This is a genomic window from Acidovorax sp. BL-A-41-H1 (genome assembly GCF_051942715.1).
The window spans coordinates 358342-413848 of sequence record NZ_JBPVJQ010000004.1; the positions used below are offsets into that span (position 1 = coordinate 358342).

The following is a 55507-nucleotide window of genomic DNA, read 5'->3' on the forward strand; positions in this document are numbered from 1 at the left end:
CCCGCGTCCAGCCCTGCGGGCAGGGTCCAGGCCAGGTCGGTGGGCAGGCCGGAGTCGCCGGGATTCTTCCAGTAGGTGTGCCACTCGGGCTGGTGCGTGATCTGCAGGCCCAGCCACAGCGGCTGGCCGGGGGCCACGCCCTGGGGTGCATGGGCCAGCAGTTCGGCCCGCACATAGGGCGTGGTGACGACGCTGCTGCCTGCGGAAGAGGACGATTTGGAGCCAAATTGGGCGCTAGCGCTTGTCCAATAAGCACTGGCAGCTATCAAAAGCAGAGTAACTGCAAGGCGGTGGAGCAGGCGGTAGGGCATGGTTGCAGTGTGGGAGCGGGCGCAGGGCGGTTGGTTCCGGCCGCCCCGGGGCATTTCGTCGGGTGCGCCATTGTGCTGCGCCACGGTTGCTGGCGCAGCCCTGGTCTGCAAGCCCCTGATTGGGGGGGCGACGGCCGGGCCGGGCCACAGCCCCGCCGGGGCTATTCGGCCTTGAGGCTCAGGTCGGCCCGCGGCGTCCACTGGTCGGGCGGGGTGCCGGCCTTGGGGGCCGCCACAAACAGGCGCTCCGGCGGCAGCTTTTGCGCCACCAGGAATGCGCGCACGGCCTGGCCGCGCTCTTGCGCCAGTTCAGCCGCCATCGCATCGGTGGCGGGCTGGCTGGCCATCAGCAGTGCTTCCATCTCGGCGGTGGTCAGCTCCTTGGCCAGGCCCACCAGGTTGCGCGGCTTGGCCATGTCGGCGCGGCGGTACGCCTCTTTGAGCAGGGCGGGGTATTCGGCGTCGGTGACCGGGGATGTATCGGCCGGGTTGGCGCGGCGCTTTTCGGCCAGCACGCGCTGGCGCAGGCGTTCGCGCTGCAGGCCCTCGCGCTCGTCCTTCAGGCTGGCCGTGCCGGTCACGGTGATCTTGAGGGTCGGCCGGTCGTTCAGGGCCGCCACCACCTTGGCCAGGCTCTCACGGGCCTCGGGCGTGAGGGTGGCGCTGCCCGGCGCAAAAGGCACCTGGCTCAGCTCGGTGCCGCTGCCGCCCAGGGCGCTGGCCAGCAGGCTGAAGGGCGAGGTCAGGGCCTTGCCGATCAGGTTGACGATGATGCGACCGATGACCGGCCCCAGGCGGAATTGCGGGTCGTTCAGCGAGCCGCTGATGGGCAGGTCCAGGTCGATCACGCCATTGCGGTCGGCCAGCAGGGCCACGGCCAGCTTCACGGGCAGGCTGCCGGGTGCGCCGGGCACGGGTTCGCCAAACGTGAGCTGGTGCAGCACCAGCCGGTTGCTGGCTGTGAGCTGGCCGCTGGGCAGCACGGTGTAGTTCACGTCCATGTTCAATTTGCCGCGCTCGATGCCGTGGCCCGCGTAGCGCACGGCGTAGGGCGACAGCGGCGGCAACTCCAGGTCGCGCAGGCGGCCGGTGATGTCCAGCGCCAGCGGCCTGGCCAGCGGGTTGAGCTTGCCGGTGATCTCGATGGAGGCCGAGTCCTCGGCCCGGCCGCGCAGTTCCAGGTCGGCCAGTACCGGATCGCCTGCGTTGGCCTGCGATGAAAACGCAGCCAGGCGCCCCGTGAGCTGCGTCAGGTCGGCCGAGTAATTGGGCTGGATGAAGAAGTCCGAGAAGATCACCTGCGCGTTGACCAGGCTGATGGGCCCCGACACCACGACCGGCGCCAGGGGGTCAGGTGCCAGCGCAGTCACGGGCGCTGCCGACGTGGTGGTGGGCGCGGATGCGGGCCCGGCGGTTGCCGGAGCCGCAGTCGCGACGGAGGTGGCTGCGGGTATGCCAGCCGGGGCGGTCGTCCCGGCCGCGCGGGCCTGCGCCAGGGCCTGCACCTGCGCGGGCGGCGTGGCAATGTCGCTCAGGTTGATGCGGCCAGCCTCGTTCACCGTCACCCGGGCAAACAAGTCGATGACGCTCGTTTCCTTGATCTCGATCCGTGGTGCCGTACCGGGCGCGGTGGCCACGGCCAGGCCGCGCAGGCTCAGGCCTTTCCAGGACACCAGTTCGCGGCCTACCTGGGCCTCGGTCTTGGGGGTGGATGCCGCTGTGCTGTCGGCCCGCAGCGCATCCACCGCGGCATCGCCCGCCAGGCGCAGGCTGGTGCCCTGCGCGGATTGCGACACGGCCAGCTGGCCCTGGAAACCCAAGTCGGCGCGCAGCAGCTCGATCGACAACTGGCTCGCCAGATAGCCATCAAACGCATGCACCGGCACCCGCGCCAGGTCCAGCCGGCCCTGCAGTGACAGCGGCTCCATGGCCAGCGTGCCCTTGAAATCGAGCTTGCCGGGCGCGGCGGCGTTCCCTGAGGCCGGGGCCGGCACCGCCGTGCGGGCCGAGATCTGGAACGACTCGGGCTTGCCGCCATCGCTGGCCCAGTTCGTTGCCGCCATCTGCAGGCCCGATACCTCCAGCGCCACGGGCCGCGGCTGGGCCTGGTCGGCAAAGGCCACCGTGCCCCGCTCCAGCGCAAAGTCGGCCACGCGGATCTTCCACGGTGCGGCCGGGGGGCTGGCGGGTGCATCGGCGGCGGTTGCTGCACTTGCAGTGCTTGTAGTGGTTGCCGCGCCATCGGGCACGGTGGTGGCTGGTGCCCTGGCCCAGCGCTCGAACATCCAGCGCCCGTCGGCAGCGCGCTCCACATTCACCTGCGGCTGCACCACGGCCACGCGGCCCAGCGTGGCGGTGCGCTCGTCCAGCGGCACGCGCACACCGTCCACCGCCAGCCGGCCCACGCTGGCCAGCGTGGTCTTGCCCTGCCGCAGCGCAAACTGCTCCAGCGCGAGCGGGCCGGCTGTCAGCGTGATGCCGCTGGCGGCGGGCTGCCCGGCCTTGGCGGGTACCGCGGGCTCGGCTGGCTTTTCCCATTGCAGGCCCCAGTCGCCCGTGAGCTGGCCCGACACCGCGGGCTCCAGCAACTGCGCCAGATAGGGCGCCGCCAGTTGCAGCGATAGCGCCTGCAGCGATGCGTTCACGCTGGCTTTTCGGTCACTGGCCTCGCCCGAGAAGCTCAGGCCGCCCTCCTGAAGCCTGAGGGCGCCCTTGAAGGTGAAGGGCTTTTCCATCGGCAGGGCCAGGTCGGCCAGCTCCAGCGTGACGTCGGTGGCCTGCAGTGCGGCTGCAGGGCGCACGGCCTGGTCGGCCCAGCGCACGGTGCCGCCGCGCACGGCGGCCTTGGCCACGCGCACGGACCACGGGGTGGCCGCTGCACCGGTGGCCTTGGCCGCGCTGGCCGCCGGCGTGGCTGGTGCCGCAGCTTGCGCACCCGGTGCAGAGGCCCCCAGTTGAGCCATGTTCAGTTGACCCGCCGCATTGCGCGCCAGGGTCACCACGGGGGCTGTCAGCTCCAGCTGGTTCAGATGCACCACCTGCTCCAGCGGCCGCACATCGGCCATGTCGATCTTCAGCGATTCGTACGACAGGATGTCGCCGTCCTGCCGGTCGGTCAGGCGCACGCCGCGTGCATTGACGGCCCCCGACAGCTTCACCGCCATGCGCGGGTGCTGCTCGAACGCCACCTTCACGTCCATATCGAGCGTGGCGCTGTGCACCTTCACGGGCAGGCTGGCGGGCAGGTAGGCCAGGTAGGGCGCCAGGTCCAGGCCTTCCCAGCGGATCGTGGCCTCGCTGCGGCCCGTTTGCGCAAAGGGCGTACTGGCCGCGGACGAGTCAAACCGGCTTCCGTTGAGCGCGAACGACAGGTGGGGCTCCACGCGGATTTCGTGGGTGGCATTGAGCGTGCTCAGGAACGGCACGCGCAGCGCCAGGTCGCGCACTTCGTGGGCCTTGCCGCCAGTCACGCTGTCGTCGGTGTAGTCGATGCTGCCGCCGGTAAGCGCCAGGTTGTACAGCGCCAGACGCGCGGGGCTTTGGGCGGTTGTGTCCTTGGGCCGGGCTGCCAGCCGGGCCAGGATGTCATCCACGTCGTAGCGGCCGCCGCCGAGGTGGCGCAGGCGCAGCACCGGCCTGTCGACGGTGAAGGCATCCACCACCGGCGCCAGGCGCAGCAGCGACTGCAGCTCGCCGTCGGCATAGATGCGGCCGATGGTGAGTTGCGGCAGTCCGCCAGCGTCAGCCCCGGACACGGCCACGTCATTCAGCGCCAATTCCAGCGACCAAGGCCGGAAGTCCACCGCGCCGACCGTCACGACCCGGCCCAGCTTGTCGCTGGCCACCCGCTCCAGCTGCGACTTGACGAGCGGCGGTACCGCCAGCCACGCCAGCAGCCACAGGCCAAGCAGCCCGACCAGTGTGCGCAGGGCCGGGCGTGCCCAGCGGTGCTCGCGCAGCGCCGCAAGCGGAATCGGACGGAAGGAGAACGGCATGACAGGGGCGGGCAGGGTGGCCCGATGGACGTATGAAAGCGTGGGGGAAAAAGCGCGCGGCGACGGGTGTGCGAATGGATGACCTCCGCGTACGGCTCCCTATTTTCGCCGCTGGCCTCGGCGCCGGGTAAGGCTTTGCAACAGTTGCCTGCGCGGGCTCAAAATTGTTGACTTTGACCCGGCTGGCCCCTGATTCGCAAGCATTTGCTCACTGGGCGAAGCCCAGCACCACACGGCGCGTGGTGGCCACCACACCGCTTCTGGTGCTTCTCACTTGCGCTTGCGCAAATGAGAGCACCCCGAAGAAAACCGCCTTTCGCTTCGATCACTGGGCAAAGCCCAGCACCACGCGGCGCGTGGTGGCGCTTTTCTTCTCAATCTTCGTCACGACGATGGGGCCGATCTCTGCGGTGTTGGCCACATGCGTGCCACCGCAAGGCTGCAGGTCGATCAGCGGCGCGCTGCCATTGCCGCCGATGCGGATGGTGCGGATGCGCCCCGTGCCGCGCGGGGGCTGCACGCTCATGCTCTTGACCAGGGCCGGGTTGGCGTCCAGCTCTTCGTCGCTGATGGAAGCCACCGTGAGCGGGTGCGCGGCTGCCACCAGGGCTGCGATGGCGGCGGTCAGGGTGTCCTTGTCCAGCGGGTCGGTCATGGCAAAGTCCAGCCGCGCGTAGTCGGGTGTGATGGAGCAGCCGTTGACCAGCTGCGGCACGACATGGCAGAGCAGGTGCGAGGTGGTGTGCAGCCGCATCATGCGGTGGCGGCGTTCCCAGTCGATGCGGGCCGTCACGGGCATGCCCACGGCCAGCCGGGCCAGCAGGTCATCCTGGCCGGGCGCCGGGATGTGCACGATATCCAGGGTGGGCGTGCCTTCTGCATCCTTGCCTTTGCGGGTGTCGGCAATGGCGATGGCTGTGCCGTCGGCGAGCACCAGATGCCCGCTGTCTCCCGCCTGGCCGCCGCCCAGCGGGTAGAACACCGTCTGGTCCAGCACGATGCCGCCGGTGTCCGGCAGCAGGGCGGTGATGTGCGCGCTGCATTCGCGCAGGTAGGCGTCTTGGCGGAAGAGGTCTTGGGTCATCGTGCGATGGTATCCCTGCAGCATCGGCGCGGCAGCCTCCGGTGTGACGGCTGACGGCTGACTACTGGCGGGGTGACCGAGCAGGGCGCTTGCAGGGGCCTTTCATGGGCTTGCGCTTGTGCGCGCATGTCGCTCCTGGCAGCTGACAGTGCAGCGCGGAAGTGGCAGGCACACGACAGACGGACTCCGGCGCGGCCCCTACGATGGCAGCCATGAACCGCCGCACCCTGCTCGAGATCCCGTTGATGGCCGCCGTGCCGACCCTGTCGGGCATGGCCCTGGCCGACGAGCCACGCGTCGCCAGCCTCGCCGATGCGCAGCTTTGGCTGGACCGCGTGGTGGCCGCGCGCCAAGCCCGTACTACCGGCGCATGGCCCTTGCCGGCCGTGCTGGAGCACCTGGCGCAAAGCATCGAGATGAGCATGGACGGTTTTCCCCAGCCGCGCAGTGCCGTGTTCCAGCACACGCTGGGAGCCGCGGCGTTTGCCGTGTTCAGCTGGCGCGGCCGCATGCACCATGGTCTGGCCGATCCCATTCCCGGCGCCCCTGCGTTGCGGCTGGATGCCCGCCTGCCGGATGCCGCCGCCCGCCTGCGTGCCGCGATCGAACGCTTTGAACGCCACCAGGGTGCACTGGCCCCGCACTTTGCCTATGGCGCACTGGACAGGGCGCGCTTTGCCCAGGCGCACAGCCTGCACATCGCCAATCACCAGGACGAGATCCTGCTGCACGTCTGAACGCCATGCACCCTTGCGCCAAACAAAGCCGCGCGAGCGAGGCCCCCGAGCGCTGGCCTCGCCGGCTGCTGCGCCACGCGGGATGGGCCGTGTGGGTGCTGCTGGCCGTGATGGCTGCGTTGTCGCGCGCCACGTTCGGGTTGCGCTGCGAGAGCTTCGGTTGCACCTATGTGGGCGTGGTGTGGGTGGCACTGGCTGCCATCTGGGGGGTGGTGGTGCTCCTGGGGCTGGGCCTGCTCGGGTGGCAGCGCCACGGCAGCGTTCCGACCCGCCTCACTGCCGCAGCCGTGGCGGCACTGCTGGTGGCCGCGGCAGGCCATGTTGCGTACTGGCTGGCCTGACTGAACTACCATGCGCGGATGAACGCCGCCGCTGCCGACGCCACGTCTTTTCCGCCCCTGCCTTCCCGCTTCTGGGCAGACCTTTCCACCCGCGACTTTTCCGCCCTGCAGGCCAGCGGCCAGGCCGAACATGTCGTGGCCGTGCTGCCCGTGGCCGCCACCGAACAGCATGGTCCGCACCTTCCGCTGTCGGTGGATGCCACCCTGCTGCAGGGCGTGATCTGCGCTGCCGTGGCGCACCTGCCGCCTTCATTGCCCGTGCTGTTCTTGCCGCCACAGGACGTGGGCCTGAGCACCGAGCACGAAGGCTTTGCCGGCACGCTGACCCTGTCGCCCGCCACGGTGATCGCGCTGTGGACCGAACTCGGTGCCTGTGTGGCGCGTACGGGCGTCAAAAAGCTGCTGATCTTCAACAGCCACGGCGGCAATGTGGCCGTGATGGACATCGTGGCCCGCGAGCTGCGCCAGCGCCACGGCCTGCTGGTGTACAGCGCCAGCTGGTTCAGCCTGCCACTGCCGGCTGACGTGCAAGGCCAGTTCAGCGCGGAAGAGCACCGGTTTGGCATCCATGCCGGCGAGATCGAGACGTCGATGATGCTGCACCTGGCCCCCGCCACGGTGCGCATGGAGCACGCGCAAAACTTCCGGTCCACCTCGCAGGACCGCGCTGAGCGCTACGCGATTCTGGGCAACGGCAAGAGCGCCAAGATGGGCTGGGCCATGCAGGATTACCACCCGAGTGGGGCTGTGGGGCAGTCGGATGCAGCTACGGCTGAGAAGGGCGGGGCTGTGGTGGAGGCGGCGGGGGGGGCGCTGGCGGCGTTGCTGGGGGAGGTGGTGGCGCTGCCGTTGGGGACGGTGCGGGTGTAGCCGTCGCTTCTTGGTCGCAGGGGGCTGGCAGCCGCCCGCGTGATGCGGTGGATCATGGGTTTTCTGGTGGTTCTGCCATCGATTTTTGGCGAGGTTGCTTTCATTACGTGGCGGGACATCGCCGCCCGTTCGCGGTCAGTCCGTTGAGGCCTGAACGCTGATTGAGTCCCACCCGTTCGGGCTGAGCCCGTCTCAGGTTGCGTTTGTTGTGGCTATTCCATGCCTGTGCTCAGGGCGGGAGCCGGGAGTCGCCCGGCTTGCGACTCACTTTCTTTTGCTTCGCCAAAAGAAAGTAAGCAAAGAAAAGGCGACCCTCAGTCTGCGACCCCTTCGCGGTGCGAAGGGGCAGACCTGCGCCGGTGCGGTTGCGGGGTGCGCCGCGGAACTCGCTTTGCGCTGCGCGCGCCGCTCGGACAGCCGCGGCGAGTCAGATCACGAAGCAGCCGCGCACCTGCGCGACTGCCACCCCGCAACTGCCCCGGCGCAGGCGCAGCCAGAAGGGGGTGGGGTGCCGAACAGCCGAACAGCCACACGGGTCATCGCTGCGCTCGACCCGGCATCGGCCGCGCCCGGCTTCAGCGGCGGCTACCAGCGCGCGGCGCGTGCGCCCGCGAGATGGGGCCGAGCGAAGCAATGGCCCGAATAGATGTCCGCTCCCCATCCCCTCTGTGTGCGCCGAGGAGCGCAGGGCGTGGGGCGGCGTGTGCCGAAGGACACACGCTTCGTGGACTGACTCGCTGCGGCTGTCTGAGCGGAGCGCCGCAGGCGCGCAGCGAGTTCCGCAGCGCGCCCCACGCACGAGCACCGCAGGTTGCCCCGGAGCGAAGCGCAGGGGACGCAGACAGTGGGGTCGCCCTTTCTTTGGTTCCTTTCTTTCGGCGACGCGAAAGAAAGGGACTCGCCTGCCGGGCGACTCCCGGCCTCCGCCCTCCACTGAAGCACGCCGTCAGACATGCAGACATGCAGACATGCAGGAATGCAGGAATGCAGGAATGCAGACAGTCACCAGCAAGGCCCCTTACTGAACGGCGTGCAGTAACCATCTCGCCCTGAACAAGCCCGAAGAGCGAAGCACTCTGAGTTATTGCTATAAATATAATAGCTATGCAGCCAATAAAAACAAGCGCTACCGACCCAAACCACTCAAAAACGCCGCCTCAAGCATGCGTCACCCACTCCACATGCTCCATCTCATTGAGATGCGGCAACGTATTGAACGTCTGCAACATCAGCCGCTTGGGCGCAATCGAAAACTCCGTCACTGCGCTGTTGCGGATGCGCATGTTCAGCGCAATCGTCACCTCGGGTGCCGTGCCCAGCACCTCGCCCACCGCGGTGGAAATGGGGCCGCCGCTGCTCACCAGCAGCACGTTCTGACCGGCGTGGTGGTGGCGCACATGGTCCAGCACCGCGCGCACGCCGGCTGAAAACTCGTTCCAGCTGGGCATGCCCTGCGGACTGATGACGCCCGCCATCCACTGGGCCAGCGCATCGCACAGGATGCGGAAGTGCGCGCGGTACAGCTCGGGCGTGTCGGCCTTGCCCAGGGGCTGGGGGTGGATGGCTGCGATCAGCGCGTGGCTGTCGTACTCGTTGAGGCCCGGCCAGCGCGTGACCTCCGGGATGTTCCCGAGGCCTTTGGCAATGCCGTCCAGTGTTTCGGTGTGGCGCCGTAGCGTGCCGGTCATCACCGCGTCGAATGCCATGCCGCGGGCGCGCCAGTATTCGCCCAGGCGCACCGCCTGCTGGTGGCCGCGGGGGCTGAGCACGTCGTAGTCATCCGCGCCAAACGAGGCCTGGCCGTGGCGCACAAGGTAGAGGGTTCCCATGGGCAGATTGTCAAAACAAACCGCTGGACAGCTTGTCACTGGGGCGACTGGTGCTATTTATTCAGGAGCATGGATGCTGCTTTGCAGCATCCGGTGCGCTCCGCCAAGGCGAAAAAAAACCGGCCCAGTGGGCCGGTCTCTCACACCGTTGCCGGTATGGCGTGATCAGTAACGGCCACCGCCGTAGCCGCCGTTGCCGTAGCCCACGTCGGTACGCTTGGCACCGCCGTAGCCGGCAGCGCTGTAGCCGCCCGAACCGTTGCCGCCGCCACCTGCTTCACGCGGGCGGGCCAGGTTCACGACGATGGAACGGCCGTCCACCGACATGCCGTTGAGGGCCGTGATCGCGGCTTGCGCCACGTCAGCCGAAGCCATTTCCACAAAGCCGAAGCCCTTGGAACGGCCGGTTTCGCGGTCCATCATGACCTTGGCGGAAGACACGCCACCGAATTCGGAGAAGTTGCTCTCCAGGACGGCGTCGGTGACGGAGTAGGGCAGGTTGCCCACGTAGATTTTGCTGCTCATGAAAGAGCCTTTCTGAAAAGTGGCGCGCGATGATGGGCGCACCGTTGGGGTGCGGTGTGCAGACACGAAGTCCGCAGCATCGGGGGAATATGGACATGCGCCTGGGGTGCAGGTCCGCGGGAAAAGTGGTGTGGCCGTGTCCGCATGGCCGGGCTGCGTGCAGCGGTGCGTGCAGCCACGATGGCCGTGCAGGGGTTGTGCATCGGTCAGCAGGCCGGTGGGTGCGGCATGCAGGTCTGCAGCCAGCCCTGGGTCACGGCAAAAAGCCGGGCCGCATGGGGCGATGCAAAGACCTTGTCAAAACGGAAGACGCGGCAATAGCCGCCGGTGCTCTGGGAGCGCTGGACTGCAAACGAGGCGCGGAAGCGGCCGCAGTCGGTCGGGTGTGTCGCGGGCGAAACGACGTACTGGCCCATGGAAATGGCGGAGGTTGGAATTGGCTTCAATCAAACGGGATCGCGGGTGAACCGGATCGGCCCGCGTGAGCATCAAGGGACTGGGTGGGCTGCAGCTCTAACAGACCCACTGGGCGACCACGGTCGCAAAAGGCAGCTTGCACGGGCCGGTTGTGGGCCCGGTGCAGGCAGTGCGGGCTATGCGTTTTGCCAGATGGCACTGCCCGCGAGGTGTTGAGTATATCTGAAATGGAATTTGGAATGCTTCCAATATTCGTTCAAGTTTTAAAAAGGCCTTTTTAAGGGCTTGAGCGCGGGCGCTGCAGCGTGCGCACCCGCGGCGCAGGCGGCAGGCGATGCACGGGGTCACGCCCCCTGCAGTGCACTGGCAAACGCGGGCGCGTCCACGTTGCCGCCGGTCAGCGCTAACCCCACCACCTGACCTTGCAGGGCATCGCGTTCCTGCAACGCGGCAGCCAGCGCGGCGGCGCCCGCGCCTTCGGCCACGTTGTGCGTGTCGGCAAACAGGGCGCGCATGGCGGCGGCCACCTCGGCGTCGCTCACCTGCACGATGTGGTCGATGTGCGGCGCCATCACGGCCAGGGCCTCGGCATCGGCCACGCGGCAGGCCATGCCGTCGGCCAGCTGGGTGGTGACGGGCGCCGCGACCACGCGGCCGGCCGCCAGCGAATCGGCATAGGTGGTGGCATGGCTGCTGACCACGCCCACCACGCGCACCGGGTGCTGCAGCGCCAGCTTGGCCGCAATGGCCGAGCACGCGCCCGAGCCCTGGCCGATGGGCACGTACACCACATCCAGTTGCGGCACGGCACGCAAAAATTCCCACCAGTACGTGCTCACGCCGCGCAGCAGGTCGGGGTGAAAGCTGGGCACCATGTGCGCGCCGCGTTGCTGCGCCAGGTGCTTGGCGTGCTCGCGCGCTTCCTGAAAATCTTCACCATGCTCGACGAGCGTGACACCCAGCGCGCGCATGGCAGCGTTCTTCTCGACTGAATTACCGCGCGGAACCACGATGGTGCAGGCCACGCCGTGGCGCCGCGCGGCCCAGCCCATGCTCTGGCCGTGGTTGCCGCGCGTGGCGCTGATGACCTCCCTGGGCAAGGCATCACGCTGCGCGAGCTGGTCGAAATAGGTCAGCCCGCCGCGGATCTTGAATGCGCCCACCGGCGTGTGGTTCTCGTGCTTGAGCCAGCAGTCGGTGCCCAGGCGTTGGCTGAGCAGCGCCCAGCGGTACTGGGGCGTGGCGGCGAAGTCGCGGTACACGACCTCGGCGGCGGCTTCGATGTCGGCCAGGGTGGGTAAAAGCGCAGTGGGGTCGAGGCGGGTGTTCATGCAATGGCCTTGTGCAGGGGGCGATGGGCGGGGGCGAAGCGCGCAGCCGTGGTCAGCCCGTAGCGATGGAGGACAGCGTGACGGGGCCGCGCGGCGTGCCCAGCTGCACGGTGATGCGCGGCACATTGCCAACGCAGATGGTGGCAGCGTGCGCCAGGTCCAGGGCATTGCACGCGGCCTGCAGCGTGGAGGCCTGGGGGTGCTCCAGCCGCAATTGCTGCAGTTGCACGCCGCTGGCCGCAAGGCTATCGCACGGGTGCACGGCGCCCCACTGGATGAGCGTGGGCAGGCAGCCGTCCAGCAGGCGCTGGCCATCGTCGCGCACGGTGATCTGCCACTGCAGCAGGCCATGGGGCGTGGGGCGGCTGGCAGTGAGGATCGGGCCGCGGTCAATGCCCATCGCCGCCAGGTCTGCGCGCGCCGGGCCGATATCTGGCACGCTGGCCACCCAATGGATGGGCTGCGGGCCGTGGGCGGCCACCTGCGACTGCAAACCGGCATCATCCATGTCAAACCAGCGCCTGGCGCCCGGTTCTATTGTGCTGGCAGCTATGCTATTTATAGCAATAATCTCCAGGTACGCACGGGGATGGGCTGCGCTGCTGATGTTCAGGATGCGATTGTGCGTGCCCATTAGCGGGTGTTCGCCACCCGCCGTGGGCGTGATGCCCAGCGTGCGTTCGCACCATGCCACGCCAGTCGGCAGGTCGGACGCCAGCACCACAAGGTGGTCCAAGCAGGCTGGGTGCGCGGCGATCACGGTGGTCACAGCAGCACCTCGCCAGTCATGCAGGTCACGCTGCTGCCACCAATCCAGATCGTGCCGCCATCCTGCTGCACATGCACGCGCCCCGCACGGTCCAGGCAGGTGCCCTGGACGGCCACGTACTGTGCAGGTGCCAGGCCCGCGCCGATGAGCCACTGCGCCATGGCTGCGTTGAGGCTGCCGGTGACGGGGTCTTCGATGAGCCCGTGGCTGCCAGGGAAGAAGGCGCGCACCTCCAGGGCAATGCCGGGTTCCTGGCTGGGCCCGACGACCCCGATCTCGTACCCGGCCAAGGCGTCGCTGCGCGGCACCTGCAGCGCCAGCACCTGTTCGGCGCTACGCAGCATCAGGCCGCGCCACCGCGGACCGTTGTTGCACCAGGCGTGGTGCAGGATGTCGGCGCGCTGCAGGCCCAGCCCCTGTGCGATGCGCTGGACCTCGGCTTCCGGCAGCGGGCCGCTTTCGATCAATGGCGGCGCTGCAAATGCCAGCCGGTCGCCGTCCTGTCGCAGTGGAACCAAGCCCACGCCGCATTCCTGCACCACCCGCCCCGCCACCTGCGGCTGGCCGCCGGCCTGCAGCCATGCGTGGCAGGTACCGAGCGTGGGGTGGCCGGCAAACGGCAGCTCGCGCCCGGGGCAGAAGATGCGTACGCGGTAGTCCGCGCCAGCAGCGCGGCCCTCGGGCGAGGGCGGCAGCACGAAGGTGGCTTCGGACAGGTTGGTCCAGTTCGTGAAGTGCTGCATGGCCTCGGTCGAAAGGCCGGTGCCGTCCAGCACCACGGCGAGCGGGTTGCCCCGGTACGCGGTGGCGGTGAACACGTCGACTTGCTTGAAGGGGCGCTGGTGCATGGCAGTGGTTCCGGAAGTGGCTTGAAGAAAAGAAAAGGGTCGCAGTCGCGCACGCCGGGGGCGTGCCGGTGGTATCACCGGGGCCTTCAGCGCGCCATCGGTAGAAAGAAAGGTGGGCTCAGCCGCTGGGCCGGGCTTGCGGAATCGCGTGCGTCACAGCAAGGCCGTCCCTTCGATGCAGGTGACGGCGTGGCCGCCCACCCAGACCTGCCCGACATCGTCCTGGCGGATTTGCACGCGGCCGGCACGGCCCAGGCATTCCCCTTGGGCCACCAGGTAGCTGCGCGGGGCCAGGCCGTCGGCAATCAGCCATTCGGCCAGGCTGGCGTTCAGGCTGCCCGTCACCGGGTCTTCGGGGTTGCCCATGGGGGCGGCAAAGGCGCGCACCACCACGCCGGGCTGGCGGGTGTCGGCCGCTTCGGGGCCGACATGCACCACACCCACGTCCTGCCCCAGGTCCTTGATGCGGGCGTGGTCGGGCCGCAGGTTGAGCACGGTGTCGGCGCTGTCGAGCAGCAGGCCCAGCCAGCGCGGGCCGTTGTCCAGCAACTGGGCGCCCTGGATCTGCGCGGGGCGCAGGCCCAGCGCGCTGGCAATCAGCGGCACCAGCGCGGGGCTGGGGGCGCTGCGCTGCAGCGCGGGCGCTGCAAACGCCAGCGTGCCGTGGTTGTGCTGCACCCGCACCAGGCCCAGTGCGCATTCCTGCACCACCATGCCGGGTTCGCGCGGGCTGTGCCCGGCTTGTAGCCAGGCGTGGCAGGTGCCCAGGGTGGGGTGGCCGGCAAACGGCAGCTCGCCGCTCGGGCTGAAAATGCGCACCCGGTAGTCGGCGCCTGCCGCCCGCCCGGCATCGGTGGGCGGTAGTAAAAAAGTGGTTTCCGAGAGGTTGGTCCACGCGGCAAAGCGACGCATGTCGTCGTCGCTGAGGCCATTGGCGTCCAGCACCACAGCCACCGGGTTGCCGTAGCCGGGGCGGTCGGTAAACACATCGATCTGCTTGAAGGCGCGTGGGTGCATGGCAGCAGGGCGTCAGGTCAGGAAAGCGGCTGGTCCAGCAGGCCCCGCGCGCCGGGGCGGCTGCTCACCGTGTTGTACCACTGCTCCAGGTGCGGATGCGATGCCCGGGACTGCGGCAGGCCCCACCAGCGGTGAATTTCGCAGCCCACCGGAATGTCGGCCATGGTGAAGCGATCACCCGCCATGAAGGGCTGGCGCGCCAGGTGCGCATCGAGCAGGGCCAGCAGGGGCTCGGTGGCGGCGACCGATGCGGCAATCAGCGCGTCATTGCGCTGGGCCGCAGGCGTGCGGATCCACTGGACGAAAGCATCGCGCCCGGCGGGGTTCAGCGTGGTCTGCTGCCAGTCCATCCACTGCTCGGCCGCAAAGCGCTCGGGCAGCGCCTCGGGGTACAGGTCGCCCATGGAGTATTGCGCGCACAGGTAGCGCACGATGGGGTTCGATTCCCACAGCCTCACGCCGGTCTCGTCGTCCTCGATCAGCGGCACCAGCCCGTTGGGGTTGCGCTGCAGGTAAGCAGCCTCGCGCACGATACCGAACTGGCCGCCGGCATCGGTGCGCTGCAGTGTGATGCCCAGCTCCTGCGCGGCCCACACCACCTTGCGCACGTTGATGGACGACAGGCGTCCCCACAGGTGCAGCATGCTCAGCGGCCCCGGCTTTCGCGGATCGCGGTGGCCAGCGCGGCAATGCCTGTGGCAATCTGCTCGGCCGTGGATGTGACGAACGACAGGCGCAGCGTGCGCGGGTCGGCGTTGTCGGCATAGAAGGCCGCGCCGGGCACAAAGGCCACGTTGCGCTCCACCGCCCGGGGCAGCAGGTCGATGGCGCTCATGCCTTCGGGCAGGCGCACCCACAGGAACATGCCGCCGTCGGGGCGGTTCCACTCAACGCCCAGGCCCTGCATTTCCGTGTCGAGCGCGGTCAGCATGGCTTCGCACTGCGCCTTGTATAGCGCGCGGATGGTGGGCACATGGCGGTCCAGGAAGTTGCCCTTCATCACCTCGGCCACCAGGCGCTGGTTGTAGCCGGGCGTGTGCAGATCGGCCGCCTGCTTGGCCTGCAGCAGCTTGGGGTACACAGCTTTGGGCGCCACGATGTAACCCAGGCGCAGGCCGGGTGCCAGCACCTTCGAGAACGAGCCCATGTAGATGCAGCCATCGGGGTTGCGGGCCGTGAGCGGCGCGGGCGGGGGCGCGTCGAACCACAGGTCGCCGTAGGGGTTGTCTTCCACCAGAGGCAGGTTCAGCTCGGCTGCAGCGGCCACCAGCTCGGCGCGGCGCGCGTCGCTCATGGTGCGACCCGTGGGGTTCTGGAAGTTGGGCAGCACGTACAGAAAGCGTGCCTTGTCGGTGCCGGTGCCCACCTTGGCACGCAGGTCATCCACCAGCAGGCCTTCTTCGTCGCTGGCCACGGCCACCACGCTGGGCTCCATGGGCGTGAAGGCCTGCAGGGCACCCAGGTAGGTGGGCGTTTCCACCAGCACACGGCTGCCTTCGTCGATCAGCACCTTGGCGATCAGGTCCAGCGCCTGCTGCGAGCCGGTGGTGATCAGGATCTGCTCGGGGTCCACGTTCCAGGGCAGGAAGTCGGCAATCGCCTGGCGCAGCGGGGCATAGCCTTCGCTGGCGGCGTACTGCAGCGCGGCGTGACCATCGTTGGCCAGCACGGCGGCCGAGGCTTCGGCAAAGGCCGCTACCGGGAAGGTCTTGGGGGAGGGCAGGCCGCCCGCCAGGCTGATGATGCCGGGCTTTTCGGTGACCTTGAGAATCTCGCGGATGACCGAAGGGTTCATGCGCGCGGCGCGGCGCGCCAGGGTCCAGGTGTTTTCAGTGGTGCCGGTCTGTGGCAGGTCGTTCAGTTTCACTCTCGTTCTCCTCCGGATGGGCCCCAAAAGACCACCCACGTTGCAAAGTCGTCAGAAAAATTCTCGAAGCGGTGCACCTGCCCCGCCGGCACAAAGAATGCGTCGCCAGCCTGGAACCGGTGGCGATCGTCGCCTTGCACGAATTCGCCCTGCCCGCTGTGGATGAAATACAGCTCATCCTGCGCGTGGGGCTGCTGCGGATCGTGCCCGCGCGGCGCATACAGCTCGGTGCGCATGCTGCCGTGGCGCAGGACTTCCACAAACCGATCTCCGGCCGGGCCTGGCAGTTGCTGCAGGGCGTGTTCTACGGAGTATTTCATAGGGGCGTTCGGTGGCAGGTTGGGGGCTGTAAGGGCTGTGATGGTGTGCACTCAGTCCACGATGAACAGCGTGGCACCCTGGGGCGCCGTGGAGCGGTGGGGCTCGGCGTTGTCGGCCACCTGGTAGCTCATGCCGGGTGTCAGCGTGAACGTGCGGCCGTCGGCCAGCTCGGTGTGCAGCTCACCGCTCAGGCACAGCAGCACATGCCCCTTAACGCACCAGTGGTCCGACACATAGCCCGGCGTGTACTCCACCATGCGCACGCGGATATCGCCGAACTGCTGCGTGCGCCAGAAGGCCTGGCCTGCCTGGGCGCTCTTTTCCTCGCGCGGCACGGTGGCCCACCCGGTGGTGGCAAAGGGGATGTGGCTGATCTTCATGCAGGTCTTCCGGCAGGGCCCACGGGCATCTTCTTGCCTGCGTACACCGTGGCCATCACGGCCAGGGCAAACAGCAGCGTGACCAGGTCGAGCCGCTCGCCGGCCAGCGGCACGGCAAACAGCAGGCTCAGAAACGGTTGCATCAGCTGGATCTGGCTTACCCGTACGGCGCCCAGCGCCAGGGCGCGGTACCAGGCAAAAAAGCCGATCCACATGGAGAACAGCGACACATACACAAAGCCCATCCAGCTGGTGGCCGTGATACCTCCCGGCTGCGCGGGCGCAAACCACCAGGCCACCGGCAGCGTGAGCGGCAGGCAGCACACCAGCACCCAGCAGATCACCTGCTCGGCCCCCAGCCGCGGCGTGAGGCGTGCGCCGCCGATGTAGCCCAGCGCGCCGGTGGTCATGGCAATCAGCAGATAGATGTTGGCCGCGCCCAGGTAAATGCCGCCCGCGCGCCACACCATGAAGCCCAGCACCAGCCCGCTGCCCACCACGGCACACGCCCAGAAACCTTTGGAGGGCCGCTGGCGGAACCACAGCGCCCCCAGCACCGCCGTGGACAACGGCAGCAGCGCGGTGACCACGGCGCCGTGAGTGCTGGGCACATGCCGCAGCGCCAGCGCCAGGAACAGCGGAAACCCCACGATCACGCCAAACGCCGTGACCGCCAGCAGTGGCCATTCGGCCCGCACCGGTACCTTCAGCCGCCCCTGGCGGTGCTGCCACAGCAGGTAGCCCACCGACAGCAGCCCGGCCACCGCGGCGCGGCCAAAGGTGACGAACCACGGCGAGAGCTGCGGCGCATCCACCGTGCCCACGGCCAGCCGCGTCATGGGCAGCGTGGCGGCAAACAGCGTGATGCCTACCAGGCCCCACAGCAGCGCTTCGCGTTCCTGCGCGGGGTTCACAGCGTCACCATCCAGCTGGCAGTGACCACCAGCACCACGGCCAGCGCACGGTTGAACCACAGCAGCCGCTGGCCCTGGGCCAGCCACTGGCGCAACAGCGAGCCCACCAGGGCGTACACAAAATTGCTGGAGAACGCGAACGCCACCATCACCACACAGACGATGGCCAGCCGCTCACCCGGGTTGGGAGCGGGCTGCCCGGCGGCGTTGACCACCCAGCCCGCGCTGAGCGTGAGCGCCAGCATCCAGGCCTTGATGTTCACGAACTGCAGGCCCACGCCCTGCCAGAAGGTCACCTGCAGCCTGCTCGCGTCCACCTGCGCCAGCTGCCCGGCGCGTGCCAGCTTGAATGCCAGCCACAGCATGTAGCCCACGCCCGTCAGCGTCACCGCCCAGCGCAGTGCGGGCACGGTGGTGATGATGGCGCCCAGGCCCAGGCCGCAGGCCAGCATGAGCAGCGTCCAGCCTGTGGGCACGGCCAGGCAAAAGCGCAGTGCGCGGCGCAGGCCCAGGTTGGCGGCCAGCGCGGTGGATAGCGTGGTGTTGGGCCCCGGCGAAAAGCTCATGGCGGTGCAAAACAGCAGCAGGGCAGTGAGTTCGGCAGCGCTCATGGGCGGAGGGGAGATGCAGGCTCTTGTGGGTGAGGAGGCTTCAATGTAATCTTGCGCATCAGTACACCACCAGTACAGACAGTCAGCGCAGTTGCGGAACTGTATTGACCGGCAGGACAGTACACGAACCCTCTCTTAGGGATAACCCCATGCTGATGAAATCATCCACCCAGTCGCTCACCGAGCAGTTGTCGGCGCGCTTTGCCGAGCGCATCCGCAACCGCCTGCTGGCCCCTGGTGCGCGCCTGCCTTCGGTGCGTCAGTGTGCCGAGCAAAACGGCGTGAGCCCCTCGACTGTGGTGGCCGCCTACGACCAGTTGCTGGCCCAGGGGCTTGTGGAGGCACGCAAGAACCGCGGCTTTTTCGTGCGCGAAAGCACCCCCGCAGCCGACCACCGCGCCGGGCCCGACGGCCTGCCTGCCGACCTGGCCACTGAAAGCGCCGCCGCCAACTGGAGCACCGCGCACTGGTTTGCCGCCCGCGCGGCCGGCCGTGCCGGGCCGGGCGTGTCGCCGGTCAACGCCACGGCGCTGATCCGCGGCATGTTCCACAAGATCAGCGACAAGCCACAGCCGGGCATGGGCGTGTTCCCGCCCGACTGGCTGGAGTCCACCTTCATGCCCGCGGCCGTGCGCAAGGTGTGCAGCTCGCGCAATTTGCAGGAGTTTTCGCTGCAGTACGGCGAGCCGCTGGGCGACGCGGGCCTGCGCCGCCTGCTGGCCAAGAAGCTGGCCACGCTGAACGTGCACACCGTGCCCGAGCACATCATCACCACGGTGGGCGCCACGCACGCGCTCGACATCGTCAGCCGCACGCTGCTGCGCCCGGGCGACCCGGTGATGGTGGAAGAACCCGGCTGGGCGGTAGAGTTTGCGCGGCTGGCCGCCATGGGCATGCACATCCTGCCCGTGCCGCGCCGCGCCGACGGCCCCGACCTCGAGGTAATGGCGCGCTACTGCGAGGTGCACAAGCCCAAGCTCTACGTGAGCGTGAGCGTGTTCCATAACCCCACGGGGTACTGCCTGTCGCCAGGCAGCGCGCACCGCATCCTGCAGCTGGCCAACCAGCACAACTTCCATGTGGTCGAGGACGACACCTACAGCCATATCGCGCCCGAGCATGCCACGCGCCTCACGGCGCTCGATGGCCTGCAACGCACCATCTACGTCAGCGGCTTTGCCAAGATCCTGGCGCCCAACTGGCGCATTGGCTACCTGGCCGCGCCCGCCGCGCTGGTGGAGCCGCTGCTGGACACCAAGCTGCTGGCCACGCTGACCACCCCCGCGCTGCTGGAAAAGGCGCTGGCCCTGTGCATCGAGCAGGGCCAGCTGCGCCGCCATGCCGAGCGCATCCGCACCCGGCTGGACGCCGCGCGCTCGCGCAGCGTCAAGCTGGCGCTGCAATCGGGCTGCACGTTCGCGGCCGAGCCGGTGGGCCTGTTTGGCTGGGTGGATACCGGCGTGGACACCGACGCGCTGGCCCAGCGCATGCTGGACGAGGGCTATCTCATGGCGCCCGGCGCGCTGTTCCACGCTGAACGCAAGCCCAGCACGCTGATGCGCATCAACTTCGCCACGACGCAGGAGGCGGCGTTCTGGAAGACCTACCAGCGGGTGGTGGCTGCGATGCGGTAAGCACAAGCCCTGGGCCAGTCCGAACCCCGGCGCTGTGCGGGGCGGCTGTGCGGCGTCTGCAGACGGCCTGAAACACGGTTTTTTGGTGTTTTTGGCCTGTGGTCCAGTATTTATATGCCCAGATAGCTATCAAATGAATAGCATTCGGACGCAAAACTACCCCGCAGGGCCCGCAGCCCCCGCGAAGCCTGCGCCCCTCAGTGCGCCACCGTAAAGCGCTGCTGCACATGCCGCGGCGCTTCCAGCTCGTCCACGATGGCCACGGCCAGGTCGGTCACGCTGATCCGGCCAGGCTGGTCGCCATTCATCAGCGGCGATTCGGTGCCCAGGCGGTAGCTGCCCGTGCGCTCGCCTGGCTCCAGCAGGATGGGCGGCGAGACGAAAGTCCAATGCAGCGATGACTCCTTGCGCAGCAGGTTCAGCGCCTCGCGCGCGGCCAGCGCCCCGGCCTTCCACTCGGCCGGAAACTGGGGCGTGTCGACCAGCTGCACGCCCGGCGCCACATACAGGCTGCCTGCGCCGCCCACCACCAGCAGTCGCGCTACGCCGCCAGCCTTGGTGCCGTCGGTGATGGCGCGGCTGCCGCGCAGGAACTCGTCATACAGGTCCGGGTGCGTCCAGCCGGGGTTGTAGGCGCTGGTCACGGCGTCCATGCCGCGCACGGCCTGTGCCACCTGGGCTGCGTCGGTCACGTCGACCTGCACTACCGTGAGGCCTTCGCGCGGTGCAATCTTGCCCGGGTTGCGTGCGAGCGCTGTCACGCGGTGGCCGCGCTGCAGCAGTTCGTTGAGCAGTGCGCTGCCGACAAATCCGGTGGCGCCGATGAGTGCGATGTGCATGGTGTTTCCTGTGGTGTGAGTGAAGATGGGACAAGGTTATTGCGCGCGTCGCAATTGCGGTAGTGGGCGCCATTGACCTTCTCTTTGAAGCTGTGCTTCACAATGAAGGCTTGGGCGCCGCGATAGCGCGCTTTGTTGCCAAACAGGAGAACAGCCATGGACGATCTGCGGCGGATGGCCGTGTTTGCCAGCGTGGTGCAGCACGGGTCGATGACGGGCGCGGCCCGCGCACTGGGCATGAGCCCGTCGGCCGTGAGCCAGCAGGTAAGGCTGCTGGAGCGCGAGGGCGGCGTCACGCTGCTGCACCGCTCCACCCGCAAGCTGGCGCTCACCGAGGCCGGCCAGCGCTACCACGCACAGTGCGCCGCCATGTGTGCCGCTGCCGATCAGGCGCGGGCGGAGCTTGCGGCGTCGCGCGATGCGCCGAGTGGCGAATTGCGGCTGTCAGCGCCCGTGGGTTTTGCCCGGCATGTGGCGCCTGCGCTGGGGCAGCTGCTGGCCCAGCACCCGGCCTTGCGCCTGCGCCTGCTCGTGGACGATGCCGCCATCGACCTCATCAGCGCCCGGGTGGATCTGGCCGTGCGCTTTGGCCGGCTGGCCGATTCCACCTGGGCCGCGCGGCGTCTGGGCGCATTGCAGTGGTGGCTATGCGCATCACCGGGCTGGATTGCGCAGCACGGCGCTCCCGATACGCCCGACGCCCTGCTGGCGCATACCTGGTTGGGCTTTGCCCGTGCGGGCGGCGGCCTGCTGCTGGAGCTGCATGGACCGGATGGCACCACGCGCAGCCTGCGGGTAGAGCCGCGCATTGCCAGCAACAACCAGCTGTCGATCCAGCAGATGTGCGAGGCCGGGCTGGGCCTGGCGCTGATGGGCAGCATGGATGTGCATGACGCCCTGTCACAGCGCCGGCTGGTGCGGCTGCTGCCGCAGTGGTCATTCGGCACGCTGGACATCTGGGCCGTGACGCCCCAGCGCGATGCGCAGCCCGCCAAGGTGCGGCAGGCCATTGCGGCGCTGCACAGCTATCTGGTCACGCAGCCGGGGGTGATGGAGTAGCGCAGCGCCCGGTGCGGGCGACCTGGTCAGCGCCGGGCGGGAGAGGCCGTGCGCTCCACCACCAGCTCACTCAGCACGCGCAGCAGGGCGCGGTTGATGTCTTCCAGCTCCAGCTCGTGCGTTTCGCACAGCTGACGGATGGCGCTGGTATCCGCCGTTTCCAGCGCAAAGGCCATCTGCAGGCCCTCGGCATAGGGCCCCGTGCCCAGCACCGTTGCGTCGTAGATGCGTTCGGACAGCGGCAGCCGCTTAAGGATGGCGCCCAGTGGCTCGCCTAGCAGCTCATCGAGCCGCGCGACCAGACCGCAGAAGTAGATCTCGCGGCGCAGGTCGTTTTCAATCCCGGCGTTCAGCAGGTGCGTCATCAGCGTGGCGCGGATCACCATGGTCTCGCGCACGGGCTGCATGTCGGGCTCGAAGCTGGCATGCGGGTACTGGTCCGACAGCCATCGCTTGATGGAGCCGTAGCCCATCATCACCAGCCCGCGGCGCAATGAATCAATGCCGGTGCGCAGCCCGAGCGAAGCCGAGTTGGTGTAGACCATGAAGCGGTAGGCCAGCAGCGGGTCCTGTCCCAGCAGGTCTTCAAACGACTCCAGCGACTGCTCGGCGTCGATGGCCATCATCAGCCGGTGGATGACCGCCTGCGAGGGCTGCTGCGGGTGGTGGCGCAGGCTGTGCAGCACGTCTTCCGCCGGCCAGCCGGCCAGGGCCAGGGCATTGTTCTGGTCCAGGCAGTGCTGCATCAGCGCGCGGCTGGCAATGCCTTCGTACATCTGGCCGGCCAGCACCGGGCTGGCGGGGCCGCGCGCGCCGGGTTTGGCCTGCGCGGCCTTCAGCGCCACGACGGCTTCTTCGGGGCCCAGGCTCAGCAGGCTGTTGTCAAAGCATCGGGCAATGTCTTGCGCAGGCAGTTGACTGATTCCGCCGCGCCACACCAGCTTGAGGCCGCGCTGGTGCGCTGCGGCCACCCGTGTGCGGATGGCCGAGTCGGCCAGCCACTCGCCCTGCACCTCGATCCATGGCGAGCCACGGGGGGCGTGCTCGAGCAGTTCGCACAGCAGCTGCCGCGTTTGGGCCGAGATCAGCAAAGGGGGTGAGCTGGCCGTCCACAGCTCCTGCAGGGTGCGCAGCAGGTGCGTGGCATCCACCACGGCCGAAGACTCGTTGTGCGCAAAAAGCTGGATGCCCGCGAGCTTGCGGGCGCGGTTCCACAGGGGGCGATAGCCCAGGATCAGGCTGCCAAGGACGGATTGGACCATGTGCTCTCAGGCGTTAGAACCTGTTCAAGATCTTTTCGGGATCGAACAAGTGCCTTGCCGGGATGGGCTGCAAGGCGCGGTGAGCAGCCAATAGCTTAGCTATTGGCAAGCGCCGCAACGCCGCAGACCGCCCGGCAAGGCACTTGCCCGAAGGGTTGGAGTGAAATCGGGCGATTGGACGCCCCGGCTGCTTGCATGGGCACAAGCCCATGCGGCGCATCCGAAGCATCCACTCATCCCGATTGCACTTCAATGCGATCCCCGAAAAGATTTTGAACAGGTTCTTAGGGCGGGCCTCCGTGCAGGCAGACCCATGGGAGCAGATGCTAGCCGATGAAGTTGAACAGCGACAGCTTCTGCACCATCGAATACGACTTGAGCGCCGCCTCGTAGCCGACCTGCTGGTTCTGGAAGTCGGAGATGCCCTTGATCATGTCCAGATCCTCTGCGCGCGAGCGGTCGGATTCGAGCTGGATGGAACGCTTGGTCTGGTCGCCGGTGATGCGGTCGGCACGGTTGAGCAGCTCGCCCGCGAAGCTGCGGATGTTGCCCATGCGCTCCAGGCCCTTGTCCACATTGGCCAGGGCCTGCCCGGCCGCCTGGCTGGCCAGTCCCGAGTTGGGCGCCGCGCGCAGCTCGCTGACGGCCTTGTCCAGCACGCTGAACAGGCTGGCGTTGGGTGCGATGCTGATGGTGTCGCCATCGGCGGGCGACAGCGTGATGGTGCCGTCCACCGCCTTGGTGGGCGTGGCCGTGATCTTGAACGCCATGCCGGGCACGCCGTTGATGCTGAACTCGTTCTTCTCGCCGATCTTGATCGGCGTGAGCGTCTGCGCGGCGGGCGGCACAAAGGCGGGGTCGGTACTGGTGATGTTGTACGTGGCCGACAGTGTGTTGGTGGTCGGGTTCAGCGTCACGTTGGAAAAGCTCACGCTGTAGCTGTAGGCCTGTCCTGTGGCGGGGTCCTCATTGAAGACAAACCCGGGCGTCACGGTGATGGGCGATGTGTTCAAAGCCCGGTTGGGCGGCGCACCGGCAGGCACAGAGGCCGTGGTGGCGCCCGGTGCGATCACGGTGCTGGTGCCCTGGGCGATGGCTGCATGAAAGCTGCCATCACGCGTGGCATCAAACATGAAGGCCGCGTCGCCGTCGAGCGTGTTCGGAATCGCTACGCCGTTGCTGGCCGCCTGGCCGGGCTGGCCGGCAAAAAGGTAGTCGGGCGTGCCGCCCAGCGGCCCCAGAAAAGGCGACTGCGCACTGCCCAGCGCGCCCAGCAGGGGCAGGCCGTTGGTGTCGGTGCGGTTGGCCACGGCGGTGAGCTGATCGCGCAGGCTTTGCAGCTGGTTGGCAATGGTGGCGCGCTCGCTGCTGCTCAGGGCGGCGTTGCCGGCGCTCACCAGCAGCTGGCGCGCTTCCTGCACCAGCCCCACGGCATCGCCCATCGACGCTTCGGCCTGGGCGATGGCGTTGCGCTGGGTTTCCAGCGCGCGCTGCTCGGTCTGGATGCGTGCCAGGCGGTTCAGCGCACGCTCGGCCTGCGCAGCTGATACCGGGTCGTCGCTGGCGCGCACCACGCGTTTGCCCGAGGTTAGGTTCTCCTGCAGGTTGCTCAGATTGGTCTGCCGCGTGCCCAGATTGCGCAGGGTGTTCTCGTACATGTTGGCCGTGCCAACGCGGTAAATATTGTTGTTCATGGCGATCTCCTGCGCGGCGGTCAGCGGCCTAGGCCCTGGATCAGCGAGTCAAAGATGTTCTGGGCGATCTGGATCATCTTGGCCGAGGCCTGGTAGGCCTGCTGGTACTGGATGAGCTTGGCGGCCTCTTCGTCTAGGTTCACGCCGGAGACGGCGGTGCGGTCGCGCTCCAGGTTGGCCGCCAGCGTGTCCGACAGCTTGGCCGCAAACAGGGCGCTTTGTGTGCGCGTGCCCACCTGGGCGATGGCGCTGGCGAAGCCGTCGCTCAGCGTCGATTCGTCAAACATCTTCACGTCGCGCAGGCCCAGCAGCGCCGTGGCGTTGCCGGCGTTGCGGGTGTAGGCATCGCCGTACTGCGGGTCCAAGGCGTTGCCGATCACCACCGTGTCGCCCGTGTTGGGTGAGCCTTTCAGCGTGATCTCCCAGCCGTTGACGGAGATCGGTGCGCCCGGTACGTAGGGCTGCGCCGCAGCCACCGTCGTGGGGGGCGCCGTGCCGCGGTCGAGCACGTCGTAGGTCGTGGGGGGGCCGGCATTGAACCTGAGCTGCACGCCGCCCAGAATGGGGGGCACTGCGGCCGGATTGGCGTTGGGGGGCAGCACCAGCCCGGGCGGGTTGGGCTCGCCCGTGGCCTTGAGGCTGCCCAGCTGCAGTGTGCCGCCGTTGGACGTGCCCATGGCCGCGTTGATCGGGTTGGCCGCGGCCAGATCGCGCGGCGAATACACCAGCGACTGGATGTTGGCTGCCGCCGTGCTGAATGGCTTGAACAGCATGCGCTCGCCAGGCACGCCCGGCGTGGTCAGGTTGAACTGCAGGCCGTCGATCTGCAGCGTGGCCAGGTTGGCTGCGCTGGTGAACGCGGTGGCTTGCCCGTCGGAGAGGCGCACCACCTGGCCGGCCGTGCCGGTGGTAAAACGGATTTCATAGTCGGAAGCAGAGAACTTGGTGGCATCGGTGAACGTGACATTGCCCACACCCGTACCGTTGGTGGATCCTGGCATGCTGGTGGGGAGACTGAACAGCGGCTTGCCCACCTGTCCGTCCAGCGTGAGTCCCAGCTGCTGCTGCTCGTTCATGACCATGCCGATACCCATCGCCATGCGGCCCAGCAGGTTGCGGCCTTCGGCCAGATCGGTATTGTTGAAGCGCAGCAGGCCCGACACCGAACCGCCGCCCAGCACGTTTTCATCGATCTCGAACGCGGGCGCACCGGGGCGGTTGAAGAACAGCTTGAGCTGGCCACTGCCCGGAAAGGCCGACGCATCGCCGATGGAGAGCTGCGTGGCCACGTTGCCCAGCACCAGCGGCTGGCTTCCGCCCACAAACAGGCCCACGGTGCCGTCATCCGCCGGTATCTGCGTGACCTGCACGTACTGGTTCATCTCGCGGATGAGCTGGTCACGCTGGTCCAACAGGTCGTTGGGGCTCTGCCCGTTGCCCTTGGCCCGTGCGATCTGCTCGTTGACCGCGGCAATCTGCGTGGCCAGGCTGTTCACGGCGGTGATGCTGCTTTGCAGCTGCTCGGTCACCGTGTACTGGATTTCGTTGAGTCGCTCGGCCGACGACCGCATGCGGGCCGCGGTTTCGTCCATGCGCGTCAGCACCACATTGCGCGCGGTGATGTCGGTGGGGGAATTGATCACGTCCGACATGGCGTTCATCATGTCGTTGATGGCAGCGCCCAGCCCTTCGGTGCCGCCACTGAAGATCTCCTGGAGTTGCCGCAGGCGCTGGGCACGCAAGCTATCGGACGCCTGCACCGAGCCGGCCTGCGCCGCCTGGCGCGTGAGCAGCTCGCTCTGGTTGCGCAGGATGGTCTGCACGTCGACACCCTGGCCGATGTAGCCGCCCCCCGTGAACTGGCCCTGCACAGTTTGCAGCACCACTGTCTGGCGCGAGTAGCCGGCAGTGTTCACGTTGGCGATGTTGTGGCCCGCCGTCTGCAAGGCCACCTGGTTGGCCAGCAGCGCGCGGGAGCCGACGTTGAGCAGACTCATGGCTTACCCCACATTTCTGTTTTACGCAGCGCGGCCAGCTCCCACGGCGCGTGGCACTGGCATGGCCCATGCCAGTGCCCCCGCGCAAGGGCCGCCCCGCCGCGCTGGGGGCGTTCCCCTCCCGCGAAGCGAGAGAGGGGGAAGGCGCGAAGCGACGCAGGGGGTGTTCGCATGGTCAAGCCTGCGCCCGCTGCACCCGCAGCGCACTGTTGATGGCGCCGCTGAGCTTGCGCGCGTATTCGGGGTCGGTGGCATAGCCGGCCTTTTGTAGCTCGCTGGCGAACGCCACAGCCGAGCCGGTGCGGGCAGTGGCTTGGGCCTTTTCGTAGCGCGGGCTTTCGGTGATGAGCTTGGCGTAGTCGCGGAAGGAGTCTTCGTAAGAGTCGTACGCGCGGAACCTGGCGACCACTTTCTGCGCCTTGCCGTTGATGTATTCGGTGGTCGTCACCTCAGCCACCTTACCGGTCCAGCCCTTGGTGGCCTTGATGCCAAACAGGTTGAACGAGGTTGAGCCGTCCTTGTTGCGGATCTCGCTCTTGCCCCAGCCGGTCTCGTGCCCGGCCTGGCCGAGCATGAAGGCGGCGGGGATGCCGCTTTCGGCAGCCACGCGCTCTGCGGTGCCGCTCAGGTGCTGCACAAAGCCGTCGCGGCCCTTGGGCACGGGCTGTGTGGATTCGGCTGCCGCTGCCGTGGCCGGTGCCGACTGGGCCCGAAACGATTGCGACTGCAGGCTCAGCGTGGAGGGCACCGAGAAATTGGCGTCGGTACCGCCCATCTGGCGCGACAGCTGGCGCGCGATGGCCTCCGACAATCCGCCCGGCTTGCCCGACATCGTGACAGACAGCTGCTGGTCGAGCATGTCCTGGCCGAGATCGCCCTGGGCTCCGTCCATCAGGCCCGATTTCATGGTGGCCTCGCGCATGCTCTTGATCAGCTCTCGCATGAACAGCGACTCGAACTGTTTGGCGGCTTCGCGTGTCACCTGCGCGCTGTTGGCCGTGCCCGCGTCGAACTTCAGGGCGTTGAGCGAGCGGATGTCCACCGCCAGCGCATTGGAGGCGCTGGCCGTGCTGGTCAGGGTGCTGGACGAAGACGGCAGGGTGAGCGACATCAGATCACCTCCAGTTCGGCATTGAGGGCGCCCGCGGCCTTGATGGCCTGCAGGATGGCCAGCAGGTCGCCCGGCGTGGCACCCAGCGAGTTCAGCGCACGCACCACGTCTGCCAACTGGGGCGAGGGCGGCATCTGGATGATGTTGCCCGGCTCCTGGTTGATGGTGATGTCGCTTTGCTGGGTGACGACGGTCTGGCCCTGCGACAGCGGGTTGGGCTGGCTGATGACCGGCCGGGAGCTGATGGTGATCGACAGGTTGCCGTGTGCAATGGCGCAGGGGCCCAGCGTGACGGCCTGGTTGAGCACCACCGAGCCGGTGCGTGCGTTGATGACCACCTTGGCGGCTGGCGCCGAGGATTCGAGCGGGATCTCTTCCAGGTCGGCAATGAAGCCCACGCGTGCGCCGGGCTCCATCGGGGCGCGTACCTGCACGGTACGGCCGTCAAGCGCGGTAGCCAGGCCATTGCCCAGCTTGGCATTGATGGCCTGCGCCACGCGGCGGGCAGTCTGGAAATCGGAGGCGTTCAGTCCCAGCGTGATCGAGTCGCCATCATTGAGCGGCGTGGGTACGGCACGCTCGACCTGGGCGCCCTGCGGGATGCGGCCGGCGCTCAGATGGTTGATCTGGACCTTGCTGCCGCCCGCCGATGCGCCTGCACCGCCCACCACCATGTTGCCCTGTGCCAGCGCGTAGATCTCGCCATCTGCGCCGCGCAGTGGCGTGGCAATCAGCGTACCGCCCTTGAGCGACTTGGCATTGCCCATGGACGACACGTTCACGTCGATCATCTGGCCCGGCTGGGCAAATGCGGGCAGTTGCGCGGTCACGATGACGGCCGCCACGTTCTTGAGCTGAAACTGCCCGGCGGCGCCGGGCGGCAGGCTGATGCCCATCTGCTGCAGGTAGTTGGCCATGGCCTGCGAGGTGTAAGGCATCTGCGTGGTCTGGTCGCCCGTGCCATCCAGCCCCACCACCAGGCCATAGCCCGACAGCTGGTTGCTGCGCACGCCCTGTACTGCCGCCACTTCCTTGATTCGCACCGCATGGGACGGCATCGCGATACCGGCCGCAACCAGGGCCAGAAGCAGCCACAGCGCGCGGGCACCGCGCGGCAGGAGGGAGTGGGACGAGGCTTTCATGGCATCCATTGTGGGCGGCCATGCCGGGAACTAAAACCCGAAAAGAAGCGGGTTCACCGGCTTATTGGATGCGTCTGCGGCGGGCGGAAAACCGGAGGTACGCGCGTGCGTCGCCGGGCAGGGCTCCCGGGGGCGTTGCAGCGCTGTTTTTGAGCCAAAGTGGCTGCTAGTCCAAGTATTATTTTCCTCTATAGCTATCAATTTGATAGCTATTGGGCGTTGGGGGAAGCCCAGGCCAGGGCTCGCCGTGGGCAGCGCCCGAACAGGCCCTAGAACGGCGTGACCGTGTTGAAGAAGCGGCCCAGCCAGCCCATGGCCTGCGCCTCGTTCTGCGCGCCGCGGCCGCGGGACTCCACCCGCACGTTGGCGACCTGGGTGGAGTTGATGATGCTGTTGGGTTGCAGCGAGCGCGGGTCCACGATGCCCGAAAAGCGCAGCACGTCCACGTTCTGGTTCACGCCGATCTGTTTTTCACCTGCCACGACCAGGTGGCCGTTGGGCAGCACATCGACCACCAGCGTGGTGATGGACCCCTGGAAGGTGTTGGCGCTTTCGGTGCCGCCCTTGCCCGCGAAGGTATTCTCAGATTCGGCGCCCAGCCCGAGCTTGCCGGTCAGGCTGGCCTTGGCAAAGGGCAGGGCAGTGACCTTGCCGGAGACATTGGATGAGCGGTCCACCGTGGACGATGACTTCTGGCTGGCCGTGACGTTCTCCACGATCTGGATCGTGACCGTATCGCCCACCAGGCGAGCCCGGCGGTCTTCAAACGCGGGCCGGTAGCTGGCGGTGTGGAACAGCCCGCCTGTGACCGGCGGCGCCATGCGGGGCGCGGTCGACAGCGGCGGTGGCAGCGTGGGCAGGATGTCTACCGGCGGTGGTGGCGACAGGCTGGCGCAGCCTGCGCAGAGCGCGACCACGCCAGCAGCACTGGCCGCTGCGCGCACGAGGCGAAGGGGATGGGTCATGGCGGACGTCCTGGGTGAAATGGGGCTGCGATGCGCGGGCTGAAGGCCTGGGCGGCGGCGTTACAGCTGGGCCAGCTTGGCCAGCATCTGGTCCGAGGTCTGGATGGCCTTGGAATTCATCTCGTAGGCGCGCTGGGCCTGGATCATGGTCACCAGCTCTTCCACCACGTTCACGTTGGAGGCTTCCAGGAAGCCCTGGCGGATGAAGCCCAGGCCGTTGGTACCCGGCGTGCCCTGCTGGGGCTGGCCCGACGCGGCCGATTCCTTGAACAGGTTCTGGCCCACGGGCTCCAGCCCGGCCGGGTTGATGAAGCTGGACATGGCAATGTTGCCCAGCGGCTGCGGCTGCGTGTTGCCCGGCACGATCGCCGAGACCGCGCCTTCGGTGCTGATGCTGATGCTGGTGGCGTTGGGCGGCACGGTGATGCCGTTGGCTACGGGCAGGCCGCTGGAGTTGACCAGCCGCCCCTGCGAGTCCACCTGGAACGAGCCGTCGCGGGTGTAGCCCACGGTGCCATCGGGCATGGTCAGCTGGAAGAAACCGTTGCCATTGATGGCCACGTCCAGGCTGTTCTTGGACTCCTGCAGGCTGCCCTGCATGAAGTTGCGGCTGGTGGCCACCGTGCGCACGCCCAGGCCCAGGTGCAGGCCGGTGGGCAGCTGGTTCTGCTCGTCGTTGTTGGCGCCCACCTGACGCTGGTTCTGGTAGATCAGGTCTTCAAACACGGCGTTGTTGCGCTTGAAGCCCGTGGTCGACACGTTGGCCAGGTTGTGCGAGATGACGTCCAGGTTGGTCTGCTGGGCAGACATGCCGGTCTTGGCGATCCAGAGGGAATTGATCATGGTGGTGGCTCCTTCAAGCAGGCCTGGGGCTAGCCGTTGATGCTCAGCAGCTGGCTGGCGTTCTTGTCATTGGTCTCGGCGGTCTGCAGCAGCTTCATCTGCTGCTCGAACTGACGTGAGGCGGCAATCATTCCGACCATGCACTCCACCGGGTTCACGTTGGAACCCTCGACAGCGCCTGCCAGCAGTCGTGCATTGGCGTCGTTGGGAATCGGGTCGCCTGAGACGGTGCGAAACAGGCCGTCGTCGCCGCGCTTGAGCCGGTCTTCCGCCGTGGGTGTGGCCAGTTTGAGGCGGCCGATGGCCTGCGCGGGCTGACCGGCGGCCTTGGCGGTCACGGTGCCGTCACTGCCCAGGGTGATCTCTGCACCGGGCGGCACGTCAATCGGCGCGCCGCCGTCAGACAGCACCGGCAGGCCGCCGGGTGTGAGCAGCTGACCTTGCGCAGACACCTCGAAGATGCCAGCGCGGGTGTAGGCCTCGGTGCCGTCCAGGCCCTGCACGGCAAACCATGCACTTCCCATCGCCATGGCGTCGAGGTTGCGGCCCGTGCGCTGTACCGGACCGGACGTGTTGACGTGGCCCGAGGTGGCTTCGAGCGCAAAAACGCGGGTTTTGGAGCCATCGCCCTGCAACGGCACCGAGCGGAACGTGGACATCTCGGCCCGGAAGCCGTTGGTGGACACGTTGGCCAGGTTGTTCGACAGCACGGCCTGGCGGTGTGCAGCCGCGTTGGCGCCCGTCATCGAGGTGTAGATGATGCGGTCCATCGTGCTGTTTCCTTTCAGTAACCTGCTAAGTCGCTTGTCGAGCGCAGCGCCCGCAACTGGCGCACACCAGGCGCGGGCAGCCGCGCAAGGGCCGCCCCGCCGCGCTGGCTGCGTCTCCCTCCCGTAGCGCGTAGCGCGCAGAGAGAGGGGGAAGGCGCGAAGCGACTCAGGGGGTGTTTCATCTCAAGTTCACCAGGGTGGACATCACCTGGTCCTGTGTCTTGATGGTTTGTGCGTTGGCCTGGTAGGCGCGCTGGGCCGTCATCATGTTCACCAGTTCGGCCGTGAGGTCGACGTTGGAGTCTTCCAGGGCACCGGAGCGCAGCGAACCGAAGTTGCCGTCGGTGGCGGTGCCGGCAACAGGTTGGCCCGACTCGAACGTGGCCACCCAGTTGTTGCCGCCCACGTCGGCCAGGCCCTGCGTGTTGCGAAAGCTCGACAGCGCCAGCTGGCCTTCGGCCCGCGTCACGCCGTTGGAGTAACGGGTCATGATCATCCCGTTGTTCTCGATGTTGATACCCGTCAGGTCGCCCGCGGTGTAGCCGTCCTGGCTGAGGTTGGACACGGCAAACTTGGTGCCGAACTGCGTGACCTTGTCGAGGTTCACCGAGACATCGAACGCCGGCAGGTTGTTGGGGTTCGGTGGCGTGGGGTTGACGTTGAGCGTCAGCGCAAAGCCGGTGGCGGGCGGCGTCGCCACAGGGCCGGTGATGGCGCCGTTGTTGTCAAACACGATCTGCCCGATGGCCGTGGCCACCACGGGCGGTGTGGCTGTGGGGTCGTCCAGGGCGTCGTACACGTCCCAGGTGTTGTCGGTCGCGGTCTTCTGGAAGTACAGGCTGACGGGCTTGGCAACCCCTTGGCTGTCATACACGTTGATGGATGTGCCATAGGTGGCGCGCGGCGTGGCCGGTATGGGGGGTGTGGCAGCCGGGTCGCCGGCTGCATCGGTGGCCCGCGCATCCAGGTTGAAGGCGGCGGTGATGCTGGTGGTCTGCTTGGCCGGGATGGGCTCCGAGGTGGGGAACACCATGGGGATGGGGTCCGTGCCCGTGCGCAGGCCGGTGGTCGGGTCTACCGGGTAGCCCATGACCTTGGCGTTGTCGTTGGTGACCATGTTGCCCACCTTGTCCAGCTTGAAGTTGCCGGCGCGGGTGTAGGCGGGTGTTCCGTCGGGCAGGGTCAGCGTGAAGAAGCCGTTGCCGTTGATGGCCACGTCCAGGCTGTTGCCCGTGATGGACAGGTTGCCCTGCGTGAACTGCTGTGCCACGTTGGCGACCTCCACGCCAATGCCACCATTCTTGCCACCGGCCGAGCCGATGGCCGAGGCGACCATCTCGGCGAATTCCGCACGCGAGGCCTTGAAGCCCACGGTGTTGGAGTTGGCGATGTTGTGGCCGATCACGTCCAGGTTCTTGCTGGATGCGTTCAGGCCGGAGAGGCCTTGCTGGAAGCTCATGTTGTTCTCCTCGGAGGTGCGGGCGTTGGCTGCGTAAGGTGGTGCGGGGTGCCGGTCAGACGATGGCCTTGACCTTGTCGTAGGTGATGGTTCCGCCGGTGGCCAGGTCCAGCGTGAGCTGACCGTTGGCCGCACCGGTGGCCACCACCTTGGATTGCGTGAGCGGTGTGGACGCCACGGCCACGTTTCCATTGGTCGCGGTGACCTTGAAACGCAGGTCGGACGTGCTGCCCTTGTATTTGCTGGCGTCCCAGTCAAACTGGTGGCGGCCTGCAGCCTTGGCATCCAGGTTGACCGTGCCCACCAGCTGCCCGCCGGGCGTCAGGATCTCGACCTTCACGTCGCCGGCAGCGCCGGCCAGGTCAAACATGCCGTGGCCCACGCCATCGGTGACCGGAAGCCGGTCGCCCTCGGTGATCACCGAGCGGCCGATCATCGAGGCACCCTGCATCACCTGCAGTGCGCCGAACTGCTCGGCAATGCCCAGCATGGTGAAGTTCAGCTGCTGGATGCCCGTGACGGTGTTGATCTGCGCCATTTGCGATGTCATCTGCGCGTTGTCGAGCGGATTCATCGGGTCCTGGTTGTTCAGCTGTGCCACGAGCAGTTTCAGAAACCGGTCCTGCGCGGCATCGGCGTTGTTGGCCGAATCGGCCTTGGTGGTCTGTGCGGTGGCGGTGGCCGCCGTGTTGGTCACGCTGTTGATCATGTGAAGCCTTCCGGGGTTACTGGCCCATCTGCAGGGTCTTGAGCAAAAGCGTCTTGGCCGTGTTCATGACCTCGACGTTGTTCTGGTAGGAGCGCGATGCCGAGATCATGTTGACCATCTCCTCGACCGCATTCACGTTGGAGTGGTTGACATACCCCTCTGCATCGGCCGAGGGATGGCTGGGGTCGTGCACCCGGCGGCCGGGCGCATTGCTCTCGCTGATGTTCGTCACGCGCACGCCCGTGGCACTCTCGGCGCCCATGGGCTCGGCCTGGAAGACCAGCTGGCGTGCCTTGTAGGCCTTGCCGTCCGGCCCCGCCACGGCATCCACGTTGGCCAGGTTGCTGGCCACCACGTTGAGGCGCTGCGACTGCGCGCTGATCGCGCTGCCGGAGACGTTGAAGATGGAGAACATGGACATGGTGGAATCTCGCTTTCTGGGCCGTGCGTCTGGTGGTCAGGTCACTGGCCCTGGATGGCGCTGAGCATGGTCTTGGCGTTGCCGTTGATGAAGCGCAGCGTGGCTTCATAGCGGACCGAGTTGTCCACGAAATTGGCACGCTCGCGGTCCAGGTCGACGGTGTTGTTGTCGAGCGCTGGTTGCGACTGCACGGCATAGGCCAGTCTGGCCCTTGCATCACCGGCTACGGAGACGGTGGAGACGGGTATGTGGCGCGGATCGGTGGCGCCCTGCGTGGAGGCCGAGCCGGCCGTGGCCAGCCGCGTGACGCCAGGGGCTGACGTGGACGAGGTCGCTTCGCTCAGGGCTTCGCTGAACTTGAAGTCCCGGGCCACATAGCCGGGGGTGTCGGCATTGGCAATGTTGCTGGCGATGATGCGCTGGCGCTCGGCACGCAGTATCAGTGCGTTGCCGTGGAAGTCCAGCCGGTTTGTCATCTTGTCAAGCATTTGTGCCTCACACCTGGGTTGCGTTGCCCTGGCTCCGGGCGGAGTCTGGGCGTGCGTCGATTATGAAAACCGGCCCGTTTTTCTAAAGCCCGAAGTGCACGGAAATCGGCGCGCAGTTCGCCGGTTCGGATCGGCGGTTTCTGCCTAGAGTGCTGGGTGTGAAAAGGTCGCGCGTGGAGGGTTTCCGGCGTGCGGCCGACCTACCCGCCAGGAGAGCCGCATGCCATCCACGATGTTGACCACCAGCCCCTTCAGTGCCGTTCGGAAAACGTGGCGCTCCCTGCGCTGGGCCCGGGCCGTGGCAGCTGTGGCTGCCTGCTGTGTCGCCGGCAGTGCGTTCGCTCAGTCCGTGGCCGATCCGGCGAGTGAGCTGGCGCCCATCACGCAGCGCTGGCTCAGCGATGCACTGACCCGCGCCCCCGCATCCGGCACCCCGCTGCGCATGGAAGTGGTGGTGGGCGAACTGGACCCGCGCCTGCGCCTTGCGCCGTGCGCGCGGGTGGAGCCCTATTTGCCGCCGGGCTCCAAGTTGTGGGGTCGAACCCGACTGGGGCTGCGCTGTGTGCAGGGTGCCACCAACTGGAATGTGTTCCTCCCGGTGACCGTCAAGGCTTTCGGGCCTGCGTGGGTGCTGGTGGGCAATGTGGCCCCGGGCGCGCCCCTGGCGGCCAGTGACGCAATGGAGTCCGAAGTGGACTGGGCCGCCGAGACAGCACCCGTGGTGGCCAGCCCCGACCAGTGGGTCGGGCAGGTGGCTTCGCGACAGCTGGTCGCGGGGCAGGCGCTTCGGCAGTCCATGCTCCGCGCGCCGCATCTCTTTCGGGCAGGGGCCCAGGTCAAGGTGGTCGCCCGTGGGCCTGGCTATGCTGTGTCCGCCGCCGGTCAGGCGCTGACGGCGGCAGGTGCGGGCGAGACTGTGCGCGTCAGAATGGACAATGGTCGTATTGTTTCAGGATTGGTGTCGGAATCGGGAACAATCGAGGTATCCCTTTGATGACGTAGGGGGCATAAATCGCTAAAGTCCTCGGCAAACGGGTCGAAAACATTGCTACTGAGACCGCGCGTTGTACGGACTCCTGGAGAGAGCGATGAAAATAGGTCAAACACCGGAACTTCCGGGCGCAGGAGCGCAGTCAGGGCTTGCGCGGCAAGCGAAGGCACCAGCGACTGCTGCCGAGGGCGCCGTCAAGGACGCTGCAGCTGCGCCTGCCGCCGGTGTGCCTGTCACGGTGTCGACCGCGGTACGGGCCCTGGACCCGGCCCAGCGCTCTGCCGGGGTGTTCGATTCGGGCAAGGTCAAGGCGGTACGCGAGGCAATCGACAACGGTACCTTCTCGGTGGACGCCGATGCCATTGCCGACAAACTGCTGTCCAACGCACAGGAAATCATCTCCCGCTCGCGCGGTTGAAGCGCTTCTTTCCCTGAACTTGGCTTTACGGCGCATCCAACGCACAATGCGCCATGTCCCTGGAAGAGTCCATCTCCGCTGTAGAACAGCTTCTTGATAAGGTTTCTGCGGCTTTGCTCGCGGCAGACCCGCAGGCCGTACAGGTCCACAGCACCGCTTTGCGCGATGCCGCCGGAGCCCTCGCCCAATCGGTCGAGCAAGCCTCCGGCAGGGGGCAGCCACCCCTACCCCTACCCCTGAAAAACCGGATCGATGCCATTGCCAGGCAACTGGCAGTGCAGCGCGAAGCCATTGCGCGCCTGGCGGTTGTGACCGACCGTCAGGTCGCAGGCCTGGTTCCGCAGGCTGACCCGGCATCGACCACTTACGGAAACGGGCTGGGGTCGCGTACAGCGCAACCGGGCGTGGCCCGTATCTACCGGTCAGCGGGCTGACCAGCGCGGCGGCTCCCTCGTTTCGATATCGTTTTTGCTGGGGTCGACCGACGCGCCTGTTGCGAAGGCAGCGTTGTCCATTTGTAGCGGTGGGCGCCAACCGGAGGGCTGCATTGAATGCACACGGAGTGCGTGCAAGACGCCTCACCAGAAGCTCGGGGGCAACCTTCTGCGCCGCGGCCTCCACCAGTCTTCACCGAAAGCTACGACAGGCCCGCCATTGGCCTGACTGTTATCGGGAAAGTTAGTGAGCGCGCATCTTGGCCCGCAGGCGTGCAATGGACTGGCTGTGCAGCTGGCAGACGCGTGACTCTGTCACCCCAAGCACCGCGGCGATTTCCTTGAGGTTCATGTCATGCTCGTAGTACATGCCCATGATGTGCTGCTCTCGCTCGGGCAGGCTCTTGATGGCGTTGGCCAGCGAGGTTTTCAGGCGCTGGTCCCGCAGCATTTCCACCGGGTCGGCGGCGGCATCGGCAACGTGGCGGTCCAGAAAGCCGTCATCGTCTTCATGGCCGTGCGTCATGTCTTCCAGGTACACGAGCTGCGTGCCGCGCACTTTGCTCAGCAGGCTCTGGTACTCGGCCAGCGTCATGCCCATCTCGGCGGCGATCTCGGACTCCAGCGGGCTGCGCCCCATCTTCTGCTCAAGCCGGTTGACCGCGTGCTCAATGTCTTTCTGGCTCTTGCGCGAGCTGCGCGACATCCAGTCGCCCTCGCGCAGCTCGTCGAGCATGGCGCCGCGGATGCGCTGTGTGGCAAAGGTCTCGAACTGGACGCCCTGGGCGACCTCGTAGCGTGAAAGTGCCTCGGCCAGACCCATCATCCCTACCTGAATGAGATCGTCCAGCTCCACGTTCGGGGGCAGCTTGGCAATCATGTGGTGCGCGATCCTTCGTACCAGCGGGACGTGCTGGCGAATCATCGCATCACGGTCTAGCTGGCCTTTGGCGGTGTACATCGGATCAGTGGCTCCGGGCGAGGTGCGCAGACATTCCTGCCTGGTTGGAAGGACGCAGCGCAACAAACGGCTCGTCTTGGATGGTGCCCGCATTCTCCAGCAGTTGCAAGGCCAGCCGCTGGAGATCCTGCGGGTTTTGCGTCGCGATGGTAGTGGTGCGCACCGGGCCGCCAAGGTGGCGCCGTGCGCAGTCCTGCAATGTGGTGAGCGCACCTTTGGCCGCCCGGCGCTCTGCAGCCGTATTGCTGCGCAACAGTGCGGCAACCATGCAGGAAAGACCGGTGTGGACCGCGATCTGCTTGAGGCATTTGTAGCTGCCCAGCACGCCCGCCGACCCCTCGCCCATGATGACCAGCGGCACCGTTGCGGTGTGCGTGAGCAGCGATGCCAGCGTGCCGGCCGGGGCGTGCACCACCAGCAGGCCGTATCGCCTGAAAATGGGCAGCAGGTCAGACAGCGGGGCGAGTCCTGCGCCAATCGACTGTCGGGCCAGCACTGTAAGACCCTGGGTAGCCGGGACCACCGCCAGAGACGACGCGGCCACGCCGCCGCCCATGGCAGCGGATTCGCGCAAGGGTCCGTCACGCAGAAGATGGATGAGGCCCGGGCTGTCGTCGGTCTCTTGCGCGGTACCGTCCAGCACGACCACGGGGTAGCCCAGGCGCTGCAGGCTCGCGCAGACTTGCCACAGCGCTTCCAGGCCATTGGCGGGGTTGCCGTCGCTCGCCACCGCCACCAGCCGCAGCTCGGCCTGGGGCATGAAGCTCTGCAGGCCAGCCGCCTGGTGAAGGCCTATGTCAAGCATCGACCAGTCCCCGCTCGTTCAGGTTGTCCGGCGAGTGCGAGAAAAAGAAGTTGAGGTCAGTGGCCTTCGGGTCAAAGGCGGACTTGACCGGTGCCTTCATCGACGTGGAGACAAGCTTGGCGGCATCTGCGCGCTCCCAGTCTTCGGGCACGCGCTGGCCGTTGGTCACGCCGCGCAGCACCATCTGGTGGCGGATGAGGGCGTCGATGGCTGGGCCGAGCTTCACGGCTTCGTCCACCTTGGACAGGATGGCCTGTTGCGAGCCGTCGGTCTTGAAGGCGCCCAGCACGTCGTCCAGGGTGTCGCCGTGGCAGCTGGCGTTCAGCACCAGCAGGCGATTGACCTCAGGCAGGTCCAGCACATCCAGCATGTCACGCTTGCGCGGATCGCGCGGGGCGATGCCGGTGGTGTCGATGAGGACCATCTTCTTGCCGCTGAGCAGGCCCAGCAGGTCCTGCAGTGCGGCACGGTCGTGCGCCAGGTGGGCAACCACGCCGAGCATGCGGCCGTAGCTGCGCAGCTGTTCATGGGCGCCTACGCGGTAGGTGTCGAGCGTGATGAGGCCAACGCTGCCGGGGCCGTGGATGCGCGCGCACATGGCGGCCAGCTTGGCGGTGGTGGTGGTCTTGCCCACGCCGGTCGATCCCACCAGGGCAAAGATGCCACCCTGTTCGTACAGGGGCGGGTCGGCCTGGTCGGTCTTGAGGTTGCGCTCCAGCACTTCCATCAGCCATCGCACCGATTCGGCCGCCGACAATTCCTCGGGCATGCGCTCGAGCACGGCGCGTGCCAGCGACGGCGAATACCCGGCGCGAATCATTTTGAGCATGAGGTTCGACTGGATCGGGTTCTGGCGTGCCTGACCGAGCCACGCCATCGTGTTGAACCGGTCCTCGATCATTTCCTTCATGGCGTGCAGTTCGCTCATCAGGCTTTGCTGGTTGGCGACCGACTGCAGCGAACTGGCTGCGGGCTCGGCGCGGCGCCGTGCGGGCTGCTCGGGTGGCAGGTCCATGGGGATGGTACGCAGCGGGTTGTGCCGCACTACGGCCGGTGCCGGCATGCGCTGCTCGCGCTCGGGTTCCTGGTCGCGGCTGCGCTCGGACAGCGGCGATGTGTCTGCCGGGCCGTTCAGGGCTTCATGCCGGCGGCGCAGCATGCGTTCACGCACATAGTCCTGGAAGGACAGGGTGCTCATCGCCAGCTGTTCGGTGTCTTCTTCCACCGGGCTGCGGTTCGCATGTGATGCGGCAGCGCTCTGGCTGGCGCGCGGCGCGGCACTGCGGGGTGCCGAAGGCGCCAGCAGCGGCGGCGTGGCGGATGCCGAGCCAGCTGCGTTGTCCAGCGCCGACAGGGTGTCTTCCGCGGTGGCCACGACCTCGACGCCGTTGGCCGTGGGGCGGTTGGACAGAATGAGCGTGCCTTCGCCAAAGGCCATGCGCGCCTTGGCCAATGCCTCGCGGGAGGTCGGGGCGGTAAAGCGTTTGATGTTCATGCTGATGCACCTTTAAGGATCGGCCCAATGCGGATGGTGTGGGTCTCGGGGATCTCGCTGTGGGCGAGCACCTGGAGCCGGGGCGCCACGCGGCGCACGAGTCGGGAAATGGCGTTGCGGATCTGGTCGGGCACCAGCAGGCAGGCGGGCAGGCCCATCTCTTCCTGCTTGAGGGCCACCTCGGCCGCTTTCTGGGTGAGGATGTCGGCCACGCCGGGGTCGAGCGCCGGGCCAGCTGCGTTGCCCAGGGCCTGTACCAAGAGGCGCTCCAGGCCAGGCTCGATGGCGATGACGTTGAGTTCGCGGGTCGGCCCGTAGATCTGCTGCACGATGGCGGGCGACAGGGCTATGCGCACGCGGCGGGCCAGCTCGACCGGGTCGGAGATGCCGCCAGCGTGCTCGGCCAGCGTTTCGATGATGGTGCGGATATCGCGGATGTGCACAGACTCTTCCAGCAGCAGCTGGAGGACCTTCTGGAACGTTGCGATGGAAACCATTTTGGGTACGACTTCTTCGATGAGCTTGGGAGCCAGCTTGGCCACGTGCTCCACCAGTTGCTGGGTCTCGGTGCGACTGAGGAGCTTGGCTGCCTGCACTTGCATCAAGTGTGACAAATGGGTGGCCATCACGGTTTCGGAATCAACGACCGTAAAACCTGCCATTTGTGCGGCTTCCTTCTGGCGTTCGTCGATCCAGTGGGCGGGCAGACCGAAAGCGGGGTCGGTGGTGGGCGTGCCGATCAGGGGCGTGGTGATCCCGCCGGGGTTGATCGCCAGGAACATGCCGGGGAAAGCCTCACCTTCACCCACCACCACGCCACGCAGCGTGATGCGGTAGCCGCTGGGCTTGAGTTCCAGGTTGTCACGCACATGCACGGCAGGGGGCAGGAAGCCGACCTCTTGCGCGAACTTGCGGCGCACGCCTTTGATGCGGGTGAGCAGGTCGCCCTGGCGGCTCTTGTCCACCAGGCTGATCAGGCGGTAACCCAGCTCCAGACCCAGGAGGTCCACAGGCTGCAGGTCGTCCCAGGTGGCTTCGCCGTCACCCACCGGGGCGGGCGGCGCTTCTGCCTCGGGCTGCACCTGCTGGCGGCCATGCATCACCCACGCACCGTAGCCCAGCAGGCCGCCCATGGTCAGAAACACCATGTGGGGCATGCCGGGAATCACCCCAAGCAGGATCAGGATGGCGGCCGTGACGCCCAGGACCTTCGGCGACATGAACAGCTGGTCCACGATCTGGCGCCCCATGTCGTGGTCCTTGCCCACGCGCGAGATCACCATCGCCGCCGCCACCGAGATCAGCAGCCCAGGGATCTGCGCGACCAGCGCGTCGCCGATGGCCAGCACGATGTATGTGTCGGCGGCTTTGCCGGCCGACAGGTTGTGCTGCAGCATGCCGATGGCAAAGCCGCCCACGATGTTGATGAAAAGAATCAGGATGCCGGCAATGGCATCGCCGCGCACGAACTTCGATGCGCCGTCCATCGAACCGAAAAAGTTGGCCTCTTCTGCCACTTCGGCACGCCTGCGCTTGGCTTCCTTCTCGTCGATGAGGCCGGCATTCAGGTCGGCGTCCACTGCCATCTGCTTGCCGGGCATGGCGTCCAGCGTGAAGCGTGCCGATACCTCCGCAATGCGCTCTGCGCCTTTGGTGATCACCACGAAGTTGATGACCACCAGGATGGCGAAAACGATCAGGCCCACCGCAAAATTGCCCCCGATCAGGAAGTGACCGAAAGCCTCGATCACGGCGCCCGCAGCGCCCGGGCCTGTATGGCCTTCCAGCAGCACCACCCGGGTGGACGCCACGTTCAGCGACAGGCGCATCAGCGTGGTGAGCAGCAGCACGGTGGGAAACGCGGCAAAGTCCAGCGGCCGCAGCATGTAAGCCGCCACCATCATCACCATCAACGCGACAGCGATGTTGAGTGTGAAGAACGCATCCAGCATCCACGCGGGGATGGGCAACACCATGAGCGCAAGGATGGCCACCACCAGCAGGGGGGCCGACAGGCCTTGCAGGGCACTGGCGTTGCTGCCCGCCCAGTTCTGCAGGGACTTCACGGAGGTGTTCATACGGAGGCACCTTGCACAGGTGTGCGGTTCAGCGGATCAAGTTCGGGCGGCACATATGGATCGGGCACGCTGTCGGGCATGCGGCCTTCGCCGCGCATCGCGGCCTTCAGGCGGTACACATAGGCAAGCACCTGCGCCACGGCGGTGTAGAGCTTGGCGGGGATGGCCTGGTCGAGTTCGGCATGGGCATACAGCGCCCGTGCCAGCATGGGCGACTGAAGCACGGGCACGTTGTGCTTCCTGGCGATGTCACGGATGCTCATCGCAATGAGGTCGGTGCCGCGCGAGATGACCTGGGGGGCGCTCATGGTTTTCTCGTCGTACTTCAGGGCGACGGCATAGTGGGTCGGGTTCATCACCACGAAATCGGCCTTGGGCACCGCGGCCACACTGGCACGGTCGGCGACTTCGCGCTGGCGCTGGCGGATGCGGCCCTTGGTATGTGGGTCGCCGTCGGATTCCTTGTGCTCCTGCTTGACCTCTTCGTGGGACATCTTGAGCTGGTCCTTGAAGAAGTAAGCCTGCAGCGGAACGTCGACCACCGCGGCGAGGAACACAACCAGCAACAGCAGGCTCATGCCCGACGTCATCCAGTCGGCCACGTGGCGCAAAGCGAGGGGTGACGGCTGAAGCACCAGCATGGCCACCTGTTCGACGCTGTTGCCCATGAATTTCCAGGCCACGTAACTCAGGATGGCGGTCATCAGCACCATCTTGGCCACATTGGCCATTTGCTGTTTGGAAAACAGGTTGGATATGCCCGAAATGGGGTTGAGCCGGCTGAACTGCGGCGTGATGGGCTTGGCGCTGAAGATCCAGCCACCTGCACCCACTGCGCTGAGCAGCGCGGCGCCGCCGGTAAGCGCTGCGAAGACGGTGCTGGCAATCAGGCCGACCACCACCATGTCCTGTAACCGGCTGAGCATGTGGCCCGGGGCCATCACGGTGCTGGCATCAAAAGCGAGCTGCTGGCTCATGGCCAGCTGCAGGCGTGCCATCAGCTGTGGGGCCAGCGCCAGAAGGCAAACCGCGCCAACGCCCAGGATCGCCAGATGCGAGAGATCGCGCGAGCGGGCGCCCTGGCCGTCTTCACGCGACTTTTGCAGCTTGCGTTCCGACGCGGGTAGGCTTTTCTCTTGGCTGGATTCCATGATGGCATGACGGCTGGTGTCATGCCATTGTCGTGAGCGACCCCGAAATCTAAAGGTGGAAAAGGGGGCCCGAGGGCCCCCTTTTCAGGGGTGCGCCGCGTGCCCCTGGGGGCGCGGCGCACTTCCGGTTTGGGCGCTCAAAAGCCCAGGCTGGCCAGCAGATCGTCGACCTGGGACTGGTCGGTCACGACATCCGGGTTGCCCTCGGGGTCCACCACGGGGCCCTGGAGGTGCTTCGGGGGTTCTGGTGTGGCCACTTGTGCATTGGGAGGAGCCGTCTGGATCAGCAGTTGCACCAGCTGTTCTTCAATGTTGGCTGCGAGGTTGACCACACGGGCAATCACCTGACCGGTGAGGTCGTGGAAGTCCTGCGCCATCATGATCTCGGTGAGGTGCGTATCAGCCTCCTTGGTGACGCGTTCCACGTCGTTCAGGAAGTTCATGATCTCGCCCTTGGCCACGGCTGCCACGGGGTCCTTCACGAGGGAGCCCACCACACGGCGCGTCTCGGCAGCGATGTAGTCGTGCTGTGCCTTGGCCTGCTCGACGCGGTTGAGCACCTTTTCGGCCGCTTCCCCGGTCAGCCGCGCAATGTATGAAAGACGGCTTTGGGCGTCGGGTAGTTCACCCATGGAGCCCCGAAGCTTTTCTGCGTAGCCCAGTTCGTTCAGCGAGTCGTGCAGCTGCCTGGTCAGCAGTCCGATTTTTTGGTGAACATCGGCAGGCTGGCTGTTGTCCGGTGTGTCTTCCATGGTGTCATAGCCCCATCTTTTTCAGGATCAAGGTCACTTTTTCTTCCAGTGTTGCCTTGGTAAAAGGCTTCACGATGTAACCGGCTGCACCCCCTTGGGCCGCTGCGACGATGTCTTCCTTGCGGGCCTCTGCAGTCACCATCAAAACGGGCAGATGCTTGAGCTTGTCGTCCTTCTTGATTTCCGCAAGGAGCTGGAAACCGTTCATGTTGGGCATGTTGATGTCGGTGACTACAAAGTCGAACTTGCTGTTGCGCAGCTTGTTCAACGCGGCCACCCCATCTTCTGCCTCGTCTGCATCGGAAAAACCGCTCTCCTTGAGCAGGTTGCGCACGATCCGGCGCATGGTGGAGAAATCGTCAACGATCAAAAAGCGAAGGGCTGTGGTCACGTGGGACCCTTTCGGTCGGAAATGGCTGTAAGTATTGTCGTGTGAGGCAGCAATGGTGACAAGTCGTAACTACTGCCTCGGCTGGGGGGGATTTTCCCGCTTTTCATTCATCAGTTCTGCGGAGGTAATTTCCGGGATCCCTTTACCCATGAGTCTTTCTTCCGCTTCGCGGGTCAGCACCGTGATGGTGATGCGCCGGTTGGCGGGTGATCGCGGGTTGGAGGGCTCCAGCAAATCACTGGCGGCCAGCCCGACCACGCGGCTCAGTTTAGCGTCTGGCATGCCTGCCGTGACCAGTTCTCGGCGCGACGCGTTGGCACGATCGGCAGACAGCTCCCAGTTGCTGTAGCCCCGGTCGCTGTTGCCGTAGGGCACCGCATCGGTGTGGCCTGCCAGGCTCACGCGGTTCTCGACGCTGCCCAGCGCAGCGCCGATCTCCCTCAGGATTTCCCGCATGTAGGGTTTAACCAACGCACTGCCGCTGTCGAACATCGGCCGGTTCTGGTCATCGATGATCTGGATCTGTAATCCGTCGGGGGTGATGTCCAGCCGGATCTGCGACTTGTATTCGTTCAGGCGTGGGTTTTCAGTGATGAGAGCATCGATTTTTGCCTCCAGTGCCTTGATACGGTCCAGGTCCTGCTTGGCCCGCTCGGCCTTGGCTGCGTCGATGCTCATGCGGCGGTTTTTGGCGTCTTCCGCTTCGGATCTGCGAACCTGCCCGTGCACTTTCGCAAGGTCATTGCCCCCGCCCGGAATCACGCTGGAGCTGTTGCCCGAGCCGTCCCCGCCCGTCATGGCCACCTTGAGCGGCGACTGGAAGTACGAGGCAATACCTTGCAGTTCGCCCTTGGCGGTGGAGCCCAGCAGCCACATCAGCAGGAAGAACGCCATCATTGCGGTCACAAAGTCCGCATACGCAATCTTCCAGGCGCCGCCATGCACTGCGTGGCCGCCCTTCTTGATGCGCTTGATGATGATGGGTTGGAGCTTTTTCTCTGCCATGGGTGCCAGCGATCAGTGCGTGCGCAACAACTACTTCTTGCCCTTCACGTGGCTTTCCAGCTCTGAGAAGCTGGGGCGGTCGCCAGAGAAGAGCACCTTGCGGCCAAACTCGATGGCGGTGGCGGGGTTATAGCCCTGCATGCTTGCCAGCAGGGTGGCCTTGATGCACAGCAGTTCCTTGGAGGCGTCTTCGGTCTTTTGCTCGACCAGACCGCCCAGAGGCTCGACCACACCGTAGGCCAGCAAAATACCCAGGAACGTGCCCACGAGCGCCGAGCCGATCATGCCGCCCAGTACTGACGGTGGTTGCCCCACCGAACCCATGGTGTTGACCACCCCCAGCACGGCGGCGACGATACCGAACGCTGGCAGTGCCCCTGCCAGGCGCGCCAGTGCAGCAATGGGCGCGTGCGCCTCCTGGTGGTGCGTGTCAATCTCGCTGTCCATCAGCGCTTCGATTTCGTGGGAGTTCAGGTTGCCCGACACCATCATGCGCAGGTAGTCGGTAGTGAATTCGATCACATGGTGATCACTTCCCACGGTGGGGTATTTCTTGAAGATTTCCGACTCGCCCGGCGCTTCGACGTCCTTTTCAATGGCCATCAGGCCTTCCTTGCGCGCCTTTTGAAGGATGTCGTACAGCATCGACATGAGCTCCAGGTAGCGCGCCTTGGTGTACTTCGACCCCTTCAGAGCCATGGGAATGGCTTTCAGTGTCGCCTTGATCACCTTGGGCTGATTGTTCACCACGAACGCGCCCAGGGCTCCGCCCAGAATCGTGATGGTCTCGAAAGGCAGCGCCTTCAGGATGACCTGAATGTTGCCGCCGTGCACGATGTACACGCCGAAGATGCACCCGAGGGAGACGATGTAACCGATGATGACGAACATGCGGATCCGGTAGTTGCGATGGCGTTAGCCGCCCTTCAGGGAGTATGGCAGGGCACACATGAAACCCTGCTTCGACTTCACTGTATCTGATTGTGCGCGAATCGAAACCCGGAGCAAGCGGCAAAGCACCCCTTTCTTGGCCGCTTGCACATGGCGGGGGTGTTGCCGTTCAGGGATTTGCCGATACGGTGTGCGCTGTACCTCGTGCAGAGGGTGAGCACGGTATTGGCCGCTTTTCTTCGCTTAAGGTCTGTCCAAGCTGTTTATCCTGCTAAATACCGGCAACCACCGCCCTCAGGGCAATGGCAGATCAAGCAGACAGAGGTGAGCGCGATGCAAGCAACCGTGGTCGACGAAAGCCCCGCACTGGGGCTCATGGCAGGAGAGGGGGATGGCAAACCGCAAATGTTGCCCGATGCGGCCGTGCTGGCGCTTTTGCGCCAGACGATGGACCTGGCGCTGGAATGTCATCGTGCCCGTAACCTGGAACAGGCCGAAGAGCTCTACCGGGCAGTGCTGTCTCTTGACCGGGGGCATCCGGACGCCAACCACAACCTCGGGGCGATTGCTGTTGAATGCGGTCAGTTTCTCGCAGCGGTTCCGTTTTTTCAGGCGGCGCTGCAGGTTGATCCGAAGAACCGGCAGTACTGGGTAAGCCTTGTCGATGCCTTGATCCAGGCCCAGGAGTGGGTGCTGGCCGAGGACATTCTCGAAGACGCCCGCCGTGCGGGGCTGGCTGGCGATGCTGCGGGTGAGCTGGTTGAGCGCTTGGTGTCGGCTGCTGTGCATCGAACCCGCAATGCAATACCCAAAGCGGGGCGCATGGCACCTGCCGAGCAAACTGCAGCGCTCAACCAGCTGTTTGAGGAAGAGCGGTTTGACGAAGTGATCCGGCTGGGGCGCAAGATGACGCGCCAATACCCGCAGTGCCCCATGGGGTACAAGTCGCTCAGTGCCGCACTCATGCGCGCCGGCCAGCTGGACAAGGCCATGGCGCCCATGCAGCAGGCCCTGCAGCTCAATCCAGTTGATGTGGACATGCTCAGCAATTACGGCTTGGCACGATCGCTCAAGGGCGATCTGGTGCAGGCCGAAGTCCTGCTGAGGCAGGCGGTGGCGCATGCCCCGGCATTCAAGCAGGGTTGGTACAACCTGGCGATCGTGATGCGCGGTCAGGCGCGGCTGGAAGCCGCCGAGCAGGCGTATCGCCGCGCACTGGATGTGGGCGGAGATGATCCGAACGTGCTCATCAACCTTGGCATTCTGCTGGGCGAGATGCACCGGTTTGCCGAAGCCGAGCAGTGCACCCGCAAGGCCATGGCTTGCGATCCGAAGCTGGTCCATGCCCATGTGAGTCTGGGCATGCTGCTCAAGGACCAGGGCAAGCTGACCGAGTCGCTGCAAGTGTTGCGCGGCGCCATCGACCTGAGTCCCACGGACGAGGCCGCTCACAGCTGCTATCTCTTTGTGGCCAATTGCATGCCCGAGCTTGACCCGCTCGAGCGCTTTGCAGCGTATCAGCGATTCAACAAACATTTTGGCGAGCCTCATCGCCGCGCTTGGCGCCCCCACGCCAACGACCGCACACCCGACCGGCGCCTTCGGGTGGGCTATGTGGCTCCGGTGTTTCGCACCCATGCCTGCCGGCCGTTTCTGGAGCCATTGCTGGAAAACCACGACCACACCCGCGTCGAGCTTTTCGCGTATTCGGGCCTTGTGGAGCTGGAAGACGATGTGACCGACCACTACCGGACACTGTTTGAACACTGGACCGACACCGGCCAGATGACCGATGACGAACTGGCTGCCCGCATCCGGGCGGATGGCATTGACGTTCTGGTGGACATCGCGGGGCAGACCAAGGGCCACCGGCTGGGGACCTTTGCGCGCAAGCCAGCTCCCGTGTCGCTGCACTGGCTGGACTCCGGCTACACCACAGGCCTGACGGCCATCGACTACTACCTGACAGACGCGGTGACCGTACCGCAGGGGGCTGAGTACCTGTTCTCTGAAGCGCCGTGGCGGCTGCCGCGCACCCCCTTTGTCTACCGCGCAAACCCGCGTGCTGGCGAGGTGAGCGAGCTGCCCGCGCTGGCTAATGGCCACATCACCTTTGGAACGCTGACTCGGGCCGTGCGGCTCAACGAACGCGTGCTGCGGGCCTGGGCCGATCTGCTGCGCCGGGTGCCCGGTGCAAGGCTGGAGCTCAACAGCGGCAACTTCAGCCAGGCCGAGGTGCGCGAACAATGGTGGCCAAGATTCGAGGCGCTGGGCATTCCGCGGGACCGCATCATCATGGGTTTTGAAAGCCCTCCCTGGAACGTGCTTCGCCGCATGGACATCGCGCTCGACTGCTTCCCCCAGAACTCCGGCACCACGCTGATCGAGTCGCTCTACATGGGCCTGCCCTTCGTATCGCTGGCCGGTGTGCCCAGCATGGGCACTCTGGGCGCGTCGGTGCTGTCGGCCGTGGGGCGTACCGAATGGATTGCACACAGCGAACAAGAGTATGGGGACAAGCTGGTGGCCCTTGCCAGCGACCTGCCGCGGCTGGCCCAGATTCGCCACGACCTGCGCCCGCAGATGCTGGCTTCCCCCCTGATGGACGAACCGGGGTTCGCCCGGGATGTGGAAGACGCCTATCAGCAAATGTTTGCCCGCTGGTGCGCCCAACAGGCCTGAAGGTCCGAGAAGCGCTGCGTTTTCCCCTTCTCACCGGCTTTGCTGCCATACCTAGCTTCACTATCCTTGACGCGATGAAAGCTGTACTGCTTGCCGGTGGACTCGGAACCCGAATTTCCGAGGAGTCGCACCTTAAACCCAAGCCCATGATCGAGATCGGGGGGCGTCCCATCCTGTGGCACATCATGAAGATGTACGCCGCGCATGGCGTCAACGACTTCATCATCTGCCTGGGCTACAAGGGCTATGTGATCAAAGAGTACTTTGCCAACTACTTCCTGCACATGTCGGATGTGACCTTTGACATGGCCAACAACCGCATGGAAGTGCACCACCGCCACGCGGAGCCCTGGCGCGTGACGCTGGTGGATACTGGCGAGAACACCATGACCGGTGGGCGCCTGCGCCGCGTGCAGGAATACCTGGAGCCCGGCCAGCCGTTCTGCTTTACCTACGGCGATGGCGTGGCCGACCTGGACATGACGGCGCAGTTTGCCTTTCACCGCGCCCATGGCTGTCAGGCCACCGTGACCGCCGTCCAGCCCCCTGGCCGTTATGGCGCACTGGTGCGGCATGGCGATGCAGTGCACGGATTCGAAGAAAAGCCCCGCGGCGATGGCGGCTGGATCAACGGCGGGTTTTTTGTGCTGCAGCCTGAGGTGATCGCGCGCATTGCGGACGACACCACCAGCTGGGAGCTGGAGCCCATGGCCCAGCTGGCGCAAAGCGGCCAGCTGCGTGCGTTTGAACACACCGGCTTCTGGCAGCCCATGGACACCCTGCGCGAGAAGAACCTGCTGGAAGAGCTGTGGCAAACCGGCAAGGCGCCATGGAAGACGTGGTGATGCAAAGCCGCGTGCAGCCTACCCCGGGCTTCTGGCGCGGCAAGCGCGTGCTGCTGACCGGGCACACCGGCTTCAAAGGCAGCTGGCTGGCCTTGTGGCTCGCGCGCATGGGGGCCCAGGTGTCGGGCCTGGCCCTGCCACCCGCCACCGAGCCCAACCTGTTCACCCTGGCCCGTGTGGCAGATGGCATGCATGCCAGCCACGAGTGCGATGTACGTGATGCCCAGGCTGTTGCTGCGCATGTGCAGGCTGCCCGCCCGCAGATCGTGCTACATCTGGCCGCGCAGGCGCTGGTGCGCGCGGGCTATGCGGACCCGCTGGGCACCCATGCCACCAACATCATGGGCACGGCCCATGTGCTCGATGCGCTGCGGGGCCAGTCCGACGCGCGCGTGGCCGTGGTGGTGACCACCGACAAGGTCTATCGCAACTGCGAATGGGCCTACCCCTACCGCGAGGACGACGCGCTGGGGGGCCACGACCCGTACAGCGCCAGCAAGGCTGCGACCGAAATCATTACTGCCAGCTACCGCGATGCGTTCCTGGCCGCGCAGGGCGTGGCCGTGGCCACTGCCCGCGCAGGCAACGTGATTGGCGGCGGCGACTGGGCGGCCGACCGCCTGCTGCCCGACGCCGTGCGGGCCTGGAGCGCCGGGCAACCCGTTCATATCCGCCGGCCCGAGGCCACACGGCCTTGGCAGCACGTGATCGAGCCGCTGGCCGCCTACCTGTGCCTGGCCGAGCGCCTGTGGGTGGAGCCCGCCCGCGCAGGCGCCTACAACTTTGGCCCCTTGCCCCACGAGGCCGCCATGGTGGGAAATGTGATCAAAATGGCTGCAAGTGCTTATTCTGATTGCACCGTCAGCTATGAAAATAATAGTGAAGGCCCGCACGAGGCCGGCTGGTTGGCCCTGGAAACCGCCCACGCTCGACAGGCGCTGGGTGTAGCGCCCCGCTGGGGCCTGGCCATGGCGGTAGAACGCACCATGGCCTGGTACCGCGCACAGCACGGCGGTGCAGACGCGCGCGCGCTGTGCCTGGCAGACCTGGACGCCTGGGAGGCCGCCGCGTGAGTACGCGTTTCGTCTGTACCCCTCTGCCCCTGAACGGCCTGGTGCGCGTGCAGCGCCACCCGTTGCACGATGCGCGCGGGCTGTTCGAACGCATGTTCTGCGCTGACGAGCTGGCTGCCGCAGGCTGGACCCAGCCCATTGTGCAGATCAACCACAGCGTTACGCGCCAGCGCGGCAGCGTGCGTGGCCTGCACTACCAGCGCTCGCCCCATGCCGAGATGAAACTGGTGAGCTGCCTGCGTGGCGAGGTGTGGGATGTGGCGGTGGACCTGCGCGCTGGCTCGCCCACCTTTTTGCAGTGGCATGCCGAGCGGTTGTCCGCTGACAACGCCTGCGCGCTGCTCATCCCTCCCGGTTTCGCACACGGTTTCCAGGCGCTGTCTGACGATGCCGAGTTGCTGTACCTGCACTCTGCCGCCTACGCGCCGGCGGCCGAGGCGGGGCTGAACCCGCTGGACCCGCGTCTGGCGCTGCCCTGGCCCTTGCCCATGGCCGACATGTCGGACCGCGACCGTAGCCACGCGCTGCTGACCGAATCGTTTGAAGGAGTACGCTTGTGAAGTGCCGACACTGCGGCCAGCCGCTGCACCTGCCGTTTCTGGACTTGGGCAGCGCGCCACCATCGAACGCCTACCTGAGCGAAGCCGCGCTGCGCGGCCCGGAAACCTGGTTCCCCCTGCGCGTGCTGGTGTGCAAGCACTGCTGGCTGGTGCAGACCGAAGACCACGCCGGGCGCGAGGCGCTGTTCACGAACGACTACGCCTACTTCAGTTCTTTCTCCACCTCCTGGCTTGCCCACGCTAAGACATATGTGCAGGCCATGCAGCAGCGGCTGGGCCTGGGCGCCGACAGCTGTGTTGTGGAAGTGGCATCGAACGACGGCTACCTGCTGCAGTACGTGCAGCAGGCTGGCATGCCCTGCTACGGCATCGAGCCCACGGCCAGCACCGCACAGGCGGCGCGGGCGCTGGGGCTCACGGTGGTCGAGCGCTTCTTCGGCGTGGCCCTGGCCGACGAGCTGGCCAGCGCGGGCCGCCAGGCCGACCTGATCGCCGCCAACAACGTGCTGGCCCATGTACCCGACATCAACGATTTTGTGGCCGGGTTTGCACGCCTGCTCAAGCCGCAGGGCGTGGCCACCTTCGAGTTTCCGCACCTGCTGCGCATGGTGCTGGGCTGCCAGTTCGACACGGCATACCACGAGCATTACTCGTACCTCTCGCTCACGGCGGTGCAGCGCATCTTTGCGGCCAACGGCCTGGTGGTGGTGGATGTGCAAGAGCTGCCCACCCATGGCGGCAGCCTGCGCGTGATGGCCGCCCGTGCCGATGCCACAGCCCACCCGCAAGCCACATCCGATGGCTCCGCCCGCGTGGCGCAACTGCTGGCCACCGAAGCCGCCGCAGGCATGCTGGGCGAGGACTTTTATAGTGATTTCCAGTCGCAGTCCAGGCGAATCAAGCATGAGTTGCTATCATTTTTGCTGAGGTGCCAGGCCGAAGGGCTGACAGTAGGTGCCTACGGTGCCGCCGCCAAGGGCAACACCTTGCTCAACTTTGCAGGCGTGCGGCCCGACCTGTTGCCCTACGTGGTCGACAAGAACCCCGCCAAGCAGGGCCAGTACCTGCCGGGCAGCCGCATCCCCATAGTGGATGAGGCTCACCTTCGCGCCCATCGGCCCGACCGCGTGCTGATCCTGCCCTGGAACCTGCGCGATGAGGTGGCCGCACAGCTGGACTATGTCCGCAGCTGGGGTGGAAAGTTTGCCGTGGCCGTGCCGCGGCTGGAGGTGTTCTAGATGATCGATCTGCACCCCGCCGCCCGCGTTTCGCCCTTGGCGGACATCGAAGATTCTGTGCGCGGCACCCGCATCGTGGTGGGTGCGCGTTCGGTGATCGACAGCTTCGTCAAGGTCAAGCCGGCGGGCGGGAGCGGCGACCTGGTGGTGGGCGAGGATGTGGTCATCAATTCGGGTTGCGTGCTGTACACCGGCAACGGCATCCAGATTGGTAACTACGTGGCCATCGCGGCCAACTGCACCTTTGCGCCGGTGAACCACGCCTATGCCGAGCGGGGCAGGTTTATCCGCGAGCAGGGCTTTCTGCCCAGCAAGGGCGGCATCGTGGTCGAGGATGATGTGTGGATCGGCGCCAACTGCGTCCTGCTCGATGGCGCTGTGCTGCGGCGTGGCTGCGTGGTGGGCGCAGGCTCCATCGTGAGGGGCGAACTGCTGCCCTACACGGTGTATGCGGGGCAGCCGCTGGTGGCGGTAGGAGAGCGACGGTGACGGAGCCCGCGTACTTCACCGTGCTGGGGGCGTCTGGCTACATCGGCAGCAGGCTGGTGGAGCACCTGCGCGCTCAGGGTTGCGACGTGCAGGCGCCGCTGCGCGGTGATGCCGAGATCTTCGCCCGGTCGCTGGGCCACGTCATCTATTGCGTGGGGCTCACCGCCGACTTCCGTACGCGCCCCTTTGATACGGTGGATGCCCACGTGGGCCTGCTTGCCGAGTTGCTGCGGCGCGCCAAGTTCGATTCGCTGCTGTACCTGTCGTCCACCCGTGTCTACATGGGAGCTTCCTCTACACACGAGGATGCCCCGCTGACTGTGCTGCCGGGCGATCCTTCGTACCTGTACAACCTCAGCAAGCTCACTGGCGAGTCCCTGTGCCACGCCAGCGGCCGCGCCGCAGTGCGCGTGGCGCGGCTGTCCAACGTGGTCGGGCCGGGCATGGATGCTGCCAGCGGTAATCTGGTCGCCGATCTGCTTTGCCAGGCCCGCGAGGGCCGCGTGGTGCTTCGCTCGGACCCACAGTCCGCCAAAGACTATGTGCATGTGACCGATGTGCTTGACTGGATTCCACGCATCGCCGTACAGGGCCGATATCCGGTATACAACGTTGCCAGCGGCCGCCAGACCACGCACGGCCAGTGGCTGAAATGGCTGCAGGAGCGCACGGGCTGTATGGTGGACGTTCTGCCCGGGGCACCGCTTCAGCCGTTCCCGCCCGTTGACGTGACGCGGCTGCAAGATGAATGGCAGGTGTCGCCCCGTCCACTGTTCAGCGACGATCTGCTGCTATTGAATGACGACCCCGTTGGAGTAACCCCGCCATGAACCCCGTTGACCAATTCGCCCAGGAACGCAGTGCCCGCCTTGAGAGCTATGCGGAAGACACTGCTTTCCGGGAGCTGTCCCGCGACTGGTTGCAGGCCTCCATGCAACGCCAGTACGTGTACAACTTTGACTGGATGGGACGCCCCATCATCCAGTACCCGCAGGACATGGTTGCGATGCAGGAACTGGTCTGGCGCGTTCGTCCTGACCTGATCATCGAAACCGGAATCGCCCATGGTGGTTCCCTGGTGCTCAGCGCCTCGCTGCTGGCCTTGCTGGACATGAGCGACGCCATCGAGGCAGGTACCACGCTAGACCCGCGCGTTTCACACCGCAAGGTGCTGGGTGTGGACATCGATATCCGTGCGCACAACCGTGCAGCCATTGAGGCCCACCCCATGGCCAGTCGCATCGCCATGATCCAGGGTTCGGCTGTAGCCCCTGACGTGGTGCAACAGGTGCGCGAGTTTGCCAAGGGCTATCAGCGTGTTCTCGTCTGCCTGGATTCGATGCACACCCATGCACATGTACTGGGCGAACTGGATGCCTACGCCCCTCTGGTCACACCGGGCAGCTACTGTGTGGTGTTCGACACCTTTGTGGAGGACATGCCTCCCCGATTCTTTGCGGACCGCCCCTGGGACGTCGGCAACAACCCGAAGACGGCCGTGCGCCAGTGGCTCGCCGCGCACGGCGAGTTTGAGGTGGATACAGCGATGGAGCAGCGTCTCCAGGTGACCGTGGCCCCCCACGGCTTTCTTCGCCGACTCCCGGACCCGGGCCACGCGGCGCGCTGAACTGGCCGGCGCGTTGTTCGCACCCCGGCATTGCGCCCGGCGCGTGCGCAGGAGGGGGCTGACCCAAAGCTGCCTCCCTGGGGCGGGGGCGGGATCTGGTGCGTGCGCCCGTGGGGCTTTGATCGCTCTTGCCATGGAGATTCAGGCGGCTTTGTGCCTGTCGCCATCATTGGGCAAGAACTGCCAGCCGGTACTGACTCATCTGTAGCGGTAGCGTTGCCAGGGTGGCGCTCAACGAAGGTTGCGTCTGGCAACAGAGGGCGCATCGGTCGAGTCTCCTGATCCTCGGTGGTCGATGGGCCAGCTGTTCCGGCACTGGATATATCGCTTTTCTTTCGTTGACGTGGGATGCCCCGGTTCACGCGGGCGCGGCAACAAAAAACCCCGGTGCCTGGGGAGGCGACCGGGGTACGGGGGAGTTTGCCTGCAGGTCCACCAACCTGCCGCCCAGGGTCACCCGGGATCGGTTACTTGAGCAGCGACAGCACACCCTGTGGAATCTGGTTTGCCTGGGCCACCATCGCAGTGCCTGCCTGCTGCAGGATCTGGGCGCGCGACAGGTTGGCGGTTTCGGCCGCGAAGTCCGCGTCCAGAATACGCGAGCGCGAGGCAGACAGGTTCTCGGAGGTGATGTTCAGGCTGGCAATGCTCGACTCGAAACGTGCCTGGAGCGCACCCAGCTTGGCACGTTCGCCGCTGATGAAGGCAAGCGCTGAATCCACGGTCTTGAGAGATTCAGTGGCTTTCGAGAACGTCGTCACGTCAAGGTCTGCCACCCGCTTGAGGGTCGAGCCACCCGTCGTGAGGGCGTTGGACGTCGAAGTCAGGGCAAACGATTTGTCCGAGTCCAGTGTGATGTAGCCGCTGACCGTGGTGAAGTTGGCGTTGGTGTCTGCCGCCAGCGTCACGCTGCCGCCGGCTGCGGTGCCGTCTGCCTGCAGCTTGGTCACGATGGTGGTGCCGGCGTTTTGCACGGCGGTGTCCGCTACCACGATGTCATTGCCGGTGGCGTTCGCCAGCAGCACGCGATCGCCTGTCGCATTGAGCGATGCTGTCACGCC

General features: G+C 66.2%; 55 protein-coding genes (2 of these 55 running past the window's edge). 16 read left to right on the forward strand and 39 right to left on the reverse strand.

Annotation, left to right across the window (positions count from 1 at the left end; genetic code table 11):
- The 3 genes from ACTPOI_RS10715 to ACTPOI_RS10725 form a co-directional block, all read right to left on the reverse strand.
- Positions 1–311: the beginning of a protein-disulfide reductase DsbD family protein gene (locus tag ACTPOI_RS10715; RefSeq protein ID WP_440108623.1), read on the reverse strand. The gene continues 1927 nt to the left of window position 1, outside the view; only the first 311 of its 2238 coding nucleotides appear in the window; its start codon is at positions 309–311; the stop codon falls past the left edge of the window.
- A gap of 161 nt (positions 312–472) precedes the next feature.
- Positions 473–4306: a DUF748 domain-containing protein gene (locus tag ACTPOI_RS10720; RefSeq protein ID WP_440108625.1), complete on the reverse strand. Its 3834-nt coding sequence runs from the start codon at positions 4304–4306 to the stop codon at positions 473–475.
- A 325-nt stretch (positions 4307–4631) separates the two neighbouring features.
- The gene (locus ACTPOI_RS10725; protein ID WP_440108627.1) at positions 4632–5390 is read right to left on the reverse strand and encodes an alanyl-tRNA editing protein; all 759 of its coding nucleotides are present in this window, start codon (positions 5388–5390) and stop codon (positions 4632–4634) included.
- Positions 5391–5602: 212 nt separating this feature from the next.
- Here ACTPOI_RS10725 and ACTPOI_RS10730 point away from each other — a divergent pair, with 212 nt between their 5' ends.
- Genes ACTPOI_RS10730 through ACTPOI_RS10740 form a run of 3 tightly spaced genes read left to right on the forward strand, consistent with a single transcriptional unit; the run spans position 5603 to position 7338 of the window.
- The gene (locus ACTPOI_RS10730; RefSeq protein WP_440108629.1) at positions 5603–6127 is read left to right on the forward strand and encodes a DUF1569 domain-containing protein; all 525 of its coding nucleotides are present in this window, start codon (positions 5603–5605) and stop codon (positions 6125–6127) included.
- 5 nt (positions 6128–6132) lie between these two features.
- Positions 6133–6468: a hypothetical protein gene (locus ACTPOI_RS10735; RefSeq protein ID WP_440108631.1), complete on the forward strand. Its 336-nt coding sequence runs from the start codon at positions 6133–6135 to the stop codon at positions 6466–6468.
- Between the two features lie 18 nt (positions 6469–6486).
- Entirely contained in the window at positions 6487–7338 is an 852-nt protein-coding gene (locus ACTPOI_RS10740) for a creatininase family protein (RefSeq protein ID WP_440108632.1), read from the forward strand.
- Positions 7339–8495: 1157 nt separating this feature from the next.
- Here the strand turns inward: ACTPOI_RS10740 and ACTPOI_RS10745 are convergent.
- The 13 genes from ACTPOI_RS10745 to ACTPOI_RS10805 form a co-directional block, all read right to left on the reverse strand.
- Complete coding sequence (locus ACTPOI_RS10745; protein ID WP_440108634.1) at positions 8496–9167, reverse strand: histidine phosphatase family protein; 672 nt, start codon at positions 9165–9167, stop codon at positions 8496–8498.
- Positions 9168–9332: 165 nt separating this feature from the next.
- Positions 9333–9692: an RNA recognition motif domain-containing protein gene (locus ACTPOI_RS10750; protein ID WP_440108636.1), complete on the reverse strand. Its 360-nt coding sequence runs from the start codon at positions 9690–9692 to the stop codon at positions 9333–9335.
- Positions 9693–9898: 206 nt separating this feature from the next.
- A complete protein-coding gene (locus tag ACTPOI_RS10755; protein ID WP_069103822.1) occupies positions 9899–10108 on the reverse strand; it encodes a hypothetical protein in 210 nt (69 codons plus the stop codon).
- 345 nt (positions 10109–10453) lie between these two features.
- Positions 10454–11440, reverse strand: a complete 987-nt coding sequence (locus tag ACTPOI_RS10760; protein WP_440108638.1) for a threonine dehydratase — start codon at positions 11438–11440, stop codon at positions 10454–10456.
- A 52-nt stretch (positions 11441–11492) separates the two neighbouring features.
- Positions 11493–12209 carry a VOC family protein gene (locus ACTPOI_RS10765; RefSeq protein ID WP_440108640.1) on the reverse strand — a complete coding sequence of 239 codons (717 nt, stop codon included), beginning with the start codon at positions 12207–12209 and terminating at the stop codon, positions 11493–11495.
- On the reverse strand, positions 12206–13057 hold the full coding sequence (locus ACTPOI_RS10770; protein ID WP_440108642.1) for a PhzF family phenazine biosynthesis protein: 852 nt from the start codon (positions 13055–13057) through the stop codon (positions 12206–12208). The genes ACTPOI_RS10765 and ACTPOI_RS10770 overlap by 4 nt, the downstream gene beginning before the upstream one ends.
- Before the next feature lie 153 nt (positions 13058–13210).
- Entirely contained in the window at positions 13211–14074 is an 864-nt protein-coding gene (locus tag ACTPOI_RS10775) for a PhzF family phenazine biosynthesis protein (protein WP_440108644.1), read from the reverse strand.
- Between the two features lie 17 nt (positions 14075–14091).
- Positions 14092–14718, reverse strand: a complete 627-nt coding sequence (locus ACTPOI_RS10780; RefSeq protein ID WP_440108646.1) for a glutathione S-transferase family protein — start codon at positions 14716–14718, stop codon at positions 14092–14094.
- Positions 14719–14720: 2 nt separating this feature from the next.
- Positions 14721–15941 carry a PLP-dependent aminotransferase family protein gene (locus ACTPOI_RS10785; RefSeq protein WP_440108648.1) on the reverse strand — a complete coding sequence of 407 codons (1221 nt, stop codon included), beginning with the start codon at positions 15939–15941 and terminating at the stop codon, positions 14721–14723.
- Complete coding sequence (locus tag ACTPOI_RS10790) at positions 15938–16261, reverse strand: cupin domain-containing protein (protein ID WP_440108650.1); 324 nt, start codon at positions 16259–16261, stop codon at positions 15938–15940. The genes ACTPOI_RS10785 and ACTPOI_RS10790 overlap by 4 nt, the downstream gene beginning before the upstream one ends.
- 51 nt (positions 16262–16312) lie before the next feature.
- Complete coding sequence (locus ACTPOI_RS10795) at positions 16313–16642, reverse strand: DHCW motif cupin fold protein (protein WP_440108652.1); 330 nt, start codon at positions 16640–16642, stop codon at positions 16313–16315.
- Complete coding sequence (locus ACTPOI_RS10800; protein WP_440108654.1) at positions 16639–17556, reverse strand: DMT family transporter; 918 nt, start codon at positions 17554–17556, stop codon at positions 16639–16641. The genes ACTPOI_RS10795 and ACTPOI_RS10800 overlap by 4 nt, the downstream gene beginning before the upstream one ends.
- The gene (locus tag ACTPOI_RS10805; protein ID WP_440108656.1) at positions 17553–18167 is read right to left on the reverse strand and encodes a LysE family translocator; all 615 of its coding nucleotides are present in this window, start codon (positions 18165–18167) and stop codon (positions 17553–17555) included. Before ACTPOI_RS10805 ends, ACTPOI_RS10800 begins: the two co-directional genes overlap by 4 nt.
- A 149-nt stretch (positions 18168–18316) precedes the next feature.
- On the opposite strand from ACTPOI_RS10805, the gene ACTPOI_RS10810 reads away from it, so the two are divergent.
- Positions 18317–19801: an aminotransferase-like domain-containing protein gene (locus ACTPOI_RS10810; RefSeq protein WP_300455052.1), complete on the forward strand. Its 1485-nt coding sequence runs from the start codon at positions 18317–18319 to the stop codon at positions 19799–19801.
- 197 nt (positions 19802–19998) lie between these two features.
- Here the strand turns inward: ACTPOI_RS10810 and ACTPOI_RS10815 are convergent, their stop codons facing one another.
- A complete protein-coding gene (locus tag ACTPOI_RS10815; protein WP_440108659.1) occupies positions 19999–20640 on the reverse strand; it encodes an NAD(P)-dependent oxidoreductase in 642 nt (213 codons plus the stop codon).
- A 156-nt stretch (positions 20641–20796) separates the two neighbouring features.
- Here ACTPOI_RS10815 and ACTPOI_RS10820 point away from each other — a divergent pair, with 156 nt between their 5' ends.
- Entirely contained in the window at positions 20797–21699 is a 903-nt protein-coding gene (locus tag ACTPOI_RS10820; protein WP_440108661.1) for a LysR family transcriptional regulator, read from the forward strand.
- 26 nt (positions 21700–21725) lie between these two features.
- Here ACTPOI_RS10820 and ACTPOI_RS10825 read toward each other — a convergent pair whose 3' ends face one another.
- The 12 genes from ACTPOI_RS10825 to flgB form a co-directional block, all read right to left on the reverse strand.
- On the reverse strand, positions 21726–22961 hold the full coding sequence (locus ACTPOI_RS10825; RefSeq protein ID WP_440108663.1) for an HDOD domain-containing protein: 1236 nt from the start codon (positions 22959–22961) through the stop codon (positions 21726–21728).
- 326 nt (positions 22962–23287) lie between these two features.
- A complete protein-coding gene (flgL, locus tag ACTPOI_RS10830) occupies positions 23288–24655 on the reverse strand; it encodes a flagellar hook-associated protein FlgL (RefSeq protein ID WP_440108665.1) in 1368 nt (455 codons plus the stop codon).
- A gap of 20 nt (positions 24656–24675) precedes the next feature.
- On the reverse strand, positions 24676–26652 hold the full coding sequence (gene flgK, locus ACTPOI_RS10835) for a flagellar hook-associated protein FlgK (protein WP_440108667.1): 1977 nt from the start codon (positions 26650–26652) through the stop codon (positions 24676–24678).
- Between the two features lie 175 nt (positions 26653–26827).
- A complete protein-coding gene (flgJ, locus tag ACTPOI_RS10840; protein WP_440108669.1) occupies positions 26828–27763 on the reverse strand; it encodes a flagellar assembly peptidoglycan hydrolase FlgJ in 936 nt (311 codons plus the stop codon).
- On the reverse strand, positions 27763–28914 hold the full coding sequence (locus tag ACTPOI_RS10845) for a flagellar basal body P-ring protein FlgI (protein ID WP_440108671.1): 1152 nt from the start codon (positions 28912–28914) through the stop codon (positions 27763–27765). Before ACTPOI_RS10845 ends, flgJ begins: the two co-directional genes overlap by 1 nt.
- 260 nt (positions 28915–29174) lie before the next feature.
- Positions 29175–29870, reverse strand: a complete 696-nt coding sequence (locus ACTPOI_RS10850) for a flagellar basal body L-ring protein FlgH (protein WP_440108673.1) — start codon at positions 29868–29870, stop codon at positions 29175–29177.
- A gap of 60 nt (positions 29871–29930) precedes the next feature.
- Positions 29931–30713, reverse strand: coding sequence for a flagellar basal-body rod protein FlgG (gene flgG, locus ACTPOI_RS10855; protein ID WP_440108675.1), 783 nt, complete (start codon positions 30711–30713; stop codon positions 29931–29933).
- Between the two features lie 29 nt (positions 30714–30742).
- Complete coding sequence (flgF, locus tag ACTPOI_RS10860) at positions 30743–31483, reverse strand: flagellar basal-body rod protein FlgF (RefSeq protein WP_440108677.1); 741 nt, start codon at positions 31481–31483, stop codon at positions 30743–30745.
- Positions 31484–31661: 178 nt separating this feature from the next.
- Positions 31662–32942, reverse strand: coding sequence for a flagellar hook protein FlgE (flgE, locus tag ACTPOI_RS10865; RefSeq protein ID WP_440108679.1), 1281 nt, complete (start codon positions 32940–32942; stop codon positions 31662–31664).
- Positions 32943–32997: 55 nt separating this feature from the next.
- Positions 32998–33651 carry a flagellar hook assembly protein FlgD gene (locus ACTPOI_RS10870; RefSeq protein WP_440108681.1) on the reverse strand — a complete coding sequence of 218 codons (654 nt, stop codon included), beginning with the start codon at positions 33649–33651 and terminating at the stop codon, positions 32998–33000.
- Positions 33652–33667: 16 nt separating this feature from the next.
- A complete protein-coding gene (flgC, locus tag ACTPOI_RS10875) occupies positions 33668–34072 on the reverse strand; it encodes a flagellar basal body rod protein FlgC (protein WP_291517824.1) in 405 nt (134 codons plus the stop codon).
- A gap of 41 nt (positions 34073–34113) precedes the next feature.
- On the reverse strand, positions 34114–34560 hold the full coding sequence (gene flgB, locus ACTPOI_RS10880) for a flagellar basal body rod protein FlgB (RefSeq protein ID WP_440108683.1): 447 nt from the start codon (positions 34558–34560) through the stop codon (positions 34114–34116).
- A gap of 220 nt (positions 34561–34780) precedes the next feature.
- On the opposite strand from flgB, the gene flgA reads away from it, so the two are divergent.
- The 3 genes from flgA to ACTPOI_RS10895 all read left to right on the forward strand — a co-directional run bounded on the left by flgA (position 34781) and on the right by ACTPOI_RS10895 (position 36403).
- On the forward strand, positions 34781–35554 hold the full coding sequence (gene flgA / locus ACTPOI_RS10885; RefSeq protein ID WP_440108684.1) for a flagellar basal body P-ring formation chaperone FlgA: 774 nt from the start codon (positions 34781–34783) through the stop codon (positions 35552–35554).
- A 94-nt stretch (positions 35555–35648) separates the two neighbouring features.
- Complete coding sequence (flgM, locus tag ACTPOI_RS10890) at positions 35649–35969, forward strand: flagellar biosynthesis anti-sigma factor FlgM (protein WP_440108686.1); 321 nt, start codon at positions 35649–35651, stop codon at positions 35967–35969.
- A 53-nt stretch (positions 35970–36022) separates the two neighbouring features.
- Positions 36023–36403, forward strand: coding sequence for a hypothetical protein (locus tag ACTPOI_RS10895; protein WP_440108687.1), 381 nt, complete (start codon positions 36023–36025; stop codon positions 36401–36403).
- 244 nt (positions 36404–36647) lie between these two features.
- On the opposite strand, the gene ACTPOI_RS10900 is transcribed toward ACTPOI_RS10895, so the two are convergent.
- The 9 genes from ACTPOI_RS10900 to motA form a co-directional block, all read right to left on the reverse strand.
- Entirely contained in the window at positions 36648–37364 is a 717-nt protein-coding gene (locus ACTPOI_RS10900) for an RNA polymerase sigma factor FliA (protein ID WP_440108689.1), read from the reverse strand.
- Between the two features lie 4 nt (positions 37365–37368).
- The gene (locus tag ACTPOI_RS10905; RefSeq protein WP_440108691.1) at positions 37369–38169 is read right to left on the reverse strand and encodes a hypothetical protein; all 801 of its coding nucleotides are present in this window, start codon (positions 38167–38169) and stop codon (positions 37369–37371) included.
- Entirely contained in the window at positions 38162–39664 is a 1503-nt protein-coding gene (flhF, locus tag ACTPOI_RS10910; RefSeq protein WP_440108693.1) for a flagellar biosynthesis protein FlhF, read from the reverse strand. The genes ACTPOI_RS10905 and flhF overlap by 8 nt, the downstream gene beginning before the upstream one ends.
- On the reverse strand, positions 39661–41742 hold the full coding sequence (gene flhA / locus ACTPOI_RS10915; RefSeq protein WP_440108695.1) for a flagellar biosynthesis protein FlhA: 2082 nt from the start codon (positions 41740–41742) through the stop codon (positions 39661–39663). The genes flhF and flhA overlap by 4 nt, the downstream gene beginning before the upstream one ends.
- The gene (locus tag ACTPOI_RS10920; protein WP_440108697.1) at positions 41739–42893 is read right to left on the reverse strand and encodes an EscU/YscU/HrcU family type III secretion system export apparatus switch protein; all 1155 of its coding nucleotides are present in this window, start codon (positions 42891–42893) and stop codon (positions 41739–41741) included. Before ACTPOI_RS10920 ends, flhA begins: the two co-directional genes overlap by 4 nt.
- A 137-nt stretch (positions 42894–43030) precedes the next feature.
- A complete protein-coding gene (locus tag ACTPOI_RS10925) occupies positions 43031–43645 on the reverse strand; it encodes a protein phosphatase CheZ (RefSeq protein WP_440108699.1) in 615 nt (204 codons plus the stop codon).
- Between the two features lie 4 nt (positions 43646–43649).
- On the reverse strand, positions 43650–44036 hold the full coding sequence (gene cheY, locus ACTPOI_RS10930) for a chemotaxis response regulator CheY (RefSeq protein WP_015015821.1): 387 nt from the start codon (positions 44034–44036) through the stop codon (positions 43650–43652).
- A 69-nt stretch (positions 44037–44105) separates the two neighbouring features.
- Positions 44106–45041 carry a flagellar motor protein MotB gene (motB, locus tag ACTPOI_RS10935; RefSeq protein WP_440108701.1) on the reverse strand — a complete coding sequence of 312 codons (936 nt, stop codon included), beginning with the start codon at positions 45039–45041 and terminating at the stop codon, positions 44106–44108.
- Positions 45042–45071: 30 nt separating this feature from the next.
- Positions 45072–45932, reverse strand: coding sequence for a flagellar motor stator protein MotA (gene motA / locus ACTPOI_RS10940; RefSeq protein ID WP_440108703.1), 861 nt, complete (start codon positions 45930–45932; stop codon positions 45072–45074).
- 333 nt (positions 45933–46265) lie between these two features.
- On the opposite strand from motA, the gene ACTPOI_RS10945 reads away from it, so the two are divergent.
- The 8 genes from ACTPOI_RS10945 (at position 46266) to ACTPOI_RS10980 (ending at position 54446) form a co-directional block, all read left to right on the forward strand.
- Complete coding sequence (locus ACTPOI_RS10945; protein WP_440108705.1) at positions 46266–48614, forward strand: tetratricopeptide repeat protein; 2349 nt, start codon at positions 46266–46268, stop codon at positions 48612–48614.
- A 74-nt stretch (positions 48615–48688) separates the two neighbouring features.
- Positions 48689–49459 carry a glucose-1-phosphate cytidylyltransferase gene (gene rfbF, locus ACTPOI_RS10950; RefSeq protein ID WP_440108707.1) on the forward strand — a complete coding sequence of 257 codons (771 nt, stop codon included), beginning with the start codon at positions 48689–48691 and terminating at the stop codon, positions 49457–49459.
- Positions 49459–50532: a CDP-glucose 4,6-dehydratase gene (gene rfbG, locus ACTPOI_RS10955; RefSeq protein ID WP_440108785.1), complete on the forward strand. Its 1074-nt coding sequence runs from the start codon at positions 49459–49461 to the stop codon at positions 50530–50532. The genes rfbF and rfbG overlap by 1 nt, the downstream gene beginning before the upstream one ends.
- Positions 50529–51092, forward strand: a complete 564-nt coding sequence (locus ACTPOI_RS10960) for a dTDP-4-dehydrorhamnose 3,5-epimerase family protein (RefSeq protein ID WP_440108709.1) — start codon at positions 50529–50531, stop codon at positions 51090–51092. Before rfbG ends, ACTPOI_RS10960 begins: the two co-directional genes overlap by 4 nt.
- Positions 51089–52330 (forward strand): methyltransferase domain-containing protein, encoded by a 1242-nt coding sequence (locus ACTPOI_RS10965; RefSeq protein WP_440108711.1) that lies wholly within the window; start codon positions 51089–51091, stop codon positions 52328–52330. The genes ACTPOI_RS10960 and ACTPOI_RS10965 overlap by 4 nt, the downstream gene beginning before the upstream one ends.
- Positions 52331–52819, forward strand: a complete 489-nt coding sequence (locus tag ACTPOI_RS10970) for an acyltransferase (protein WP_440108713.1) — start codon at positions 52331–52333, stop codon at positions 52817–52819. It begins immediately after the preceding gene.
- The gene (locus ACTPOI_RS10975; protein ID WP_440108715.1) at positions 52816–53649 is read left to right on the forward strand and encodes an NAD-dependent epimerase/dehydratase family protein; all 834 of its coding nucleotides are present in this window, start codon (positions 52816–52818) and stop codon (positions 53647–53649) included. The genes ACTPOI_RS10970 and ACTPOI_RS10975 overlap by 4 nt, the downstream gene beginning before the upstream one ends.
- Positions 53646–54446, forward strand: coding sequence for a cephalosporin hydroxylase family protein (locus ACTPOI_RS10980; protein WP_440108717.1), 801 nt, complete (start codon positions 53646–53648; stop codon positions 54444–54446). Before ACTPOI_RS10975 ends, ACTPOI_RS10980 begins: the two co-directional genes overlap by 4 nt.
- Positions 54447–54913: 467 nt before the next feature.
- Here ACTPOI_RS10980 and ACTPOI_RS10985 read toward each other — a convergent pair whose 3' ends face one another.
- Positions 54914–55507, reverse strand: partial view of a flagellin N-terminal helical domain-containing protein gene (locus tag ACTPOI_RS10985; RefSeq protein WP_440108719.1) — the final stretch only. It continues 888 nt past the right edge of the window; the window shows 594 of its 1482 coding nt (coding positions 889–1482); its start codon lies beyond the right edge, outside the window — the gene reads right to left on this strand; its stop codon occupies positions 54914–54916.

Bases quoted from the DNA above. Each gene is read 5' to 3' on its own strand.
- ACTPOI_RS10725 (WP_440108627.1), bottom strand. From the start codon at position 5,390: ATGACCCAAGACCTCTTCCGCCAAGACGCCTACCTGCGCGAATGCAGC.
- ACTPOI_RS10745 (WP_440108634.1), bottom strand. From the start codon at position 9,167: ATGGGAACCCTCTACCTTGTGCGCCACGGCCAGGCCTCGTTTGGCGCG.
- flgB (WP_440108683.1), bottom strand. From the start codon at position 34,560: ATGCTTGACAAGATGACAAACCGGCTGGACTTCCACGGCAACGCACTG.
- flgE (WP_440108679.1), bottom strand. From the start codon at position 32,942: ATGAGCTTCCAGCAAGGCCTCTCCGGCCTGAACGCATCCAGCAAGAAC.
- ACTPOI_RS10920 (WP_440108697.1), bottom strand. From the start codon at position 42,893: ATGGAATCCAGCCAAGAGAAAAGCCTACCCGCGTCGGAACGCAAGCTG.
- ACTPOI_RS10755 (WP_069103822.1), bottom strand. From the start codon at position 10,108: ATGGGCCAGTACGTCGTTTCGCCCGCGACACACCCGACCGACTGCGGC.
- ACTPOI_RS10770 (WP_440108642.1), bottom strand. From the start codon at position 13,057: ATGCACCAGCGCCCCTTCAAGCAAGTCGACGTGTTCACCGCCACCGCG.
- ACTPOI_RS10730 (WP_440108629.1), top strand. From the start codon at position 5,603: ATGAACCGCCGCACCCTGCTCGAGATCCCGTTGATGGCCGCCGTGCCG.
- ACTPOI_RS10790 (WP_440108650.1), bottom strand. From the start codon at position 16,261: ATGAAATACTCCGTAGAACACGCCCTGCAGCAACTGCCAGGCCCGGCC.
- ACTPOI_RS10750 (WP_440108636.1), bottom strand. From the start codon at position 9,692: ATGAGCAGCAAAATCTACGTGGGCAACCTGCCCTACTCCGTCACCGAC.
- ACTPOI_RS10850 (WP_440108673.1), bottom strand. From the start codon at position 29,870: ATGACCCATCCCCTTCGCCTCGTGCGCGCAGCGGCCAGTGCTGCTGGC.
- ACTPOI_RS10980 (WP_440108717.1), top strand. From the start codon at position 53,646: ATGAACCCCGTTGACCAATTCGCCCAGGAACGCAGTGCCCGCCTTGAG.
- ACTPOI_RS10805 (WP_440108656.1), bottom strand. From the start codon at position 18,167: ATGAGCGCTGCCGAACTCACTGCCCTGCTGCTGTTTTGCACCGCCATG.
- ACTPOI_RS10900 (WP_440108689.1), bottom strand. From the start codon at position 37,364: ATGTACACCGCCAAAGGCCAGCTAGACCGTGATGCGATGATTCGCCAG.
- ACTPOI_RS10845 (WP_440108671.1), bottom strand. From the start codon at position 28,914: ATGGATGCCATGAAAGCCTCGTCCCACTCCCTCCTGCCGCGCGGTGCC.
- ACTPOI_RS10815 (WP_440108659.1), bottom strand. From the start codon at position 20,640: ATGCACATCGCACTCATCGGCGCCACCGGATTTGTCGGCAGCGCACTG.
- ACTPOI_RS10905 (WP_440108691.1), bottom strand. From the start codon at position 38,169: ATGCTTGACATAGGCCTTCACCAGGCGGCTGGCCTGCAGAGCTTCATG.
- flgL (WP_440108665.1), bottom strand. From the start codon at position 24,655: ATGAACAACAATATTTACCGCGTTGGCACGGCCAACATGTACGAGAAC.
- flgA (WP_440108684.1), top strand. From the start codon at position 34,781: ATGCCATCCACGATGTTGACCACCAGCCCCTTCAGTGCCGTTCGGAAA.
- ACTPOI_RS10970 (WP_440108713.1), top strand. From the start codon at position 52,331: ATGATCGATCTGCACCCCGCCGCCCGCGTTTCGCCCTTGGCGGACATC.
- ACTPOI_RS10735 (WP_440108631.1), top strand. From the start codon at position 6,133: ATGCACCCTTGCGCCAAACAAAGCCGCGCGAGCGAGGCCCCCGAGCGC.
- rfbF (WP_440108707.1), top strand. From the start codon at position 48,689: ATGAAAGCTGTACTGCTTGCCGGTGGACTCGGAACCCGAATTTCCGAG.
- ACTPOI_RS10925 (WP_440108699.1), bottom strand. From the start codon at position 43,645: ATGGAAGACACACCGGACAACAGCCAGCCTGCCGATGTTCACCAAAAA.
- ACTPOI_RS10795 (WP_440108652.1), bottom strand. From the start codon at position 16,642: ATGAAGATCAGCCACATCCCCTTTGCCACCACCGGGTGGGCCACCGTG.
- flgF (WP_440108677.1), bottom strand. From the start codon at position 31,483: ATGGACCGCATCATCTACACCTCGATGACGGGCGCCAACGCGGCTGCA.
- ACTPOI_RS10945 (WP_440108705.1), top strand. From the start codon at position 46,266: ATGCAAGCAACCGTGGTCGACGAAAGCCCCGCACTGGGGCTCATGGCA.
- flhA (WP_440108695.1), bottom strand. From the start codon at position 41,742: ATGAACACCTCCGTGAAGTCCCTGCAGAACTGGGCGGGCAGCAACGCC.
- ACTPOI_RS10760 (WP_440108638.1), bottom strand. From the start codon at position 11,440: ATGAACACCCGCCTCGACCCCACTGCGCTTTTACCCACCCTGGCCGAC.
- ACTPOI_RS10720 (WP_440108625.1), bottom strand. From the start codon at position 4,306: ATGCCGTTCTCCTTCCGTCCGATTCCGCTTGCGGCGCTGCGCGAGCAC.
- flgM (WP_440108686.1), top strand. From the start codon at position 35,649: ATGAAAATAGGTCAAACACCGGAACTTCCGGGCGCAGGAGCGCAGTCA.
- rfbG (WP_440108785.1), top strand. From the start codon at position 49,459: ATGCAAAGCCGCGTGCAGCCTACCCCGGGCTTCTGGCGCGGCAAGCGC.
- ACTPOI_RS10870 (WP_440108681.1), bottom strand. From the start codon at position 33,651: ATGATCAACAGCGTGACCAACACGGCGGCCACCGCCACCGCACAGACC.
- ACTPOI_RS10820 (WP_440108661.1), top strand. From the start codon at position 20,797: ATGGACGATCTGCGGCGGATGGCCGTGTTTGCCAGCGTGGTGCAGCAC.
- flgK (WP_440108667.1), bottom strand. From the start codon at position 26,652: ATGAGTCTGCTCAACGTCGGCTCCCGCGCGCTGCTGGCCAACCAGGTG.
- ACTPOI_RS10740 (WP_440108632.1), top strand. From the start codon at position 6,487: ATGAACGCCGCCGCTGCCGACGCCACGTCTTTTCCGCCCCTGCCTTCC.
- ACTPOI_RS10780 (WP_440108646.1), bottom strand. From the start codon at position 14,718: ATGCTGCACCTGTGGGGACGCCTGTCGTCCATCAACGTGCGCAAGGTG.
- ACTPOI_RS10775 (WP_440108644.1), bottom strand. From the start codon at position 14,074: ATGCACCCACGCGCCTTCAAGCAGATCGATGTGTTTACCGACCGCCCC.
- ACTPOI_RS10810 (WP_300455052.1), top strand. From the start codon at position 18,317: ATGCTGATGAAATCATCCACCCAGTCGCTCACCGAGCAGTTGTCGGCG.
- flgC (WP_291517824.1), bottom strand. From the start codon at position 34,072: ATGTCCATGTTCTCCATCTTCAACGTCTCCGGCAGCGCGATCAGCGCG.
- motB (WP_440108701.1), bottom strand. From the start codon at position 45,041: ATGGCAGAGAAAAAGCTCCAACCCATCATCATCAAGCGCATCAAGAAG.
- flgG (WP_440108675.1), bottom strand. From the start codon at position 30,713: ATGATCAATTCCCTCTGGATCGCCAAGACCGGCATGTCTGCCCAGCAG.
- motA (WP_440108703.1), bottom strand. From the start codon at position 45,932: ATGTTCGTCATCATCGGTTACATCGTCTCCCTCGGGTGCATCTTCGGC.
- ACTPOI_RS10895 (WP_440108687.1), top strand. From the start codon at position 36,023: ATGTCCCTGGAAGAGTCCATCTCCGCTGTAGAACAGCTTCTTGATAAG.
- ACTPOI_RS10825 (WP_440108663.1), bottom strand. From the start codon at position 22,961: ATGGTCCAATCCGTCCTTGGCAGCCTGATCCTGGGCTATCGCCCCCTG.
- flhF (WP_440108693.1), bottom strand. From the start codon at position 39,664: ATGAACATCAAACGCTTTACCGCCCCGACCTCCCGCGAGGCATTGGCC.
- flgJ (WP_440108669.1), bottom strand. From the start codon at position 27,763: ATGTCGCTCACCCTGCCGTCTTCGTCCAGCACCCTGACCAGCACGGCC.